Here is a 57671-nt window from a genome sequence, read left to right as displayed (position 1 = left end):
CGTCCTGGTGCCGCAGCAGGCGTCCGTCGTCGCTCGGCACCGGGACCGGAACGGGCAAGCCTGCGCCGTGCAGGTGTTGCATCCAGTGGAGTTCCGACGCCAACGCCGCCGTGCGTTGGTAGCCCTGGCGGTGCACGCGCAACGCGAAACACGTGCCGGTGTCTGTCCGTACTCTGAAAACCGCGTTTTCCCGCTGCGCGAACAGCCGCAGGTCGGCGACGGACAGCGGCCACTGTGTCAACGCGCGGTGCGCGGTGTCGAGGCTCACGGGCGCAGCTCGACAGCCGATAGCACCCGGTCGAGGGTGTCGAGCAGCACGTCTGCGTCGGCGCGTGTGAACTGCAAGTTCGGCCGGATCTTGAGCGTGTTGTAGTGGATCCCCAGTTTGTTGAGCAGCACGCCCTCCTGTCGCATGGCGTTGGCGACGCGGTCGGTGAACGCGGTCGCCGGGGTCTTCGCGGACCTGTCCAACACCATCTCGGCGCCGAAGAAGAGGCCGGCGCCGCGCACGTCGCCGATGCAGGCATGCGTGTCGGCCAGCGCCCGCAACCCCGCCCGCGCGTAGTTGCCCACCTCGTGCGCTTGCGCCACCAGACCCTCCGCCTCGAGCACGTCGAGCACCGCCTCAGCGGCGGCGCAGGACACGGGGTTGCCGCCAAAGGTGTTGAAGTACCGAACGGACTCGCGAAACGCGGTCATGGTGTCGATCGTGGTGACCACACCGGCCACCGGGTGTCCGTTGCCCATCGGTTTGCCGAGGGTCACGATGTCGGGTGCGATGCCGGCTTTCTGGTGACCCCAGAAGTGGCTGCCGAGGCGGCCGAAGCCCGGTTGGACCTCGTCGGCGATCACGAGACCACCCGCCTCGTGCACGTGTTCGACCGCCGGTGCGAGGAAGCCGTCGCACAGATCCGGAAAGCCCTCGTTGCAGAAGTACGGGCAGACGATCAGCGCCGAAAACCCGTGCTCGGTTGCGTTGAGTGCGTCGATCTGCTGTTTCACCGCGGCCGCAAAGGCCGCCGCGTGGGCCGGGCCCGCCTCGCCGCCGAGCGGCCGGTAGCTGTCCGGCGCAGGCACGTGGGCGACGTGGTCACCCACCCCGGTCTCGGGTCGGTTGGTCATTGAGAGTTGCGCCACCGCGGTCGTGTTGCCGTGGTAGGTGTGGTCGGTCGCAATGACGCCGCGCTTGCCGTTGACCGACTCGGCCATACGCAGGGCGATGTCGTTGGCCTCCGAGCCGGTGCAGGTCAGGATCGCGGTGCCGAGACGCGCATCAAAGGTGGCGGTGAGTTTCTCGACGTAGCGCAGGATGCCGTCGTGCAGGTAGCGCGTGTGGGTGTTCAACGTCGCCGCCTGCCGCGCGATGGCCTCGACCACCGCCGGGTGGCAGTGGCCGACGTGCGGCACGTTGTTGTAGCAATCGAGGTAGCGGCGTCCGTCGGCATCCCATACCCACACGCCCTCGCCGCGCACGAGGTGCACCGGATTGTCGTAGAAGGTGCTGACCCGCGGGCCGAGCAGCCGTGCACGGTCGGCGAGCAGCGCAGCGGTGTCGCGTGTCACAGTTTGATCCACGCGGTCTTGAGGTCGACGAACTTGTCGAAGGCGTGCAGTGACTTGTCGTGTCCGTTGCCCGACTGCTTGACGCCCCCCAGCGGCACCGTCACGTCGGGCCCACCGTATGTGTTGACGTGGACCACACCGGTTTTCATCGCGCGCACCAGGCGGTGGGCGCGCCCGAGGTCGGCGGTCCAGACGCCACCAGCCAGGCCGTAAACCGTGCTGTTGGCCAGTGCAATTGCCTCGTCCTCGGTATCGAACGGCGTCACGGCGAGCACCGGGCCAAACACCTCCTGCTGGGCGACACTGTGGTGCTCGGCGACGTCCGTGAGGATGGTCGGTGCCATGTAGTAGCCGCCGGACGCCGCGTGCAAGCGGTCACCGCCCTGGTAGAGCGTGCCCCCCTCGTGCACGGCGGTCTCGACGCGCGCGAGGTTTTGCTCGAGCTGGGCGGCGTTGTTGATCGCGCCGATCTGGCTGCCGAGGTCGAGCGGGTCGCCCACGGTCATGGCCGCGCTCGCCGCGCCAAGCGCAGCGACAAAGTCGTCGTGGATGTCGCGTTGCACCAGCAGCCGGGAACCGGCCACGCAGACCTGCCCGGCGTTTCGAAAGATCCCGGCGGCGCTGACGCGTGCCGCGTCATCGAGATCACGTGCGTCGTTGAACACCACGTTGGCCGACTTGCCGCCGAGTTCGAGGTAACAGCGCTTGAGGTTGCTTTCAGCCGCCGCGGTGAGCAGCCGACGGCCCGTGGCGCCCGAGCCGGTGAACACCACAACGTCGACGTCCATCGAGCGCGCCAGCGTGTCGCCCACCACTTCGCCCGTACCGGTGACCACGTTCAACACACCCGGGGGCACGCCGGCCTCCAGTGCCAGTTCCGCGAGGCGCAACACGCTCAGCGACGCGGTCTCGGCGGGTTTCAGCACCACCGAGTTGCCGGCGGCCAAGGCCGGGCCGAGCTTCCAGGCACCGATCATCAGCGGGAAATTCCACGGGATGATGGCGGCGACCACGCCGACAGGCTCGCGGTGGACCAGGCCGAGAAAAGCCGGATCGGTCGGCGCGATCTCACCGTACAGCTTGTCGATTGCCTCGGCGTAGTAGCGCAGCGTCGCCACCGCCGAACCGGCCTCGGCCTTGATCGCCATGCCGATCTCGGTGCCGTTGTCGCGCACTCCGAGCACGGTCAGGGCGAGCGCCTCGGCCTCGATCAGATCGGCCCAACGCAGCATGATCCGCTTGCGGGCCGCCGGCGGCAGGTTGCGCCAACGGCCGTCGTCGAAGGCCGCCCGCGCGGCGGCAACGGCCCGCGCCGCGTCCCCGGCGGTGCCTGCTGCGGTGGTCGTCAGAACGCGACCGTCGATCGGCGATAGCACCTCGTGCACGCCACCGTCCTGGCTGGGCCCGATCTGGCCGTCGATCAAGAGCCCGCGCGGGGCCACGGGTTCGACACGCAAGGCGTCGATGTCGGTTTGCTTCACTGCGTTCACCTGAACTGGGTGTCGTGGATGTCGGTGTCCTGATCGGCCTTGGCCAGCCGCTGCCGGTGCTCACGCCGCAGCGTCACCACGTGCATCACCAGGACGTAGACGATCGCCAGAAAGAGCAGGGCGGCGATCGGGCGGTTGACGAAATCGAGCGGCGAACTGACCCGCATCATCGCCGTGCGCAGCTTGGCTTCCATGATCCCACCGAGCACCATGCCGAGAACGATCGGCACGGTTGGCAGGTTGAGCCGGCGGAGAATCAGGCCGAGAAAGCCGAAACTCGACGCCACCATGCAATCGATCACCGAGTTGCGTATCGAGTAGACCCCGATGAACGCGAGCGTCAGGATCATCATGCCGAGGTAACGGGTCGGGATCTGGATGATCTTGGTCAGGAGGTTGGTGGCCGAGAGCAGAAAGAGCACGACGATCACGTTCAGGATCATCAGCGACACGTAGAGCGCGTAGACGAAATCGAGCTGAGTCTCAAACAGCTGTGGCCCCGGGATGACGTTGTGCACGTAGAAGACCGACAACATCATCGCGGTCAGCGCCTCCCCTGGAATGCCAAGCGCGAGCAAGGGAATCAAGGCAGCCGGTGGCACCGAGTTGTTGGCGGCCTCGGAGGCGACCAACCCCTCCGGCGCGCCGTCGCCGAAGGCCTCGGGGGTCTTCGAGGTGCGCCGTGCATAGGTGTAGGAGAGGAATTGCGAGGTGAACTCGCCGACGCCAGGGATCATCCCCATCATGACGCCGAAACTCGAGCCCACGGTGGCGATGCGCCGAAACAACCAGATGTCCTTCAGCCCGCTGAACAAGCTGCCTTCGACGCGTTGCGGCTTGGGCGTCTGATCGTCCTCGACCAACAACAGGAAAGCCTGACTCAGCGCAAACAGGCCGAGCACGACGACGATCAGGTCGAAGCCGCCGGTCAACCAGGACTGCCCGAAGGTCATCTGTTTCTGGTAGGTGACGGGGTTCAAGCCGACCGTGTTGAGCAGCATGCCAAAGGCCGCCAGCATGCCGGCGGCAAAGACCTGCCCGCGGTGCGCGAGCACCACCAGCACGATCCCGAGCAGGGCGGCGAGGAAAATTTCGCGACTGCCGAAGTGCGGGGCCACCAGCGCGAGCAGCGGCGACAGAAACATCAGACAGGAAATGCCGAACAAGCCCCCCCAAAACGACGCGGAATAAGCGAGCGACAGCGCGCGCCGCGCCTCGCCGCGCCGGGTCATCGGGTAACCGTCGTAGGTGGTCAGGGCGTTGACTGCAGTGCCGGGCGTGTTGATGAGAATGGCAGGGATGGCCCCGCCGTACATCGACGAACCGTAGATGCCGAGCAACAGAGTCAAACCGACGATGGGGTCCATCGAGAAGGTTGCGGGCAGCAGGATGGCGATGGCGACAGCCGCGCCGACACCCGGGATCGCGCCAATGATGACCCCACCGACCGAACCGACCACCAGCGCCAGCGCCACATCCCAGCGCAGAAGCAGTTCGATCCCCGAGAGCAACGCGTCCATCGATCGGCCTCAGAAGTAGGTGAGCATGAGGGTGCGCAGCGCCGATGGCAGGTATTCGTAGAGCTGCCCGCCGGGCACCTTGACCTGCAAAAAGCTCTTGAACACCACCACGACACACACCGAGAAGAACGCGGTCAGCGCCAGTGCCCTGCGGGAGCGGTAGCCGAGCCGGACCGTCAGGCTCAGCGTGAACACCAGGGTCGCAAGCAAGTAACCCAGCACCGGCGCGATGACAACGTAGGCGAGAAACCACACGGCGTATTCGATCGAGCGCAGCCAGAGCCAGACCTCGCGCCAGCGGCCTTCGAGTGCCTCGGACACCAGGCTGCTGAACACGTGGAGCACCGCAAACAACAGCATCGCGTAGGCCGCCACGTGCACATAGAAGGCCGGTTTTGCAAACAGGCTGCCGCGGCCGGACAACGTGGCCTCGGTGGGCAGCGAGTAGACGATGAAGACGGCAAAGACGAGAAACGCCAAGCCAAACACCAGGTCGCCTGGCCGGCGATAGCGTCTGAAGAGGTCTTGCAGCGTGCGTGCTTTGATCATCGCCCCTCCCGGGTCGGCGTTGCCGCAGCGTAGGGCACCGGCGCATCGTGCCACAGACACCCGTGCTGCGCCTCGCGCACCCCACGTGGTGGGCCATTGTGCAACACCGGCAGGTTCACTATTGTCACCCTAAGTGCATTATATTGTGAACCGCACCGGGCTCTGTCAAGCTTTGGCACTGAAGCCGCGAGGTAGCGCACACACCGCCATGCCAGCGCGGGATTCGCCCAAGGACCCAGCCCATGCCGACGACGCCACCCGTCCGCGCACGCACACGCGCGCGTCTCCCCGACCACGCGCCGGTCGTCATTGTCGGTGGCGGCATCATCGGCGTGTCCATCCTCTACCACCTCGCGCAACGCGGCGTGTCGGCGATGCTGCTCGAGCGCAAAAAGCTCGGCAGTGGCACCACCTGGCACGCCGCCGGCATTGTCGGGCAGCTGCGCGACAGCTCGGCCCAGACCGAGCTTGGCAAGTACACAGCACGGCTGTTCCGCGAGCTCGAGGTCGAAACCGGCCAGGCGACCGGGTACAGACAAAACGGCACGATCAACCTCGCCCTCGGCGCCGTCCGCCACGAGCAACTCCGACGCAGCCACGACCACGCGGCCCGCATGGGCATCCCCTCGCGCCTGCTGTCACCCGAGGAGGTGGCGGAACGTTGGCCGGGCATTCGCACCGACGATGTCGTATCCGGCTTTCACGTGCCGTCAAACGGCCAGGTCAACCCCCTCGACGTGACCACCGCACTGGCGCGGGGCGCGCGCGCGCACGGCGCAACGATCTCTGAACACACCGCCGCCGTGCGGCTCGAGATCGACGGCGGCCGGGTGCGCGGCGTCGTGACCGACCGCGGCGAGATTCGCTGCGACCAGGTGGTGCTGGCGGCCGGCATGTGGTCGCACCGGTTTGCCAAGGCCCACGGCATCACGGTGCCGCTGCACGCCGCGGAACACTTCTACATCGTCACCGAGCCGGTGGCCGGCTTGGCCCCGGACCAGCCCGTTCTCAACATCAGCGAAGAGCGCACGTACTGGAAGGAAGACGCCGGCAAGCTGTTGATCGGCGGGTTCGAAGCCGCCGGCAAGGCCTGGGCCGTCGACGGCATCCCGGCGGACTTCGAATTCGACGAGCTGCCGTTCGACATGGCGCACGTCGAACCCGAACTCGAGCGCATGTTCGCACGCATGCCGGCCCTCGCGGACCTCGGCATCCGGACCTTCTTCAACGGACCCGAGAGTTTCACGCCGGACGGCCGTCCCTACCTCGGGCCCGTGCCCGAGGTCAGCGGTGTGTTCGTCGCCACCGGCATGAACTCCAACGGCATCCTCAACTCGGGCGGCGTCGGCCTGACACTCGCCGAGTGGCTGATTGACGGTCACCCCTCGCGATCGATGGGACCGTTGCTGGCTAACCGGGCCCACCGGTTCCAGTGCAACACGCGCTACAACCGCACGCGCGCAGCCGAGAGCGTCGGGTTTCACTACGGGCTCGCCTGGGCCGGGCGGCAGGTCCACTCAGCCCGGGGCATACGCACGCTGCCGCTGCACAGACAACTCGTGGACGCCGGTGCCGCCATGGCGGAACGCGCGGGTTGGGAAGTGCCGATGTATTTCGACCACCACCGCCCGGCGCGGCCGTGGTCCGACACCCCGAGCCTCGGCTGGAAGCCCTGGTCGAACGCGGTGCGTGACGAGTGCCTGGCCGCCCGCGATGCCGCGGTCCTGGTCGACCAGTCGATGTACGCAAAGTACGAGGTGCAGGGCGCGGATGCGGTCCACGCCCTGAACCGCGTATGCTGCGCGGAACTCGATGTGCCGGTCGGCACCTCCGTGTACACGCCCTTCTTGAACGCGCGCGGCGGCATCGAAGCCGACCTGACGGTCGTTCGCCTCGCGAGCGAGCGCTTCCTCGTCATCACCGGTCACCCGAGCCAACAACGCGATCTCGCCTGGCTGCGCCAGCACATCGCGCCCGGGCAGCGCGTGGCGGTGTTCGATGCCACTGCCGCCTACGGCCTGCTGAGCGTGCACGGGCCGGCCGCACGGGCGGTGCTGCAATCGCTCTCGGACGACGACCTCGACCTGCCATTCGGCGCCGCTGCCGAATGCGACATCGCACACGCGCGGGCCTGGGCCATTCGCCGGTCCTTTGTCGGCGAGCTCGGTTTCGAGCTGCTGCTGTCGACCGAGTTCACCTGCGGCGTCTACAGCGCGCTGCGCGCTGCAGGCGAGGCCCACGGCCTGCGACACATGGGCATGTTCGCGCTCAACGCCTGCCGGATCGAGAAAGGCTTCCTGCACTTCGGCCACGACATCGGCGAGGACGATACCCCGTTCGAGGCCGGGCTGGGCTTCACCGTTCGATTCGACAAAGCCGACTTCATCGGCCGCGAGGCGCTGTACCGACACCGCGCCGAGGACGGCGGGGCACCGCGGAACCGGGTGGTCTGTGCGCGCGCGCCCGGGCTCACCGCCGAGCGGGGACCCTACCTGATCCACAACGAGCCGGTGTGGCGCGCGGGCGAGTGCATCGGACACATCACCTCGGGCGACTGGGGACACCGGCTCGACGCCATGGTCGGCCTCGCCGCCGTGCACGCAGACCAGGGGGTTACGGACGTCTGGCTAGGCGACGCACCGTGCACCGTGCAGATCGCCGGCGAGCACGTGCCCATCGATCTTCAACTCAAGCCGTTCTACGATCCCACTGGCGCGCGCATGCGCGCTTGAGCCAACAAGAGGCACCCCGTGGCAGACAAAACCATCCTGATCGTCGGCACCTACGACACCAAGAACGACGAACTTGACTACATGGCCGAGCGCATCCGCGCACTGGGCGGCGGTGTGATGACCATGGACATCTCCGTGCTTGGCGACCCCGCCACCCCCACGGACATCTCGAAGCACGCTGTGGCCGAGGCCGCGGGCAGCTCGATTCGGGCCGCGATCGACAGCGGCGACGAGAACACCGCGATGCAAATCATGGCGCGTGGTGCGAGCACCCTCGCGCGCGACCACCAGGCGGCCGGGCGCTGCGACGGCGTGGTGGTGCTCGGCGGTACCATGGGCACCGACGCCGCGCTCGACATCTGCAACGCCTTGCCCCTCGGTGTGCCGAAATACGTGGTGTCGACCGTGTCCTTCTCACCGCTGATTCCACCGGAACGCCTGTCGGCAGACGTGCAGATGATCCTCTGGGCCGGCGGTCTGTACGGGCTGAACTCGGTGTGCAAGGCCTCGCTGTCGCAGGCCGCCGGTGCGGTGCTCGGTGCCGCACGGGCGGTGGAACCCCCGGTCGGGGACCGCCCGACCGTGGGCATGACCTCGCTCGGGTCCTCCTGCCTTCGCTACATGAAGCGTCTCAAACCCGCGCTGGAGCAGCGCGGCTTCGAGGTCGCGATCTTCCACGCGACCGGTATGGGCGGCATGGCCTACGAGAGCATCGCCAAACAGGGCGGTTTTGCCTGCGTGATGGACTTCGCCCTGCCCGAAATCGGCAACCTGCTGGCGGGCTCGGTGGTCAATGCCGGCACCGAGCGCATGCTGAACGCCGGACGTGCCGGTATCCCGCAACTCGTCGCACCGGGCTGCCTGGACCTGATCGACTTTGCCGGTTGGCAAAACATCCCCGAGCGCTACCGCGACAGGCCGTTTCATGCCCACAACCGCTTGATCAAATCCAGTGGCCTGAACGCCGACGAGCGGCGTGAGACTGCGCGCGAGCTTGCCAAGCGACTCTCGGTATCCGCCGCGCCCGCGCATGTGATCCTGCCCAACGGCGGCATCGAGGAATGGGACCGTCCCGGCGGAGAGGCGCATGACCCCGAGGCCTTTGCCGCGTTCTGCGACGAGATGCGGACGGTCATGACGGCGCCGATCGGGTTCACCGAACTCGATTGCCACATCAACGACGACGCTTTCGCCGACGCCGCGCTTGCACTGTTCGACGTCTGGGTGGCCGACGGCACCGTCAAGACCACGGTCTGACGGCACAGCTGCCGCCCACGCGCCAGTCGCCACCGAGCCCCGTGCGGCATACCGTGGCGCAACTCACCGAGACCCACTGTGTCAGCGACCGACCGCACACGACAACCGAACCGCCTCGGGCAGAAACGCCCCGGGCAGAACCGCCTCGGCATGCTCTGGATGCTGGCCGCAATGGCCCTGTTCGCGCTCGAGGACGCGGTGATCAAAGCGGTTGCCACCGCGCTGCCTCTCGCGCAGGTGTTGCTGCTCTTCGGGCTCGGCGGTGCCGCCGTCTTCGCGGTGATCGCGCGTCGACAGGGCCTGGCATTGTGCCCACCGGCCGCCTTCACCGGGGTGATGCAGGTGCGTGCGGGCTTCGAAATCGCGGGCCGCTTGTTCTACAGCCTGGCGATCGCGCTGACACCCCTGTCGTCCGCCACCGCGATCCTGCAGGCGACTCCGGTGGTGGTGGTGTTCGGCGCGGCGGTGTTGCTCGGCGAACGGGTCGGTTTGGTGCGTTGGTGCGCCATCGGTGTCGGTCTGCTCGGCGTGCTCTGCATCGTGCGACCCGGGAGCGGGGATTTCAGCGCACTCTCGTTGCTGGCGGTTGTCGGGATGATCGGCTTCGCCGGGCGCGACCTCGCAAGCCGCGCCGCCCCGGCGTCGCTCGGCACGGCGATCCTCGGGCTGTACGGTTTCCTGGCACTCGCGGTCGCAGGCGGCCTCTACGGGTTTTGGGCGCAGGAGCCTGTCGTCTGGCCATCGATCGGGTCTGTGGGGCTGCTCGCCCTTGCAGTCGCCGTCGGGGTTGCCGCTTACAGCAGCCTGATGCGGGCGATGCGCACAGGCGACGTCTCGGCGGTCACGCCGTTTCGCTACAGCCGCCTGTTGTTCGGCCTCGCACTCGGTGTGGTGGTGTTCGGCGAGCGAATTGACCCGGTGATGGCCGTCGGCTGTGCCTTGATCGTATTAGCGGGCCTCGCCACACTGCGAACCGCGCCCGGCCAGCACGGCTGAGCGGATCCCGGTGCAGCCGGGTCCTGTCAGCACGGCGATCTTGCTACGCTAATCCCCGAAGCCCCCCACTTTTTATGAGCCTCCAGCCATGACCGGCGCAGCACCACAGACAGCGCCTCCAGCCCACTACGACGAGACCCGGCACACCGACGGCGGTGTCCGCCGGGAGTGGACCGCGTTACTGTCGCACATCACGGCGTATTCGCCCGACCAGCTCGCCAGCCGCCAGCGCGAGATCGACCGCCAGTTCCGCGCCAACGGGCTCGCCTACGACCCGGCGGCCGGGGGCAACCCGAGCGGTCGTGCGCTGGACACGATACCGATGGTGTTCGACGAGGCCGCGTGGAACGCGCTCGTGCACGGGGTGCAGCAGCGTGCGCGGCTCAAGGCCGCGCTGTTCCGGGACATCTACGGTGCACAGCGGCTGGTGTCGGAGGGGGTGCTGCCAGCCGAGATGCTCTATGCACACCGGGGTTACCTGCGCGATCTCGTCTCGTCGGAGGCTTCCACGCCGGCGATGCTGCCGTTGCCGCTGTTCAGTTGCGACCTTCGCCGCAGCGTGACCGGCGACTGGCTGGCGTTGCGCGAGCGCAGCCAGTACCCAACCGGCCTCGGCTACACGCTGGAGAACCGCATGGTGCTCTCGCGTGTGTTGCCCAGTGCCTTCAAGTCCTACCGCGTGCGGCGGGTGGCTGCGTTTTTCAGGCGCCTGCAGCAGACCGTGGCGGCTCAGGTGAGCAGCAACGCCCAGTGCGTGATGTTGTGCCACGCATCGACGCACCCGGACTACTTCGAATACGCGTGGTTGTCGAAGTACCTCGGCTACGCGATGGTCGAGCCGGCCGACCTCACCGTGCGCGACGGCCTCGTGTTCCTCAAGACCATCACCGGGCTGCAACCGGTCAGGACAGTGCTGCGCTTCATGGACGACGACACCGTCGACCCGCTGGTCGAGGGCAAGGTGGTCGGCGGCGGCGTGCCGGGTCTGGTCGACGCCGCGCGCCGCGGCGGCGTCACGGTCATCAACCCACTCGGCGCCGGCGTGCTCGACAACACCGCGCTCGAGTCGATCCTGCCGGCACTGTGTGAAGCCCTGCTCGGCGAGACGCTGGCAGTCGCCGCGCCGCGCACGCTTTGGCTCGGCGACGCCGCGCAGCGCGCGACCGCGCTGAACGACGCCAGCGGATTCGATTTCTGGTCGATCAATGCACCCGAAGATGTGTTTTCGCCACGCGCGCTGGATGAGGCCGCCTGGCGCGCCCGCGTCGCGGTGCTTGAGAACAACCCTGCCGAGTACGTCGCCCAGGCGCCGCTGGCTGCGTCGTTCGCACCCAGCCTGCTCGGCACAGAGATGGTGTCGCGCGCGCTGACGCTGCGAACCTTTCACATCGCAGACGACGCAGGCGGCTACGAGAGCCTGCCGGGGGGGTGGTGCCTGCTGCACGACAGCCCGACGGTCGAGACCGGCACCGCGCCGGATGTGGCCTGCAAGGACACCTGGGTGCTGGCGGCCGATTTCATCGACGAAGACACCCTGTTGCAGCCGCGCGACAGCGAGCCGGTGCGCGCCGAGACGGGCGACCTGCCCAGCCGCCTGGCGGAGAACGTGTTCTGGCTCGGCCGCTACAGCGAGCGCCTCGACAGCGTGCTGCGTCTGGTGCGCACGACGCTCAACGCCTTGCTCGACGACGACCGGCCGCGCGACATCAGCCTGTCGACACCCGGGATGCAAGGTCTGTTGCGCGCCACCACCGCGGCGACCGGCACCGCGCCGGGCTTTCTCGGCCGTGGCGCAAAGCGCCGCATGGCACAACCGGACCGTGAGCTGCTTTCGCTGCTGCAAGACGCGACGCGGGTCGGCACGCTCGCCAACGCCTTGCAACAGCTGCACAGCAGCGCAACCGCATTGAACGACCGGTTGTCGGGCGAGCAGGTGCGCGTGTTCAACCGCCTGCGCGACACCCAGGGCCTGCTCGACACGCTGGCCTTGCCGGCGGATTTCAGCTCACACGACGAGCACCTGGGCAACACCTTGCACGTGCTCGACGAGTTGCTGCTGTTGACCGCCGCAAGCACTGGACTCGGCCACGAGAACATCACCCACAGCGACGACTGGTTGTTCACCCAGCTCGGTCGCCGAATCGAACGCGCCAACCAGATCGCCGTTACCGTGGCCGCCGCGCTCTCGTCCGACCGCTACAACGCGCGGCTGATGGAAAACCTGTTGCGCCTGTTCGACAGCGTGATGACCTACCGCAGCCGTTACCGCAGCGACCTCGATCTGCGGCGCGTCGTGCAATTGCTGTTGCTCGACGAGATCAACCCGCGCTCACTCGCCTACCAGCTCGCCGCCGCGCACGACGTGATCGAGCGGCTGCCCGAGCGGCGCGCCGTGGCCGGCCACGACGCACTCGGCAAGCTCGCCATCGCCGCGGTCAGCCAGGTGCGGCTGGCCGACCCGAACCGGTTGCTGAGCGACGACCGTGACAACTGGCAGAGCCTGCAGAAGTTCCTCAAGGGCGTGCAGGACCTCACCGAGTCGATGGCGGACGCGATCAACGGCGTCTACTTCAGCCACACCGAGGCCAGCCGTTCGTTCGGCTTGAACCGGCTCCCGATCGGCAACATGGCACGCTCGGCGCTGCCACCGCAGCGCGACGACGCCCGATGAAACTGACCGTTCGGCACCGGACCCTCTACAACTACACGGCGTCGGCGAGCCAGTCGATCAACCAGGTGTGCCTGCTGCCGCGCGACACCCCGCAGCAACGGTGCCTGCAAACCGACCTTGTGGTGAGCCCACGGCCTAACCGCATTGACAGCCGGGTCGACCAGTTCGGCAACACGGTCGCGCTGTTCGACCTGCACACGGCGCACACGGCATGTGACATCGTTGTCGACTCGCTGATCGAAACGGCCGACGCGCTTGACCCGCTGCCGCAATCATCGACCGCCGCAGCCAACGGCGCCACGCTGCAGTCGCGCCGCGACCCCGATGCGCTGATGGCACGCGACTGCCTGTTGCCGTCTCCGTCGATTCCGAAAGACGCAAGCGCGGCACCGATTGTCGAGGAGTTGCCCATCGGCGACGAACCGGTCTTGGCGTATGCCGAACGCCTGATGCAGCACATCTACGGCACCTTCCAGTACACATCGGGCTTCTCGACCGTGTTGACTCCGCTCTCGACCGTGGTCGCCGCACGCAAGGGGGTGTGCCAGGATTTTGCCCACCTCGCCATCGCCGTGCTGCGGACCCAGGGTGTGCCGGCGCGCTACGTCAGTGGCTACCTCGAAACCCTGCCGCCCCCCGGCGTTGAGAAACTGCAGGGCGCCGACGCGTCGCACGCGTGGTTCTCGGTGTTTTCGACCGAATCCGGTTGGTTCGACTTCGATCCAACCAACAACAAACGCCCCGATTCGCAGTACGTCACGGTGGGTTGGGGACGCGACTACAGCGATGTTGTTCCGGTCAAGGGAGTAGTCTATGGTGGCGGTGCGCATACACTGACCGTCGAAGTGGACGTCAACCGTATTGGGCAACCGAGGCTCGTTTCGGAATAAGGGACCCCTGATGCACAGCAGTCGATGGCGTGATTACACCAGTCCCTGTCACGACGAGCTGATGCACCAAAATGGGTCAGCGCGCGACTTCGCCACCGACGTCGCCAGCTGGCTCGACGACCTCGACGACGACGCACTGATCCAACGTCGTGACGCCGCAGAACTTGCCATCCAGCAGATGGGTATCACCTTCACGGTGTACTCCGACAAGGGCAACATCGACCGTGAGTGGCCCTTCGACATCATCCCGCGCATCATCAGTGACCGAGAATGGCGCGCGGTCGAAGCCGGACTGAAACAGCGCATCCGTGCGCTCAATTGCTTCATCCATGACGTCTACAACGAACAGGCAATTTTCAACGACGGCGTGGTGCCGCGCGACCTGATTGAAACGTCTACCAATTTTCGACCTGAATGCCTCGGGCTGACCCCGCCGCACAGCGTGTGGGCGCACATCTGCGGCAGCGATCTGGTGCGCGACAAGGACGGCACGGTCTACGTGCTCGAAGACAACCTGCGCGTGCCGTCGGGCGTGTCCTACATGATCGAGAACCGCGAGATCATGAAACGCACGGTGCCGGAGTTGTTCAGCCGTTGTCGGGTGCGCCCGGTCGACAACTACACCAGCAACCTGCGGCGCATGCTGGCCTCGCTCAGCCCGGTGCCCAACCCGACGCTCTGCGTGCTGACCCCCGGGGTGTTCAACTCGGCCTATTTTGAACACGCGTTTCTCGCCCAGGAGATCGGCGCGGAACTGGTCGAGGGCCGCGACCTCGTGGTGCAGGACGACACCGTCTACATGCGCGACGTCAACGGCCTGATCAAGGTCGACGTGCTCTACCGCCGCGTCGACGACGCCTTCCTCGACCCGAGCTGCTTCAACCCCGATTCGAAGCTCGGCGTGGCCGGCCTCATGGACGCCTGGCGCGCCGGCAACGTGGCGATCGCCAACGCGCCGGGTGCCGGCGTCGCCGACGACAAGGTCGTGTACTCCTACGTGCCGGACATCATCCGTTATTACCTGAACGAGACACCGACGCTCGCCAACGTCCCGACCTACCGGTGCAGCGACCCGGACAGCTTGGCGCATGTGCTGGACAACCTCGACGCGCTGGTGGTCAAGCCCGCCAACGAATCCGGTGGCTACGGCATGCTGATCGGCCCGCACAGCACCGCCGAGCAGCAGGCGGCGATGGCCGACAACATCCGCGCCAACCCGCGCAATTACATCGCCCAGCCGACTCTGTCGATCTCGACCTCGCCGACCCTGTGCGGGGGCGGCGAGGACCCCTTGAGCCTGGCCGCGCGCCACGTCGACCTCCGGCCTTTCGTCTTGCAGGGCGATGACATCACCGTCACCACCGGCGGCTTGACCCGCGTCGCCCTGGTGCCCGGGTCCCTGGTGGTGAACTCCTCGCAGGGCGGCGGCAGCAAGGACACCTGGATCGTCGAGGACGGCGTCGAGGGTGCGCCGTCGTGACGCGACCCGAACCCACCTCGGCACGAGTCTGAGCCCATGCTGTCCCGCGTTGCAGAGAACGTCTACTGGCTGAGTCGCTACCTCGAGCGAATCGAAAACTCCGCGCGGCTGATCAACGTCTACAGCCGCTCGCTGATGGACCTGCCCGACGTGCAGTCGCACGACGGCTGGATGCCGCTGATCTCGATCACTGGCCTCGACGCGCTCTACCTCAAGCACTACGCCGAGGCCAGTGCCCAGGATGTCACCACCTTTCTGGTCGCCGACGAGCGTAACCCGGGCTCGATCATCAACGCGTCGATTGCCATCCGCAACAACCTGCGCAGTGCGCGCGACGTGTTTCCGAAACAGCTCTACCAGCGTATCAGCACCCTGGTGCGCTACGTGCGCAGCGCCTGCGAGCAGGGCGTAACGCTGGCCAACCGCCGCCAGGTCCTCGAGGCGATCGAACGGCAGGTGCTCGAAATCTCGGGGGCTATCCACGGCAGCCTGCGTCACGATCAGGCCTACCGCTTCACCCGCATGGCCTGCTACCTCGAGCGCGCCGACATGACCACCCGGGTGCTCGATGTGCCAAAGAGTGTGACCACACCGGACGGTGACACCGACTTTGCCTCGAACGACCACCGCGACTGGATGGCCGCGCTGCGCTCGGTGTCGGCCATGCAGATGTACCGCCGGCACGTGCGGCAACCGGTCAACGCGACCGGCTGCCTCGACTTCCTGCTCAAGGACGCGCAATTGCCGGCGGCCTGCCTGTTTTGTCTGGTTCGGCTCGACCGCTGTCTCGAGCACTTTCCCAACCACGACGACGCGCGCGCGCTCGTGGCGTCGCTGCACGCGCGCATCGACGCTGTCGACACCGACGCCCTGGCAGCCGACGCCCTAGCACGGCACCGCTTTCTCGACGCGGTCCAGAGTGATCTGCTCGACATCGGCGACGCGATCACGCGAGCCTACTTTCCGCCGGTTCCGGAGACCGCATGAGCATCAAGGTCGCGCTCGACCACACCACGACCTACCGCTACGACAAACCCGTTACGCTCGGTCCCCACATCATCCGGCTGAAGCCCGCCGCGCATTGCCGCACACCGATCCTGAGCTACAGCCTCAACGTGACGCCCGCGGCGCATTTCATCAACTGGCAGCAGGACCCGTTCGGGAACTACCTCGCACGGCTGGTGTTCCCGGAACCCTGCCGTGAGTTGACGGTCACGGTCGACCTCGTTGCCCGTCTCGACGTGATCAACCCCTTCGATTTCTTTGTCGAGGACAGCGCCGAGCAGTTCCCCTTCGACTACGACGCGAGCACGCTGGACGAGGTCGCGCCGTACCGCGATGTCGAGCCTGCCGGGCCCAGATTGCACGCCTGGTTGAAAGCGAATCGCCCGGACCGCCGCAAGGTGATCGACGCGCTGGTCGAAATCAATCAGGCCGTCCAACGCGACATCACGTACAACGTGCGCATGGAGCCCGGCGTACAGTCCTCCGAGGACACCCTGCGCAAGGCGAGTGGGTCCTGCCGCGACAGCAGTTGGCTGCTGGTCGAGATCCTGCGGCACTACGGCATTGCCGCGCGCTTCGTATCAGGCTACCTGGTGCAGCTCACCCCGGACATCAAGGCGATCGACGGCCCGGTGGGTGCAGCAGCGGACTTCACCGACCTGCACGCCTGGGTCGAAGCCTACCTGCCGGGCGCCGGTTGGGTGGGCCTGGACCCGACCTCGGGCCTCTTCGCCGGGGAAGGGCACATCCCGCTGGCGTGCACCCCGCAACCGTCGAGTGCAGCACCGATCTCGGGCGCCGCGAGCGCCGCGGCAGACGACTTTTATTTTCACAACCGGGTGTCCCGTTTTGACGAACGCCCGCGCGTGACCAAGCCCTACACCGACGCCGTCTGGGCCGACGTGCTCGCACTCGGCGAGCGGGTCGACCGCCAGCTCTCGGAGGACGACGTGCGCCTGAGCATGGGCGGCGAGCCGACCTTCGTCTCCACGGAGAACCTCGAGAGCCCCGAGTGGAACGAAGCGGCACTCGGCGAACACAAAACCGAGCGCGCTGCGGCACTGATGGCGCGCCTGCGCACGGCGTTCGCACCGGCGGGTGTCACGGCCTTCGCCCAAGGCAAGTGGTACCCGGGCGAACCGACGCCGCGCTGGGCCATGATCTGCCACTGGCGTCGCGACGGCGAACCGATCTGGCGCGACCCGACGCGGCTCGCACGCCCGGGGCAGGGCGGGGCCACCCCTGCGGATGCCGAGCAGGTGGTGAAAGGCTTGTGCACGCAGCTCGGGCTCGATGCCGGTTGTGCGCGGGCGGTGTATGAAGACCCGCTGCACCACGTGCACCTCGAGTCCCTGTTACCGGTCGAGACCGCACTGCGCGATCTCACGCTCTCGGACCCGGACGCGCGCGCCGAGACGGTGCGGCAGATCGATCGGGGCCTCGACGCGCCGGTTGGCTGGATCCTCCCGCTCGAGCACACCGGCCAGCGCTGGGTGAGCCAACGCTGGCCGTTGCGCCGTGACGAAGTCTTCCTGATTCCGGGTGACTCGCCCGCCGGCATGCGGCTACCGCTCGACTCGCTGCCGCCCGACACCGCCGTCGACCGCGAGGCCCGCCAGGTGCCCGAGGACCCGATCTACTGGGGCGACGCACTGCCCGGCTACAACACGCTCGCACAGCGCCACGACGCCGCTGATGAGGGCGGCACAACCGAGGCCGGCGGTGTGATCCGCACCACGCTGGTTGCCGAAGTGCGCGACGACACGCTGTACGTGTTCCTGCCACCGGTCACGTCCGCCGCGCACTGGCTGGACCTCATGTGCGCGCTGGAACACGCGGTCGCGCGCACCGGCACGCCGTGCGTGATCGAAGGCTATGAGCCGCCACACGACGCCCGTTTGACGTCCTTTCGCATCACGCCCGACCCCGGTGTGATCGAAGTCAACATCCACCCCTCGGTGTCGTTTGACGAGCTGGTCGCGCGTACCGAGACGCTGTACGACGCCGCTGCGCACTGCAAACTCGCTGCCGAAAAGTTCAACGTCGACGGCCGACACACCGGCACAGGCGGTGGCAACCACGTGACCCTCGGTGGCCTGACCCCAGCAGACAGTCCGTTCCTGCGTCGACCGGACCTGCTCGGCAGCGTGATCCGCTACTGGCAGCACCACCCGAGCCTGTCGTACCTGTTCTCGGGCCTGTTCGTCGGTCCGACCAGCCAGGCACCGCGCGCGGACGAAGCACGCAGCGAGACGCTGTACGAGCTTGAGATGGCGCTCGCCCGCCTTCCGCGGGGCGAGAGCGACACGCCGTGGCTGGTCGACCGGCTGTTGCGCAACATGCTGGTGGACCTGACCGGCAACACCCACCGCGCTGAAATCTGCATCGACAAACTGTACGCGCCCAGCGGGCCGACGGGTCGCCTGGGCATCGTCGAGCTGCGTGCCTTCGAGATGCCACCGCACGCGCGAATGAGCGTGGTACAGGCGCTGCTGATCCGCTGCCTGATCAGCCGCTTCTGGAATGCGCCCTACACCGGTGAGCTGGTGCGCTGGGGGACGGAGTTGCACGACAGGTTCATGCTGCCGCACTACCTCTGGCGGGACCTCGAAGACGTCGTTGCCGACCTCAACACCCACGGCTACGCCTTCGACGCGAGCTGGCTCGACGCCTTTTTCGAATTTCGCTTTCCGGTCTACGGCGAGCGCGCAATCGGCGATGTGCAGCTGCAGCTGCGCGCGGCCATCGAGCCCTGGCACGTGCTCGGCGAGGAGGCGACCGCCAGCGGCATGTCACGCTACGTCGACTCCTCGGTCGAACGCCTGCAGTTGCGCGTCAGCGGCCTGACCGCGTCGCGCCACATCGTCACCTGCAACGGCTACGAGCTGCCACTGGTCAACACCGGCACACCTGGCGAATACGTCGTGGGTGTGCGCTACCGGGCCTGGCAGCCGCCATTCTGCCTGCACCCGGACCTGCCGGTGGATGTGCCGCTGGTATTCGACCTGATCGACACCTGGAACGACCGCAGCCTCGGCGGCTGCGCCTACCACGTGAGCGACCCGGGCGGGCGAAACTTCGAGGACAAGCCGGTCAACGCGAACGTGGCCGAAACGCGGCGATTGACCCGTTTCGACGCCGATATGCACACCCCGGCCCCGGCGTTCCAGCATGCGCGCGCCGACGCCGGTTCCCGCTTCCAGAGCACCGAGCCGAGCCGCGCACACCGCAGCCGGGTGATCCGGCAAAACACCGACTACCCCTGCACCGCCGACCTGCGGCGGGTGCGGTCGATCTGAGAGCAGGCTCGGCCGTGACCCACGACAGCCCGCGCGAGCTCACCGAGGTGTTGAACTGGCGCCGCGTCTCGGCGCAGATCTCCACCTCCGGCCAACCGACCGAAAGCCAACTGGCCGACCTCGCGGCGGGCGGTGTCAGCCACGTCGTCAACCTCGGCCCGCACGACAACGACGGCGCGCTCGAGGACGAGGCCGGCAGTGTGGCAGCGCTGGGGATGACCTACGTCTACCTGCCGGTCGACTTCCAAGACCCGCGCGACGCCGATTTCGACGCCTTCTGCGACACACTCGCGCGGTTGGACGGCGAGCGCATTCACGTCCATTGCCTCTACAACGCACGGGTCTCGGCGTTCTTCTACCGACACGCCCGGGAGTGCCGGGGCGACACCATCGGTGAAACGGTGGACACCGCCTTCGCGCGCATGGACGGTATCTGGCGCCCGGGTGGTGTCTGGGCCCGCTTCATCGGCGACGACAGCGCGCTCGACACCCCCAACCGGTTCAAGGGTTACGAGTACTGAACCCGCGTTGCGCGCGACGAACCTCACGTCAGCTCGCTGCGTATCAATGCCCGTCAGGCGCAGGCCCGCAACAGGCCGCAGTCGCGCCCGTCGGCCCGGCAACCTGAATCGCGGGACAGGCGACGGTGCAGCAGGATCAACGCGTGCAACCGTTGTCGGGCAGGGGGATCAGCACCGTGCCACAGCCAGCACACTCAGTGAAAAACGGGCAGGCGTTGGTCGGCACGGTCTCGTCTGCCCGGTGTCCGCAGTCCGGGCACCGCAGCGTGGACAGCGTGAGGGGAGCGGGATCGCTCCTCGTCGGACGCACCTCGGTGATCCGTGCCACAGCGCACACGGCTTTGCGTGCCACGGGTTGGGCCTTTGGCGTCAAGCTTAACTAAACTGTATAGTAAAGTTTTGAACGGAGCGCAGACCGTGCTGCAGGAACGCGTCGAGGGAAAATGGCTGGCGTCGTTTCGACGCGTGTTTACGCTGAACGGCATCGTGCAGGGCACCACCGTGGCACTGGTGTCCGAAACGCAGTCGCGGCCGGTGCTGGTGCACCTCGCCGAGCTGGCGCTCTGTGACCTTGGCGCCAACTTCTGCATGCTCTGCATGCCGACGCCCGAGCAAACCGCACCGGTGCCGGTCAAAGGCACCGGCACCTCGCTCGCGATTGCCCACAACCGCGCTGCCATCGAGGCGATGAAACAGTGTGAGGTGGTGGTCGATTGCACCGTCGAGGGCATGATCCACTCGCCCGAGTGGCCCGAAGTCGAGGCAGCCGGTGCGCGCATCCTGGTCGTGACCAACGAGCACCCCGAAATCCTCGAGCGCACCGAGCCGCGCGCCGAGCTCGGCCCGAAGGTCGCGCTGGGTGTCGAGATGCTGAAGGCCGCGTCGGAGATGCGTGTCACCTCCGCCGCCGGCACCGACCTCCTCATCGACGTCCGCGGCGCGCCCTGTGGTGGCACCCCCGGTTTCGGCACCACGCCCGGGCATGTCGCGCACTGGCCAGGCGGCCTGTGCCTGGCCTTTCCCGGACCGGGCACCGTCAACGGCCGGATCGTCATGGACGTTGGCGACATGAACCTCACCTTCAAGACCTACCTCGCCAGCCCGATCGACATCACGATTGAAGACGACTTTGTCACCGGCATCCGCGGCGACGGCCTCGATGCAAAGCTGTTCCGCGAGTACATGGCCGCCTGGGATGACCCCAAAGCCTACGGCCTCTCGCACGTCGGCTGGGGCATGAACCCGCACGCGCGCTGGGTGTCTGGTGCGTTGTACGACAAGCGCGACATGCAGGCCGTGGAGTTCCGCGCCTGGGCCGGCAACTTCCTCTGGTCAACCGGCGCAAACCAGTACGCCGACCGTTTCACCGAGGGGCACTTCGACCTGCCGATGCGCGGTTGTACGATCACTCTCGACGGCACCGCCGTGGTGGTCGACGGCGCCCTTCAGGGAGAGCTCGCGTGAGCCAGATCGGGGACTACTACGACCTGTCACGCGTTCGGCCCGACGTGCAAACCGTGCTCGAGCGCATCAACACCCTCGGCGCGGAGCGCTTCGCGCCGCGCGCCAAGGCGATCGACGACGACGCGAGCTTCCCGGTCGACAACTACCGTGACCTCGCGGCCGAGGGCCTGCTGACGCTCACGGTGCCGGAGGCCTTCGGCGGCCACGGCTTCAGCCTCGGTGAGTACGCCATGGTCGGTGCGGAGATCGGCAAGTACTGCGGCGCAACCGCCCTGACTTTCAACATGCACAACTCGTCGATGATGTGGTCGCGGTTCATGTACGAGATGCCGCACCTGACGGACGCCGAACGTGCGGCTTTTGCGCCCTTGCGCGAACGGCAGTTTAGGCGTGCCGTGGAGGAGCAGGGCATCTACTCGCAACCCATCTCCGAGGCCGGGCAGAACTGGACCTCCAAACCCGCGCAAACCCGCTGCGAGAAGGTCGAGGGCGGGTGGCGCATCAACGGTTTCAAGAAGTTCGCAAGCCTCGCGGGCCACTGCGACTACTACTCGATCGTGTGCACCGAGCACGTCGAGGGCGTCGAACCCCGGCACGAGGACACCATGATCTTCGTCGTGCCCAAGGACGCGCCCGGTCTGTCGGTGCAGGGCGACTGGGATCCGCTCGGCATGCGCGGCACCCACAGCCGCGACCTCGTGCTCAAAGACGTGTTCGTCAGCGAAGACGACCTGATGATGCCGCGCGGCATCTTCATCAAGACACTGCCACACTGGCCGCACGTGATGGCCACGCTCTCGCCCACTTACATGGGGGTGGCCCAGGCGGCGTTCGATTTAACCGTCGCCTACCTGCGTGGCGAGGTACCGGGGCAGCCACCGGCCGACCGCCGCCTGTACGCCACCAAGCGCCAGGCCGTGGCCCAGATGTACGCCCGTTTGTCGAGTGTGCGCGCGCTCTGGTGGCAGGCGTTCATGGAGGCTCGGGGCTTTCCGTCGAAAGCGCAGGTCCTGCGCATGTACGCGGCCCAGTACAACGTCATGGAGGGCGTGCAGGAGATCGCCGCGATGGCGATCCGCACCTGTGGCGGCCAGGCGATGTTGAAGTCGTTGCCGCTCGAGCGCATCTACCGCGACAGCCGGTGCGGCGCGCTCATGCTGCCGTACACCTCGGAGATCATGGAAGACTACCTGTCGGTGCTGACGCTCTACGACCTGGACGAGCTCGACACCGCACCGGGCGACCCGGACACCAGCCGCAATTCATTGTGGCGCGGCCACGCCGATGTGCTGCTGCCCCCGTCGGTGGCTTGAGCCGTGGCACGCCAACGGGTGGAGGTGGTGGGACAGAGTGCCCTCGACGCCGACCGCGTCTGGCGCACGGCGCGCCAGTTCGTGTCCGACTGGCACCCGGCTATCCGAACCGTCCGGGCCGAGCAGGGCGGCACGGTGCGCGCCTTTCACGTGCACGGCGACGACAGCCTCTACCGCGAACGCCTGAGCGGGTTCAGCGACACCGACCGCTGCCTCCGTTACCGGCTGTTGGCCGGTGTCGAGGGCCTCGAGGCCTACCGCGCCAGTCTCCGCGTCACACCGCTGACAGAGGGCGGCTGCCGCGTGGTGTGGCGCGCCGAGATCGACGCCCGCCCGGATCGGGTCGAGGCCATCGCGGCCGGCACGCGCGCAGTCTTCGAGGCCGGCGTAGCAGTGTTGGTGGCAGCGCCTGACACGCCGGCGCCTGTGCAGACTGGCGCGACTCTCCCACCGCCAACGACCCGCACGGTGCACATCGACGGATCGCCCCGATTGGCGGTGACGGTCAACGACACCGACAGCGACACGCTGTGCCTTTTTCTGCACGGCATCGGCGGCCAACGGCACAACTGGCAGCCGCAACTGCTGTCGCCGCTGCCGGCCCGCTGCGCCGCCCTCGACCTGCGCGGGTACGGCGAGAGTGCCCTCGGTGAGGCGCAGAGCACGGTCGATGACCACTGCGAGGACATCGCGCGCGTGCACGCGGCGCTCGGTGGCACGCGCCTCGTGCTCTGCGGATTGTCCTACGGTGCCTGGCTCGCCGCGAGCTTTGCCCACCGACACCCGGAGGCGCTCGCGGGCCTCGTGCTCTCGGGCGGGTGCACGGGCCTGTCCGAGGCCGACGCCGACGAACGTGGCCGTTTTCTCAGCGCCCGCCAGGCCCCGCTCGACGCGGGCCGCACGCCCGCCGACTTCGCCGGCGAGGTCGTCGACCTGATTGCCGGTCCGCACGCCAGCACGGCCACACGGCGCGCGCTGCACGATTCCATGGCGGCGATTTCGGTGGCGTGCTACCGCGACGCGATCACCTGCTTTGCCAATCCGCCCGAGCGCTTCGATTTCGCGCCGCTCAACCTGCCGGTGTTGCTGATGACCGGCGAACACGACCGGCTCGCGCCGCCTGACGAGCTGCGCGGTGTGGCTGACCGCATCGAGCGGGCCGCCGCGCACGCCAGCGTGCGCTTCGAGGTGGTGCCGGGCGCGGGCCATGTCTGCAATCTCGAACAGCCGGATGATTACACCGCACAGCTTCGGGACTTCCTCGGCGGCATCGCGTCGGCATGAGCGTGTCGCGACGCGAGCAGAACCGACAAGCCAAGGCCGGGCGCATCCTCGACGCCGCCCTGCAGGTGTTCGCCGATCAGGGCTACGACGGCGCCAGCATGGATGCCATTGCGCGTGAGGCCGGTGTCTCCAAACCGACGCTCTACCAGTACTTTGGCAACAAGCAGGCGCTGTTCACCGCGATGCTCGACACCGAGCGCGAGGGCATGCTTGCACCGCTGAGCCAGGTCGAGGGGCGCGACACGGTGACCGTGCTGCACGCCTTCGCCTGGCGCTACGCCAAGGCCGTGTTGCGGCCGGACATGCTGTCGCTCGCACGCTTGATCATCGGCGAAGCGGCACGGCAACCCGGCATCGGCGCACTCTTCCAGTCGGTCGGCCCGGACACGGTGCGCGCCGGCCTGGTCGACTACCTGCAGGCGCAACGCGACGCCGGCGCCTTGGTGTTCGACGACGCCGAGCTGGCCGCCGAAGACCTCTGGGGCCTGATCCTGTCCGCACCGCGTACCCAGGCGCTCTACCGACCGGAGGTGCGCCTCACGGAGCGCGCGCTCGCCCGCTATATCCACAACGGCTTGCGGGTGTTCCTGACGGCCTACGCACGCGAGCCGAAACCCGCGCTGGACACCCTGACCAGGCTGATCGACGCCGGTCCGGCGCGCCGGCGACCCGCACGATGACCCGATGCACACGCGCCAGTGTGGTGTGTATCTCGGCGATCGCTGCGCTCTGGCTCAACAACACCAGCGTGTTCACCACCGTCGACACCGAGGCACCTCTGCGGCTGATCGCGCACCGGGGCGTGCACCACGTGTACACCGGCACGCAACGCGGCAACGACACCTGCCGTGCAAGCCAGGTCGAACCCATCACCCACGGCTACATCGAGAACACGGTACCGTCGATGGAGGCCGCGTTTGCGGCCGGTGCGGCGGTGGTCGAGGTCGATGTGCACCTCACCGTGGACGGGGTGTTTGCGGTTTTCCACGACTGGACGCTCGACTGCCAGACCGACGGCCACGGCGTGACCCGTTCACACCGCTTCGACGCGCTCGCACGGCTCGACCTCGGCTTCCGGATCACCGCAGACGGCGAGACCTTTCCGCTGCGCGGGCAGGGCGTCGGGCTGATGCCACGGCTCGACGACGTGCTCGCGCGGTTCCCGGGGCGGATCCTGATCAACCTCAAGAGCCGCGACGCGCGCGAAGGCAGGGAGCTCGCGAAACGCCTCAACGCGCTCGACGGCGCAGCCACGGCGTTTGCGGTGTACGGCGGCGGGCCACCCGTGAATGCAACATTGGCTTTAGTGCCAGGCTTGCGCGGATTTGACAAGCGGGTGCTCGTACGCTGCTGGGGCCTGTACGCGCTGGTCGGCTGGAGCGGCTGGGTGCCACCGGCGTGCCGCGACCGTCTGCTGGCCATTCCACTCGACATGGCGCCGATGCTGTGGGGGTGGCCACACCGGCTCACGGCCCGTCTGCGCCGCGCCGGCAGCGAGCTGATCCTCTGGGGTCCGTACGACGGCTCGGGCTTTTCAAGCGGTATCGACGACAGGGCAACCCTGGACAGGGTGCCGACGGGCTTTGGCGGCTTCGTCTGGACCAACACAATCGAGCGCATCGGGCCCGCCCGGGCCACAGGTGCAACTGAGCCCCCCACTTGATTTGCCAACGCAACGGCCTACCATGGCACCGAGCGCGCACCCGATCGGGCGCCGCTCGGGTCACCAGACGGAGCATGCACCGTGAGCGTATCGGCACCAGTTGACCAGGGCACGTCGTTCCCGCCACTCGCCACCGTGCGGGCGACACTCCGACCGCGCTGGTACCGCAGCCCGATCGACCCGGCGCGTTTGCGGGCGCTGTCGAGACGCAGCGACCGGCAGGGCTGGTGGCAGGCGGGCGGGCATGCCAGCCTCTTTGCCACCACCGCCGCGTTGACACTGGCGTGCTGGGCCGCCGAACTGTGGTGGGCCATGCTGGTGGCACTCTGGTGCCATGGCTTCGTCGCGAGTTTCTTCTCCGGCACAGCGCCGCACGAACTCGGCCACGGTACGGTGTTCCGGTCCCGCCGCTTGAACCGGGTCTTCCTCTACGTGTTCAGTGCGATCAGTTGGTGGGACCCGTTCGACTACGCGGCCAGCCACACCTACCACCACCGTTACACCACACACCCCGAAGCCGACCGCGAGAACCGCCTGCCCATCACGCCGAGCCTGCGGCCCGGTCTGGTCGTCCAGCTGCTCACCGTGAACCTCTTCTCCCGACCCGGGCGCAATTTCAGCAAGGGCGGCTTTTTCAGTGCGGTGCGCCTGACGGTTCGCGCCGCGTTCGACCGCCCGGTGCGCGCCGAGGAGGCTCCGAGTCAGGAGTGGCTCGCGGCCCTGCACGCCGACCAGCCCGATCTGCGCCGTCAATCGGTGCTGTGGTCCCGCACACTGCTCGCGCTTCACGGCGGGGTGCTGGTGGTCTCGGTGCTCAGCGGCGCCTGGATCGTGCCGCTGTTGCTGACCACTGCGGCGTTCACCGCCAACATCGGCAGTTACCTCGTCGGTGTGACCCAGCACTGCGGCCTTGTGGAGAATAGCACCGACTTTCGCAAGAACACACGGTCGATCCGCATCAACCCGGTGCTTGCGTTCCTCTACTGGCACATGAACTGGCACACCGAGCACCACATGTACGCCAATGTGCCGTGCTACAACCTGCCCGCGCTGGCGCGCGAGCTCGCCCCGGACATGCCCGAACCGCGCAGCCTGACCGGCGCCTGGCGGGAAATGCGCGAGACCTGGCGACGCCAACAGACCGATCCGAACTACAGCTACGACACCCCGATTCCACCGCCACACGACGCGGACACGGCCGGCACCGAGAGTGACGCCTTTGCTTCACTGGGCGACCTGGCACCTCACGGGTTGCGCTCGACACCACACAACTGACCCGGGGCACCCTACGATGTTGCAGTTCGACGCGAAAACCACCGAACTCCTCGAAATTGCCTACCAGGGCGCGGATGTCAGTCGCCGCCGACGCATGGCTTTCGACGCGATGCACTTGTCAGTGGGCGACACGGTGGTTGACGTCGGCTGTGGAAACGGGCTACTCACCGAGGAGATCGCCAGGGCGGTGGGCGAGCAGGGGCGCGTAGTCGGTGTTGACCCAAGCGACGCCATGCGGGCGCATGCCGTGGACCGGTGCAGCCATCACACCACCGTGTCCATCGTTGCCGGATCAGCAGACGCGTTGCCGCTGGACGATCAGGATGCGGACACGGTGGTTGCTGTCCAGGTGCTGGAGTACCTGACACGGATTGAATCCGCCGTGCGCGAAGCCTATCGCATCTTGCGACCGGGTGGCCGTTTCGTCGCTGTCGACACCGGCTGCAACACCCTCGACTGGTACAGCGAGGACACCGCGCGGATGCGACGCATTCAATTGGCGTGGGAACACCACTACGCCGAGGCAAACGTCGCCGCACAGTGGTCCGAGTGGGTCCGCTCCGCGGGCTTCAAGGCCGTGTCCATCGAGCCCTTCACCTACTGCGATGTGACCCTGCGGCCCGACGGCATTGCGTTCATGCTGATGCACCTGATGTCGCGCTATGCACTGGAAAACGGACACGTCTCCGACGCTGAAGCACAGGCCTGGTTCGACGAACAGGTGGATCTCGCACGCCGTGGCCGTTTTTTCTTCTCCCTGAGCTACTACTGCATGAGCGCAATCAAATGCTGAGACGGCAGCGCTGTGCACAGGCCGACCGTCAGCCCGTTGAGCCTCATTGTGGGTTGTGAAAACACGCGCGATCGAACGCAATCGGCAAGCTCAGCGGTCCGGTGTTGCCACTGTCGGGTAGCCACCGCGCCGGGCCTGCGAGGCGCGGCGCATGAAGCCGTTGTGACAGGCAGGTGAGAGCCACCATCATGTCACTCCGGGCCACCGGCGAGCCGATGCAGTGGTGCTTGCCGCCGCCGAACGCAAAGTGTGGTTTACGCGTGGCCGTGATGTCGAACCCCGCCTCGAAATACGCCGGGTCGGTGCCCGAGGCCGCAGCGAAGAGGTGTACCGTGGTGCCGGCCGCTATCGCGAGGTCCCGGTAGCGGAAATCCACCGTCGCCTCCCGACTCACCCAGGTGGTGGTGGGCCGCACGCGCATCACCTCGTCGACGGCGGCGCGCGCGAGTTCAGGTCGGCTGCCGAGCAGCGCCCACTGGTCTGGGTGCTCGAGGAAGCAGGCGAGCGCCAGACCGATCTGGCCACGGGTCGTGTCGATCCCGCCGAAAATCGAGATCACAATCAGGTCGAGGACTTCCTGCTCACTGAGCGAACCGTGTGCGTCGTGCGCGGTGATCAGGCTGCCAACGAAATCGTCAGCCGGTACCCGCCGCCGTTCAGCGACCAGTTCGCCTGCGATGGCCATGAGCGCGTTCAGCGCAGCGTCCGAGCGGGCCTCGTCGTGTTTGTAGTTCACGCTCAGGGCGTAGCCCATGTCGATTGCGTGGTCAGCGACATCGCGCCACTGCGCGGTGTCGATGCCGATCAGCTCACAAACAATCTGACTGGCGTAGGGTTCGGCAAAGTCAGCCATGAACTCGCACCGGCCGCGGTCGACAATGTCATCGATGAGCGTGGTGGCCAGGCGCTCGAATCGGGGCCGCAGCGCCGTGACCTGACGCGGCGCGAACGCGGGTTGCGCGAGCCGACGCAGGCGGGCGTGGTCTTCACCTTCCTTGTTCAGCATGCTGCGTTTCCACCAGCGCGCCCAGTCGCCTTCGGCCTGGTTGTGGTCCGGCCATTGACCGGACCCCTGCCGCAGAGCAGGGTGTCTGACGAGTTCCTTGACCGCGTCGTATTGCAACACCGCAAGACCGTAGGGTGTGGTCGCGTACCAGCTTTGCTCACGCGCTGCGCGCACCGCGTCCGAGCGCATGGAGAAGTCCGGGCGCGTCGGGTCGAGAAACGGCACCGGCGGCGTGGCAGACGCGCTCACACGCTCACCTGCGGCAGTGCGCCACGCACGGCGAGCGGGTTGTGGCCATAGTGCTTGCGGAAGGCGCGGGACAGCGCTTCGGTGGAGGCGTAGCCGTACCGGCCCGCCACCGTCTGCACCCGATCGCCCCGTTCGATGTCCTGACGGGCGAGTACCATGCGCCAGTGACGCAAGTAACTCATCGGCGATTGGCCGACGAGTTCGACGAAGCGCGTGGCAAAGCGGCTGGTGGACAAGCCCGCCTCGGCAGCGAGGTCATCGATACGCCACGCGTGCCCGGGACGTTCATGGATCGCGACAATGGCATGGCAGAGCCGGGGGTCCGCCAGGCCCGCGAGCAACCCGGTGTCGGTGCTGCCAGCGGACAGCAGTGCGCGCAGCAGCCGCACCAGCAGCACCTCGCCCAGGCGGTTGACGACCGAGCCGGCACCGCAGCGTCCCTCTCGGCTCTCGGTCACCAACAAGTTGACCAGGCTTTGCATTTCGGTGTCCGCATCGATCGGCAGCTCGATCAACGGTGGCAGGGCACGCGTCAACGGGTTGCCCGCGCCGCCGAGCGAGGCGCGCGCGGAAAACACCGTTCGCGCACCCTCGCACAACGCCGTCCGACTGGCGGAAACGGCGTCGCCCGACGGGGCGAACAGCACGCGCAAGCGCACCGGCCCATACCGGTGCTCGACGACGACGAGGTTGGCCTCAGGGCACGGTGTGGGCTGCACATCGAGCGCAAAGCGCGACACCAGTGCAGAGAGGCGGTCCGGTCTGTCCATGCAGAATTCGATTGTTTTGATCAATTATTCAGTAATTTCTTGATCATAATCTCTGATAGTGTTCGCATCAAGCTTTCAATCGGAGACCCCAGGATGCTCATTCCCCGTCAGAAAACACCGGAACTTGCTGTCGACACCTTGTCGCACGGCGCCTTCAACCTCAGCGACGAAACCAGCGAACGCGGCACGGTCGTGTGTTTCTACCGCGGCCTTCACTGTCCGATCTGCGCGAAGTACCTGACCGAACTCGAAAAGAAGGTCGACGATTTCGCCGAGCGCGGTGTCGGCGTGATCGCCGTGAGCTCGGACAGCGAAGAGCGCGCCCAGGCGATGGCAGACAACATCAACGCCAGCAAGATGCGCATCGGCTACGGCCTGTCACTGGAGAAGGCGCGCGAGTGGGGCCTCTACATCTCGACGTCGCGCGGCAAGACCTCCATCGGCATCGAGGAGCCGGCCCTGTTTTCGGAGCCTGGCCTGTTCCTCGTCAGCCCGGATCGCGCCTTGTATTACGGATCGGTGCAAACCATGCCGTTCGTGCGCCCCCACTTCTCCGAGTTGGTCGGAGCACTGGACTTCGCCATTCCGAACAACTACCCGGCACGCGGTGAGTACACCGGCCCGGTGTAGCTTTCGACGCCGAGCGGCGCGAACGGACGCCCGGTCCGTTCGCGCCCGGCCCGTGCGACGGCCCACGTGGACGTCGGACTGCGCGTCCCGGGCAGCATGACGCGGGCTGCGCGTACCGAACTTCGCGTTCCGAACCCGAACGGCACAACACGGTCAGTCGCGCGGATCCCCATCGAAGTAGGCGTGCAAGGCTGTCAACAGTCTGTCGACATCGGCACTCTCGTTGTGCACGTGCGCCGAGATCCGAACCCGTCCGAACTGGCCGTAGGCCCCCCAGACCTGCACACCGCGCGCGGCAAGATCCGCCCGCAGGCGCTCGACGTGTTCGACCATGAAGCAGGTGTTGCCGGCGCGCCGGGGGTCTTCGGCGGGTGTCATGAGCTCGAGACCAAGGGGTTCGAGGCCCGCGCGAATGGCGGCGCCGAGCGCCAGTGAGTGGGCTTCGATACGCGCTTCGCCGAGTGCGAGCAGCGCGTCGAGTGCGTTGTTCAGCATGTACAGGCTGACGTAAGCCGGGTTGGCCGGCAGGAAGCGGTCGGCCGTGGTTGGCAGGCTGAAGTCGAGTGGCGATTGCCAACCGCCGCTCGTGGCCACGCTGGCCCAGCCGAGAAAGGGCGGTTGCAACTCGGGCAGGCGCGCGCGGTTCCAGCAGAACACGGCCGTGCCGTGGGTGCCGAGCAGCCACTTGTAGCAACTTGACACCGTGATGTCCGCAAGCGAGGCGTCCACCGGCACCACACCGGCCGCGTGTGTGGCGTCGACAAGAAAGAGGGCGCCCGTGGCTCGGATGCGTTCGGACAGGTAGGCGATGTCCATGCGTTGGCCCGTGAACATGCTCACCTGGCTGAGCGCAACGACCCGTGTGCGCGCGTCGACCTGGGCAAGCAGCGCGTCTTCCTCGATGAGCCACGCGGTGTGGCGAACCACACGCACCTCCACGCCGCGGGCTTGCAAGGTGGTCCAGGGCAGGATGTCGGACGGGAACTCGACGTCGGTGACCACGACGTTGTCACCGGCGCGCCAGTCGAGCGCATAGCAGAGCACGTTGATGCCCTCGGTTGCCGAGGACAGGAAGGTGAGCTCGTCGTTCGGCACCTTGAAGAGTCGGGCGCATTTCGCCCGCGCCGCCTCGAACACCGCGTGCTGCAGCCCGCGCGCGGGCTCGCCCTGGCTCTTGTCGAACAGGAACTGCTGCAAGGCTACCGCGTGCGACCGCAAGGTGGGTGCCTCGCCGCCGGTGGCGAAGTGGGCGACCCCGTCGAGGCCATGGAATTCGCTGGCGGGAATCAGCGCGGGGACGGGCATGCGGTGCTCGGGTCGTGGGCGAGGCTGTGGAGCATAGCAAACGCCCGAGATCACCAGGCCGGTGCCGGCGTGCGGCTCAGCCCGACTCGGCGCGCTTGAATGCCTGGTGCTCGTCTTCGACCAAACCGATTTTCCAGTACCCCGACAGATACTGATCCTCGCGGGAAACACCGAGCTCATCGCGCAGGAAACCGCGCAGCGACTTGATCACACCCGACTCGCCCGCAACACAGGTCTGCACGCGACCTGTCGGCCGGGGCAGGTTGCGGATCAAGTCTTCCTGCTGGGTCGAATGCACCTGCGGATCCGGGTGCACCAGCCAATGAATCTCCACGCCTGCGGGCGCATCGATTGTCTGCTCGTCCTCCGCGGCAGTGACTTCGAAGATGGCAACGCCTTTCGCGTCACGTGGCATTGCCTCCAAGGTCGCCGCCGCCACCGGAAGCGCCGATGGATCGGCCGCAACGAGGTACCAATCGGCTTCAAAATGCGTGACCTTGGGCCCGCTGGGCCCCATGAAACCGAGAAAGTCACCGGCTGTGGCCTGACTTGCCCACCGCGATGCCGGTCCGTTGTCCCCGTGCGCAACGAAGTCGATGTCGAGTTCGAGTGCGTCCTCGCGAAAATGGCGCACGGTGTACGTCCGCCGAACCGGGGCCGGCCCGTCGGAGACGCGTGCAACGAACGCGTCGCGCGGCTCGTCCGCTGCCGGAATCAGCAGTTTGCAGTTGCCGCCTTCACAGCCAGCGGGGATTCCCGTCAGTTCCGGACCTGCGAAAGTCACACGGATCATGTTCGGCGTCAGGTACTGCGACGCTTTCACGGTCAGGATGCGCGGACCGCGCCCGGCCACTCGCCGCTTGACCGCATCGCCTACACGCTTCATTACGCTCATGCCATATCTCCCGAATTGAGACAGTAGAGTGGGTGCCGCCGATCGCATTCACAAGCGCATCACGACCGAACAGCGTATTCGGCTTTTGCGAACAGTCGCGCATGCCGGCGGCCATTCAACGGCACAGCCCACCCGCCGGTTTCAGCTGACCGGCAAGTGTTGTGGCGAGAAAATCGAACACCACACGGACCCGAGCGCTGGTGCGCAGCTCGCTGTGGGACGTCAACCACACCGGCATGGTGAGCGGCGGCACCGCGCTCAGCACTTGCCGGACGCGAGGCTCATCCCGGCCGCGGCGCACGTGCGTCAGCCCGATCCCGCATCCGGCCAGCACCAGGGCCCAGGACGTCGCGCTGTCGTCGCAGCGCACACGGAACATCTCGCGTCGGACGGGCACGCCCAGCGCTTCGAGGCTCGTGCGGATCTGGTCGTCGCGGTCGTCGCCGATCAGGTCGTGGTCCGCCAACGCGGCGAGCGACCCGGGCTCACCGCGCTCCGACAGGTACGCGTGCGAGGCAAAGGCACCGAACTCGAGCACACCGAGGTGACGGGTGATGAGGTTCGCCTGCTCGGGTCGAAACATGCGCACCGCGATGTCTGCCTCGCGCTGCAACAGGTTCGCGGTGGCGTCGGTGACCACGAGCTCGATCTCGATGTCAGGCTGGGCCGTGCGCAACGCCGCCAGCACCGGGGGTAACAGCCCGGCGGCAACACCGCGACTGGCAGTGAGTCGCACCGTACCGGACAAGCTGTCCTGTTGACCCGACGCCGCTGCCGCAAAACGGTGACCGGCGGCCGCGATGGCGTCGGCGTACTCCAGCAACCGCACGCCCGTCTCGGTCAACGCCATGCCGTCGCCGCGCCGTTCGAACAGGCTCACCGCGAGTTCGGACTCCAGGGCCGAGACGTGTCGGCTCAGCGTCGCCGGGCTGCGCCCCGTTGCCGTGGCCGCGACAGCCAGAGTGCCGGCGTGAGCAACCGCACAAAAAGACTGGACCCGGGTGAGGTCGGGCGTGGCAGCCGCCGTAATCGTTTCATTAACGGAATTCATGATTCCAATTTTAGCTGTATCGATGCATTTTCGGAATTGTTATACCTGTTGCCCACACTCCAACGCAACAGGCCCCACGATGCGCGCGTCACCCTCCGCAACCACCTGGATTGGTGTCATCACGTTGATTCAATCCGTCCTGATCTTCGTGCCGATGGTGATCCTCGGCAACGCCATTGATTGGCCAAACAGCCTGGATTTCGCGCCCGCGGTCGCGTTGCCGCTGATCCTCGAGCAGTTGCCGGCGGTGCGCCTCGGCTACGGGGTGTACCTCTTTTACTCGGTGGCCTGGGTCGCGGTCGGCGCCGGTCTGGTCTGGGCGGTACGCGACAACCACAGCGCGCTCGGTCCGCTCGCCGTGACCGCGATCGCGTTGATCACAGTCTCGGCACTCGCTCGGGCAGTCGGCATCATCCGCTGGCTGACCGCCTCGACCGTGCTCGCCGAGGCGTACCCGTCTGCAACACCCGAAGCGGCGCGGACCATCGAGCTGATCCAGAGCGCTGTCAATGCCTGGGGCGGGGCCGTCGGCGAACTGCTCGGTGTGTCCCTGTTCGCCGCCGGCTGGCTCGTCTGCGTGTCGGTACTGTTGTTGCGCCAGCGCAGCCTGCCGCGTTGGCTCGGCGCCACGGGCCTCTTGGCAGCCGGGCTGCTCGCCACCCCGGTGGTCGAGCTGTTCGGTTTCACCGCCAGCATCGCCTTGGCGACCAGCGCGCTGCACACCTGGCTCATGGTGGCCGGTGTCGTCTTGGTCTGGTTCGGCACCCGCGGCCGGGCAGAGACCGCGTCACCGTCGCGCTGACGGCAACCGGCGACCCGCTGCGCAACACCCCGAGAAATACGAGCCCTGGGACACGCACGCCCCGGGGCACTCGAAGCCCGAATCGGCGGCACAGCATCGGTGGGTGCAGCCCAAACGCAGGCCCGGCAGGCTGCATGTCACGCCGAGGCGCCTCACAACCTCCACCCGCTGTCGCCGCAGCGCGCGTGAGAGCGATGACGCCGCGCAACGTGCCTGGCGTTTACACAAATTTACGCTTTGCCCCCCTAGTTGCACTATCCTGCTTGCGCGAAAATCCGAGCGGCTTATCCGGTCGGAGTCACCGCGGTGAGGCAACGGTGTGTGGGCGTGCCCAATGTCGCCAAACCGGCCTTTCAGGTCCAGAGGGAACCACACATGAGACTGCTTCGCTCTCTTGCACTGGCGATCACACTGCTCGGCGCAGGGGTCTGGGGCACCGCATCGGCCGAAGGTGTCATCCCCCAAGGCCAGAGCGGCTCGGCCCCGCAGAGCCCGGTCATCGAGGGGCCGTTGACCGAAGCGCAGGCGACTGCGCTGATCTCCCGGCTTTCCGACGAGGCTGTCCGCACCATCCTGCTCGAGCAGCTGGCGACCAAAGCCGAAGAGGCCGTTGAAGATCAGGGTGCGGAGGTCAAGGATTTCGTTCACCACCTGACATCCGGTGCGTTCGCCGGTGTGGTGACGTCGATAGAGCGAGTGCCCATCCTGTTCACCAAACAGGCCGAGGCGTTCCGCACCTTCTACACCGCCCACGGCGCCGACCAACTCGGGCGCTTTGTGCTGGCGTTCCTCGCGCTGATCGCGATCGCGGCGGCGGTGGAGTGGCTGTTCCGCCTCTTCGTCGCGCGTCGGTTCACCATGCCAGAAACGGTCTCCGAGACCAACACCTTGCGGGAGACGGTGTCGCTGCTGACCGCCCGCCTGTTTCGGGACGTCGCGGGCGTGCTGGTGTTCATTTTCGTGGCGCGACAGCTTGGCCCGCTGCTCATCGCCGAACCGCTGTTGATTTACGCCGGCCTGATCGGGTCGAACCTGATTGCCATCCCGCGCATCGCCACCGCGGTCGCGCGTTTCCTCATGGCGCCGAAGCTCCCGGCATTCCGCCTGGTGCACGCCTCGGACACGGTGGCCCGGGCCTCCGTCTTTCACATGTTCTGGTTCGCCGTGCTGATCGGCGTGTCGACCGTGCTGCTGAACTTCAATCAGCTCAACGGTGTCCCGCTCGGCGAAACCCGCCTGGGGTTCTGGCTGAACCTCGCGGTCCACGTGTACGTCGCCCTGGTGGTCTGGCGGTACTGGGACGGCATGGTCGCGATGATGCGCGGTGCGGGCGAGGTGACGCCCATGGAGGCCCGCGTCGCCCGCGCGTTCCCGGCCTTCGCCATCGCCGTGTCCATCGGCACCTGGTGGGTGGTGAACATCCTGGTCAGTTACAAGAACTTTGCGCTGCTGGTGACCTCACCGCACTACAAGACCATGGCCCTGCTGCTGTTTGCTCCGGCGCTGGACACGCTGATTCGTGGCCTGGTTCGGCACCTCGCGCCCGCCATGACGGGTGAAGGCACGGTGGCCGAGCGCGCCCACCGCGCCGCCACGCGTTCCTACATCCGGATTGGTCGGGTGATCATCTTCGGCTGCGTGTTGATTGCTGTGGCGAGCTTCTGGGGCATGTCACCGACAACCATCGCGAGTGCCGGGGTTGGCGAACGGGTCGCGGCGGCGTTGGTCCAGTTCCTCATGATCCTCTCCGTCGGCTACCTGATCTACGAGGTGGTCTCGCTCTACATCAACCAGAAGCTGGCTGCGGAGATCACGGCCTCCGGCTACGACCCGGACAACGCCGACTTCGGCGGCGACGGCGGTGGCTCGGGCGGGTCGCGTCTGTCCACCGTGCTGCCGCTGGTGCTCGCCGTGGCGCGCGTGGCGATCGTTGTGCTCTTCGTGCTGCTCGGCCTGAGCAACGTCGGCATCGACACCACGCCGCTCCTGGCCGGTGCCGGTATTGTCGGTCTGGCTATCGGCTTCGGCGCCCAGAAGCTCGTCACCGACGTGGTCTCGGGCATCTTCTTTTTGGTTGACGACGCCTTTCGCACCGGCGAGTACGTCGAAGTCGAGGGCACCATGGGCACAGTGGAGCGGATTTCGATCCGCTCCATGCAGCTTCGCCACCACAAGGGGCCGATTCACACGATTCCGTACGGCGAAATCCCGAAACTCACGAACTACTCGCGCGACTGGGTGATCATGAAGCTCAAGTTCACCGTGCCGTTCGACACCGACCCGAACAAGGTCAAGAAGATCTTCAAGCGCATTGGCCAGGAGATGCTCGAACACGAGACCCTCGGACAGGACTTCCTGCAGCCCTTCAAGTCGCAGGGCGTCTTCGGCATCGACGATGTCGGTATCGTGGTGCGTGGCAAGTACATGGCCAAACCCGGCAAGCAGTTCATGATTCGCAAGGAGATCTACAACCGTGTCAAAGCCGAGTTCGACGCCGCCGGAATCGACTTTGCGCGGCGCGAGGTGCGGGTGGCCATACCGAGTCTCGAGGACAAGGACACGCTGAGCGAGGAGCAGAAAACAGCCATTGCCGCCGCCGGCGCGCAGGCGGCCCAGGACGGCGCGGGCGGCTCCACCGACGATCGCTGAGCACGGGCACACACCACTGCACACCCGCGCGGGCGCCAACGGGTTTGCGGGCGCATCCGCTTCAACACACCGACGCGGTTGAGCGGTGGGGTGTGCGCTTTCGTGCCCCGGAACAGCTGTCCCGGTGCGCAGCCCGAGTCACGTGTTTGCTCTCCGCTCTCGGTACATTGCGCTGAATTCGCGTGAGTGCGGTTGAGCCGCGCCTGTATCACCTCACGGTGAACGTGAACGCGCCCGTCTGGACATGGCCGTCACCGCTGAGACCACGCCACTCGATCCGGTAGTCTCCGACGCCCGTGGACTCCAGTGGCACGTCGACAGACCGTGTGAATGCCGTGATGTGGCCGGTATTCAGCACGACGGGTTGCTCGCTGACACGTGTCGCGGTGACGCGTGTCACGCGGAAGTCCCGTGTGAAGCTCAGTGTGATGACCTTCGGAGCAGTATCGAGCGTCGCCCCTTCGGGCGGCACCGTGGATTGGAGTGGCGAATGCGCGTGCGCCGCCACGGACAACGAGAACACCGACGCACCAACCAGAGCTCGGATCGTTTGATTTCGCTTCATCAGACACTGCCGTTCTTCCGCCTCAGTTCACCACTGTACCCGTGATTCGTGCCACGTCGGCCTGTCCAGCGCCGGCGAGCCACAACAGACCGCCACAGTCCACGGAGACGACTGTCGGTCCGTCGGTCGGGTTCCGCATTCCGCTGCACCCGAGGTGGTGGCGTTTTGGCGAGGTCAACTGCGCGATCGGGCGGCGGAGCCCGCTTGAAGACCCGTATCAGCGGCCGGCCGAACAGCCGCGAAGGGGGATACGTGGCCCAGACGGCGCGGTCGCATGGCGATCGAACCCCTGTCGAATGCCACCTGTGAGGTCCTAACAGCAGGAAAATGCGGTGCCGCCCCCTTGAGCTTCCAGTGACTGGAAGCATTATAAGGTCGAGGGCATCCACACGACCTGGCTTCATGAGCACACAGATGGACATTCAGCTTGGCATACAAGGCCTGTCGTGCGGCGGCTGCGTGGGTCGCGTGGAACGTGTGCTCGGCGACGTCGACGGCGTTCGCGATGCCACCGTGAACCTCGCGACGGAAACAGCGTCCCTGACCGTCAGCTCCAACGCGGCCCTGGCCAACGCCTCGGCGGCGTTGACGGCGGCGGGCTACCCGCCGCGGCATCGGACCGTCGAGCTGGCGCTGAGCACGCTGAGCTGCGCCTCCTGTGTGGCCCGGGTCGAATCGGCACTGGAGGCAGTACCCCGGGTCGTCAACGCCTCGGTCAACCTCGCCACCGAACGCGCCACTGTGCAAGTGCTCGGCGACACGGTTGACCCCCAGGCGCTGATCAACGCTGTTGTCGATGCGGGCTACCCCGCGCACGTCGCCAGCCACGAGACCGGGCTGAGCCACGCGAAGCGCCAACACGCCGAGACGCGTGAACTGCAGCGCGAGGTCTTCTTGGCGGCCGTGTTGGCCCTGCCCGTCGTCGTGCTCGAAATGGGCGCCCATGCGGTGCCGGGCGTTGCCGCGTTCGTCGAGAACACCTTGGGACAGCCGCTGAACTGGGCGATCCAGGCTCTGCTGACCACCCTGATCCTGGCATTTCCGGGCCGGCGGTTCTTCACCCACGGTTTACGTGCCCTGGCGCGCCGCGCACCCGACATGAACAGCCTGGTGGCGCTCGGCGCCGGTGCCGCGTGGGGTTTCTCGATGGTGGCCCTGTTGCTGCCGGGTGTATTGCCGTCCAACACCCAGGCTGTCTATTTCGAAGCGGCAGCGGTCATCGTGCTGTTGATCCTGGTCGGACGGTGGCTCGAAGCGCGTGCGCGCGGCCGAACCGGTGCCGCCATCCAGGCGCTCTTGGGCTTGCAGGAACGCACCGCACACCGCGTGGCCGGGACGGACATCGTCGATGTGGACGTGGACGACTTGACCGTGGGCGACGTCATTCTGGTGCGACCGGGCGAACGTGTTCCGGTCGACGGGACTGTCATCGACGGCGAGAGCGTTGTCGACGAGAGCATGCTCACCGGCGAGTCACACCCGGTGGCGAAGGCCGGCGGGTCCACCGTCACGGGTGGTACGGTCAACGGCGCTGGCGCGCTGACGGTCGACGTCACGGGCGTGGGTGCCGACACCACACTCGCGCACATCATCCGCCTGGTTCAAGACGCACAAGGCGCCAAACTGCCAGTGCAGAGCCTGATCGACCGGGTCACCACCTGGTTCGTGCCTGCCGTCCTGGCCGCCGCTGTCCTCACCGTGGCGGTGTGGCTTGCGGTCGGCGGCGCCGATGCCGTCTCTCTGGCCCTGGTGGCCGGGGTGTCGGTCTTGATCATCGCCTGCCCGTGCGCCATGGGCCTCGCGACGCCGACCTCGATCATGGTTGGTAGCGGCCGTGCCGCCGAACTCGGTGTGCTGTTTCGCAAGGGCGACGCATTGCAACAGCTGGCGGAGATCAGCCTTGTCGCTTTTGACAAGACCGGCACGCTCACCCAAGGACGACCGGCGGTGACCGACGTGAGGCTATCGCCCGGATTCGTCGAGGACACGGTCATCGCGCTCGCGGCCTCGGTCGAGTCGCACTCCGAGCACCCCTTGGCGGAGGCGTTCCGCCTGCATGCCAGCACACACGCGATCACCCAGCGCGCGGTTGTGGGGTTTCAAACGCACACCGGCCAGGGCGTCTCGGGCACTGTCAACGGCGCGGCGGTGAGGGTCGGTTCCAGCCGATTCATGCTGAGCGAAGGCCTGGATATCGGCGACTTCCATGCCGAGGCGCAGTCGCTCTCGAACGCGGGCAAGACGGTCCTGTACGTGGCGGTCGACGGCGAGCTGGCTGCCTTGATCGGGATCGCAGACCCGATCAAGGCGAACGCGGCCGCGACCATTGCGGCCATGCACGCGCGGGGCATCGAGACGGCCATGATCACCGGCGACAACCAGCCAACCGCCACGGCGATTGCGCGGGCACTCGGGGTTGACCGGGTGGTTGCCGAGGTGATGCCCGACGGCAAGGTCGAGGCGCTGACGGCCTTGCAGGGGACCCACGGCACGGTGGCTTTTGTCGGCGACGGCATCAACGACGCACCGGCGCTCGCGCACGCGGACGTCGGCGTGGCAATCGGCACTGGCACCGACGTCGCGGTCGAGGCGGCCGACGTGGTCCTGATGTCCGGTGACCCGTTCAGGGTGTGCACGGCGCACCGTGTGTCTGCGGCCACCATGGCCAACATACGCCAGAACCTGGCCTGGGCTTTCGGTTACAACGTGGCGCTGATCCCGGTGGCAGCCGGCGCCCTGTACCCGCTGTTCGGCGTGCTGCTGTCGCCGATGTTTGCGGCCGGCGCCATGGCCTTGTCGTCGGTGTCGGTGTTGACCAACGCGCTGCGCCTGCGACGCATCGCTGCAGGTGAAAACGACAGGGCAGAGGAGGGCGCCAGACCATGAACATCGGGGACGTTGCGACGCTGTCCGGGCTTCCGGCAAAGACGATTCGCTATTACGAAGACATCGGCCTGGTGAAACCCGAGCGCGGCGCCAACGGGTACCGCAGCTTTGCCGAAAGCGATGTGCACAAACTGACTTTCCTCGGTCGTGCCCGCACGCTCGGCTTTTCAATCGAGGACTGCCGTACCCTGCTTGGCCTGTACGAAGACCAATCGCGCGAAAGCGCCCAGGTGAAAGCGGTGGCCCAGGGACACTTGCGCGCAATCGAAGACAAGATGGCGCAATTGCAAGCCATGCACACCACGCTCTCGGCACTGGTCGAGGCCTGCCACGGCGACAGCCGACCGGACTGTCCCATCCTGACCGACCTTTCGGGTGCGACGTGATCGCCCGGGGCCGGAAGCAACGCGGACTCTACGCCGTGTCTGGTACGTCGCCGCTTCGGCGCCTGGCGCACGCAGGTGACCCGTTGAGGAGTGAGGTCGGTGGGGCGCGTGCGAGAGCCGAGCGCGCTGACTCGGTGTGTAGCGACAACCACACCCGAGTGCGAATCCGACACGACCCGAATCCGGCTCGACCATGACACAGCCACGTCGCCCGTGCCTGAGCGTGATTGCCGTGGCGTGGCTCAACTTCACGCTGTCCCACACGCCAGCGCTCGCGGAACACGAACTCGACGGTCGGGATACCCGGTTCGGCGAGTCAGTGTACGTGACGAATTGCGCCGTCTGCCACGGCGCGCTGCTCGAGGTGCAGCCGGACTGGCGCGTCCGCAAGGCCGACGGCAGCCTGCCGGCCCCGCCGCACGACGAGACCGGCCACACCTGGCACCACGACAACGCCTACCTGTTCACGTACACGAAGTTCGGCGGCGCTGCCGTGATGGCGCGCCTGGGTTTCGACGACATGCGCTCGGGTATGCCGGCATTCGGCACGGTGCTGGACGACGACGCCATCTGGGCGGTGCTGGCGTTCATCCGGTCGACCTGGCCGGACGAGATCAAGGCAATCCAGGCCGAGCGCAACCCGGACCACTGAGGCAGACCGGGTTGCGCCGTGGCCCGTTCGCGTCAGCGCAGGGCAGTGGCTTCGAGCTCGACCAGCAGCGTCGGCATGGCGAGGCGGGTGACGCCGATCAACGACATCGGCGGTCTGGCCTGCAGCGGACCGAGCCGCGCACCGAGCAGGTCGAAACCGGCGAGTGTTGCATCGACGTCGGTTGAGTACACCGTCAACCGCACGACATCGGCGAAGCCCATGCCGCCTGCAGTCAGGGTCGCTTCGAGGTTGTCGAGGGCGAGCGCAAGTTGCGCTCGCATGTCACCGTCATGGCAGGGTGTGCCGTCGGCGTCCACGGCGGTCTGGCCCGCACAGAAGAGCTGCGCCGTCGCGCCCTCAACGCGCTCGGCCTGGTTGTAGCCAAGCGGGAGGGACCAGGTCCAGGGATTGATCGCTGTGCGTGTCATGCTGTCGTGCTTCCGTTTGAAGGTGTGAGGACAGGGTACTGACACCCTGCTGACAGCATGGTGTCAGCAGACTTGACGCATACTGCGCACACCCCCGGAACCGAGCCGAATCCCGCATGCGCCGAGCCGACCGCCTGATGAAGATCGTGCACCACCTGCGCCGCCGTCGCCGTGCCGTGACCGCACAACAGATCGGCGCCGTGTTCGACGTCAGTGCGCGCACCGTCTACCGGGATATCCAGGCGCTGATGGACGCCGGTGTGCCGATCGCCGGCGAGGCGGGTGTCGGCTACGTGATCGACAAACGCTATTACCTGCCACCGGTGACCTTCGACGCCGACGAGCTCGATGCCATCGCACTCGGTATGAGCATGGTGCGCCAGTGGTCGGATGAGCGCTTCGCGGCCAAGGCCGACAGCGCCATGGCGAAGATTCACGCCGTGTTGCCCGCCGAGTTGCAAACCGAGCTCGAGCAACTCACGACCTACGCCGGGCCGGGTGACCCGGAACCGCCCTGGGAGGTCGGTTTGTCTGACCTGCGCGCCCACATCCGCGCACGCGACACCCTTGCGCTGCGCTACACCGACGCCGCTGGCGCAGTGACACAACGCCGGGTGCGTCCGCTTGCGCTGGTGTTCTTCGCACCCGCCTGGTTGTTGGTCGGCTGGTGTGAGCACCGTCGCGGTTTCCGCCACTTTCGGCTCGACCGCATCGGCGCACTCGAACCGACCGGCACGCCGTTCGTGGACACGCCAGGCGCCACCCTGGCCGACTACTGGGCGATGGAGTCCGCGTGTGCGCCGGCCTGAACGACGCCTCGGGTGCAACGCACCGACTCCGGCAACGCCCGCGCACGTGCCACGGTGAAACTCACGCTGTGCCAGCGCATCAGAGCGCTGATGCCGCAGCCAATCCGAGGACCTGAACCGGTGCCACACGCAGCCCCAACCCGAAGAACGCGCCCGTGAGGGCGTCGGTGTGGCTTGCGAGGTCACGCTGTCGGTGGTTGCTGGCGGCTCTCGTCATCCCGTTGCTCGGCTGCAGCGGCGACCCGAGCGTGGCGCGCTTCGAAAACTACCGTGAACGGCTCGCCCGCAGTATCAAGCTCGACCCGGTCGACGTCACCCCGGTCGAACCGACCGACAGGCCACCGCGCCGCTCACTGGCGCTCGAGGCCACTGATCAGAGCATCGGGCTTCTCGGCTTTCTGAAGCTCTACGACTGTGCGTTGTGGAAAACGGTCGGTGAGCGCAACAGCGCGCTGGGCAAAGTGGCCACGGCATCGCAGCGGTTGTTCACCGAGCTGGATTTTCTCCGCCTCGCGCCGGACTGCATCGACACCCTCACGGCGCGCGGCGAAGACGCCCTCGCGGACCAACTCTCGACCGCACTCGATATCAAACGGGACGAACTGCCCATCCGCATCTGGCAGGCAACGCTCGGCGGCGAGGAGTTCGAGCAGCTCTGGCACGTCCCGCTTGCACTCGGCGACTACGACGCCGAAGCCGACTTTGCACTGGAGGCCCCGCTCACGACGCTCGGCAGCTGGGTGACACGTTGGCTGAACGGCGACCACCGCTACGACGCCGAGGCGTTCGAGCTGGCGCTCGGCGCGGTGCGCCACGGCAACGCCGGGTACTGGCTGCGCGCCGCCGCGCTGACCCAATCGCAGCTGCGCGCCGCGGGCGACACCGTCGAGCGCCGCCTGGCCGGTCGTCCGCTGTGTTTCGATGGCAAGGCCAACCAGCAAGCGCGTATCGTGCTCAACGTGGTGCAAGGCTACTTCGTTGGTGACGTGCAGGTGTGGGCGTCATCGATCAATCGGGTGTTGTACCGCGTGATGCCGCTGCACCAACAGCTCGAATCCGAACTCGACCCGGTGCAGCCGGCTGCCTACCGGCTCTGGGCCGCCACCCGCGACACACAGCTCGCCGCCTTTGCAGAGGCCGCGCGCGAGCACGTTGCGACCTTGCAGCCGCTGTTGCGCAGCTGTGGTCTGCTGCCAGCCAACGGCACCGGCTGACCACGCATCAACGTACGGCCAGCCACCGTGGCAGTGCCGCGCTTTGGCTGCCGGATCTGCCGTCACGGGGTGCAGTTCCGCACCATCGCCCGCCTCCCGCCGAAACACGCAACGCCGAGCGGGAGGAGGCCGGTATCATGGCAGGCCCGGCCTCTGCCGAATCGAGTCCCCCGAGAACAGGACCGCACCCGATGAAACTACGCGACTTCAAGGCGCTCACCTTCGACGTCTACGGCACTCTGATCGACTGGGAGAGCGGCATGGTTGCGGCGCTCAAGCCGCTGACGGATCAGGTGGGCCAACACCTGAGCCGGGACGACATCCTGCAGGCTCACGCCTTCCACGAGTCGACCACACAACGGATGACACCAGCAAAGCGCTACAGCGAGCTGCTCGCCGTGGTGTACCGCCGGCTCGCCGAGGAATGGGGCGTCGCTGTCAGCTGGGAGGCGTGCCAGGCCTACGGGCTGTCGGTGCGACAGTGGCCGGCCTTCGCGGACAGCCGGGCCGCGCTCGACTACCTCAAGGCGCACTACCTGCTGATCGTGCTGACCAACACCGACAACCTCAGCTTTCAGGGCTCGAACACCCGACTGGGCGTCGCCTTCGACGGTGTTTACACGGCCGAGGACATCGGCAGCTACAAGCCCGACGACCGCAACTTCGACTACATGCTCGACACCCTGGCACGACGCGGTATTGCCAAACACGAGATTCTGCACACCGCCGAGAGCCTGTTCCACGACCACCAGCCCGCCAACCGGCACGGCATCGCCAATTGCTGGATCTACCGTCGACACGACCAAGCGGGCTTCGGCGCCACCATGGACCCGGGCGACACGCCGACCACCGCGTTCCGCTTCAACAGCATGCAGGACATGGTACGCGCTCACCAGGCCGAGAGCCGAGGTTGAAGCGGGCCTCGCGCGTCGCAGGACAAACCCGACCGGATCGACATTCAGATCGTCGCCTCCCTGCAACGCGACGGCAATCTCACGAACGTGCGCCTGGCCGAACGCGTCGGCCTGTCCCCGAGACCGTGCTTGCAACGCGGCAAACGCCTCGAGAAGGCCGAGGTCATTGCCAACTGCAGCGCCGTGATCAACCCGGGCGCGATCACCCGGCACGAGGCGGTGGCCACAGCGGTGACGCTCGCTGAACACCGCGGCGTTGGCATCGACACCGGTTTCTCTTGCACCGCGATCAAACCGGTGGTCGAACACCGGGGGATCGCGTTGTCCTGCCCGAAGCCGCCTGAGGCAAGCTGACGGTCCACGCGTCGGACCGCAGACCCGCGGCGCACCGCGAGACACTGACGTGCCGACCGGCCCGCACCGCAAGATCGAGACGTCCGGTGTGGTTTTCGAGACGTTGGGGTCGCAATGGGCGTGAACGGATTGCGCGGGCACTTGCCCAACTGCGTACGGTGGCGGTAAAGCGCACAGCGTGGATCACGACACTGCACAATCACGTTCACAGGAGAGAAACATGAAAAGCAGGCATTCGTCAGTGTGGAGTCGCGTCATGGGCGGCGTGTTGGGGTTGCTGTTGTTGCCCGGTTTGGCGCACAGCGAGGATGAGGTCAATGTCGCCGGCGGCGTTGCCGTCCAAGGCTTCGACGTGGTCTCGTACTTCACCGAGAGCGCACCGGTGAAAGGCGACGCCGAGTTCACCGCGTCCTACAACGGCGCCGAATACCACTTCAGCAGTGTGGCCAACCGCGACCTGTTCGCCGCGGACCCGGCGGCCTACGCGCCGCAGTACGGTGGCTACTGCGCCTTCGGCGCGGCGATGGGCCGCAAGTTTGAAATCGACCCGAAGGCCTTCAAAGTTGTAGACAACAAGCTCTACCTGAACAACAGCAAGAAGGTTCAGAAGCGCTGGCTTGGCGACGTGCCGGGCTTCATCAAGGGCGCGGACAACAACTGGGCGATCATCGAGTCGATTGCCGACGCCGAACTGGCGAGCAACACGCCCGAAGGCGTGACCATCGGCGCACAGTAAGGCACCACTGCCTGCGACGCGGGTGCCTTCGGGCACCCGCGGTCGTGTGTCACCGCGCCCTGGGCGGGTGCGAGCGCTCGGCACCGCACAGTTGCCGTATCATGACGGGTGAACCCCCTCGGGCCCCGGCATGGACACACTCTCGCCCGCTGTCGACAAACTGGCACTCTCGGCCAACACCTTCTTCAACGGCACACTCTGCGGTACCTCACCGTTCGACGGCGCCCCCGGCCCCGGCCACCTCCACTATCTGCAGGCAGGGACGCTTCGCGTGCACGTGGACGGCCACAACCCCATCGCGGCCACCGGGCCCTGTGCCATCCTTGTCTTACCGGCAATCGAACACCGACTCGAAGCCAGCGCCGCCGACGGGGCCATGCTGGTGTGCGCCGAACTCGGGCTCGGGCAGGGCGCCGCAAACGCCCTGCCGCTCGGCTTACCCAACCCGCTGATCGTGCCGACGGCCGAGGCCCCCGGACTCAAGGCCACGCTCGACACGTTGTTCGACGAAGCGTCGGCCGAACGCCAGGGCCACCGGGCTGCCACCAACCGGCTGATGGACCTGCTGCTGGTGCTGTTGCTGCGCTACTGCCTGGACGCGCACAGCCTGCAGCCGGGCTTGTTGGCGGGCCTCGCGCACCCGCAGCTCGCACCGAGCGTGTTGGCGATGCACAACACGCCCGCCGAGGCCTGGACGCTTGAATCGCTCGCCGCTGTCGCGCTGATGTCGCGTGCGCGCTTCGCCGCCCACTTCAAGGACACGGTCGGCGTGCCGCCCGGCGAATACCTGACCTCGCTCCGGGTCAGCCTGGCGCAGGACGCGCTGCGCCAGGGCCGCCCCCTGAAGAGCGTCGCCCGGGCCGTAGGCTACGCCAACGCGACCGCCCTGGCGCGCGCGTTCAAACAGAAGACGGGCACGAGCCCGCGCGCATGGCTCGCCGCAGAAAGCAGCCGGTAGTTCGCGCTCGAACGGGCGCGCCGCCGTGGCAGCAGTCTGACAATCGCCAGGCCGAGGCGCCGTTGATACGATGTGCCCGACAGGGCAATCGAAGGGCGGTCGCGTGGACTTCAACGAGATGGAGCGAGCCGGATGGTCGGATCCGGAAACCGCCGCGTCCTACGCATCGGACTTTGCCTACGCCGCGGAGCAGTCCGTCGAGACTCTCCTGGACGCGGCCAACGTCGCAGCCGGCATGCGTGTATTGGATGTGTGTTGTGGTCACGGCATCGTGTCCCGCCGCGCCGTGCAACGGGGCGCACACGCGACAGGCGTGGATTTCTCCCCGGCGATGATCCGCATGGCGCGTGAGAACGCGCCGACAGCCGAGTTCATTGAAGGCGATGCCCTCGACCTGCCGTTTGACGATGCCAGCGCCGACGCGGTGGTCATGGGCTTTGGCATCCTGCACGTACCGGATGCCGAGGCGGCGGCCGTCGAGGCGGCGCGGGTGCTCAAGCCCGGAGGTTGCTTTGCCTACAGCTGTTGGCACGGGGCCGAGCGAGCGAGTGCGCTGCCGGCGGTGTTTGAGGCAATTGCGGCACACGGCGACCCGCGCATCACGTTGCCGCCGGCCAAGCCTGCACCGTACTACGCCCAGCGCGAGAACGCCGAGGCGATGCTCGTGCAGGCCGGATTTGCCGATATCTGCATCGACAGCGTGGAGAGTCACTGGTTGTGCAGCGCACCCGACGACCCGCTGCGGTTTTTCGCCGAGGGCACGGTGCGCGGCGCCGGGTTGCTGCGTGCGCAACCCGCAGCGCACCACCACGCCATTCGGCGCGCCGTCATCGATTGGGTCCACGCGACGGGCAGCCGTGATGCTGTCAGCGGCAAGACGCGCGTGCCGTTGCCCGCGGCAGTCGTGTCGGCGCAGAAAGCGAACGTGCCGTAGCGGTCACTGCCACCCCGTTGTCAGGGGTGCCACGGTAGTCTCGGCGGGCACCCCCAGCAGAGCCACCGCCCATGGCCGCCACAGCCCGCTTGTCCCGCAAACACCGCGACTTCATCACGGCCCAGCCGTTGTTCTTTGTGGCCACCGCCGACACCGGCGGCCACGTCAATCTCTCACCGAAGGGCATGGACACGCTCCGTGTGGTGTCGGACTCGGCCATCCGCTGGTTGAACCTCAGCGGCAGCGGCAACGAAACTGCGGCGCACGTGGCCGCGACCGGCCGCATGACGCTGCTGTTTTGCGCCTTCACCGGGGGCGCCCACATCCTGCGCGTGTACGGGCAGGCGAGGGTACTGCACCCGCGCGACGCCGCGTGGACAGCCGCACTGGCCGCGTTTCCGTCGATCGCCGGCAAGTGTTCGACCTCGCCATCGAGCGGGTCCAGACCTCGTGTGGCTCCGGTGTGCCGGAGATGGCATTCAAGCGCAGCCGTGGCGAAACCGAACTCGTCCCGTTCTACGAGGACATGGGGCCCGAGGGCGTCGCGGCCTTTTGGCGGCGAAAGAACCGCTTCACGGTGGACGGCAAACCGACCGGCATCGATCCCGACGGGCCCTGAGCGGCGCTGCCCGCAGACAGGCCGACCGCTGACGCACGATGGCCCGCAGCCCTGCGCAGGCTATGATGACGCGTCGCACAGGCACGCGCCGCGATCATGACCCAGAACCTCTTGCTGCTGTGGCTCACGGCCTTGCCCTTGATGGGCAGCCCGGGCCCGGCCACGCTGAGCCTCGCGGGCGTCGGTTCCGCCTACGGTTTCCGGGCGGGTGTGCCCTACCTGTGTGGCATTGTCGCGGGCACCTGCGGCGTGCTCGCGCTGATCGCTAGCGGTGTGACCGTCGTGGTGCTGGCCCAGCCCGTGCTCGTTCGCGTCCTCAGCGCGGTGGCCGCCGTCTACATCCTCTACCTGGCCTGGCGAATCGGCTCGGCACCGGTCGGCGCCACGGCAGAGGCGGTGGCCCCGGTCCCGGCCTTCGGCTCGGGCCTGGTGTTGGCACTGGCCAACCCCAAGGCCTTCGCGGCCATCGGCGCGGTTTACACAGGCCACAGCCTGGTGCCCGACGACCTGGTCGTCGACACGGTGGCCAAGTGCCTGGCGCTGGTGAGCGCTATCGTCTCCCTCAATGCCGTCTGGCTCGGCTTCGGTTCGCTGTTCGCGCGCGTCTTGCACTCGCCAGGGTGGGGCCGGCGGATCAACGTCGGCTTCGCCATGCTGTTGGTCGTCTCGGTCGGCGTTGCCCTCGGTGGTATCGTGTGACACCGCTGTCGCGCTGACCGGCCGATGATCACCGCCCGGCCATGCCGCACCAATGCACACCCAGGAGCCCCGATGGCAGACGTGGACTGGTCGCGCCTCAAAGCGCACGAACTGCGACAACTCGCCAACGACAATGCGGTTGTCATTCTGCCGATCGCCTCGATCGAACAGCACGGCCCGCACTTGCCGGTGATGACCGACACGCGCCTCGGCCACGAGATTGCCTTGCGGGCTGCACGCAAGGCGTGCGAGACACGGCCGGTCGTCGTGACGCCGGTCGTCTGGTCCGGCCTGTCGGAGCACCACATGCCGTTCGGGGGCACACTCACCCTCAGCCACGACACCTTCAGGCGGGTGCTGCGGGACGTGATTGACGCCCTGACGCGACAGGGCTTTCGCGACATCCTGATCGCCAACTCGCACGGCGGCAACATCATCGCCATGCAGCAGATCCTCGACGAGCTGTCACCGACGGCCGAGGCGACGCTGGTCGCTACCACGTACGTGACCGAAGCGGGTGACGACCTGTCCCAACACCTGCAGGATCAGCCCGGCGTGATGCACGCCGGCGAGGCCGAGACGTCGATGATGCTGGTGTGCGAGCCGGCGCTCGTCGACACCTCACAGCTCGGCGAGATAGCAAGCCCGATGGACGCCGGTACATTTCTCGCCGCGGGGCAGGGGTCGTACCGCTGGCGCCCGTTTGCCCACGTGACCGAGAACGGGCTCGCCGGCAACCCGGCCCGCGCAAGCGCCGAGAAAGGGGAGTTGATGCTCGAGGCCGGTGCAAACGCCCTTGCGCGCCTGATCCTCGACCCGGACACCTGGGCAGTGCCACACGACCGGCGACGCGCCGAGACCGGCGGTGTGCCGTTCCGCTAGGCGACGCTTCCCTGACGGGCACTGACGTTTGTGCACCGAGCCTGCCACGCGAAGCGTCGAGGCAGCGCGGCAGAACCCAGGGGACCGTGGTCAACCCAGCGGTCCGGACGACCTGAGCGGCCCTGACTGACATCACACCGTGACAGGGGTATAGCGGTAGGCACCACCGTCTCTGACGATGCGCCCGAAGCCAGGGAAGTGAATGTGGCTGCCCGCAATCAACACCTGGTCAGCTGCGACCTTGTCAAATACCCGCAACCGAGACTCGACCGCCTGAACGGTGTCGGTTTCAAACGCGAAGCGCGTGCGCGGCAGGGCGGTGGCGAGGTCGATGTGACTGACGGTATCGGCGAGCATGAGCAGCTCGTGCTCGCCGCCGTCAATGTGCACCAGCGAGTGCCCGGGCGTGTGCCCGGGCGAGCTTTCCAGCCGTACACCCGGGGCAGCTTCAAAGCCGTCCTGTACCCGCGTCACTTGATCGCCGTAGGCGCCCAATACCTCGTTGGCCAATCGAAACCAGAGGCGCATCGGTTCCGGCGCGTGTCCCATGCGGCTGTCATCGGTCCAGTGCTGCACTTCGGTCTCGTAGATGATCAACTCAGCGTTCGGGAAGGCCGGCGCCTGGCCCGCCAGCAAACCGGGAATGTGATCGGGGTGCAAGTGCGTGACGATCACCGTATCCACGTCCTCAGGTGTCACACCGGTCGCGGCCAGTGCGGTCCTGGCTCGACCAAAACCGGGACCGAAGGCCTCGAGATCGCCGAAACCCGCGTCGATCAGGATCGTCCGCTCTGCGGATTGCAGCAAGTAGGCGGTAACCGGGAACGGAAAGGCGTCGGGCCCACCGGCCGTCTTCCGGGCCAGGGCGGCAATGGCGGCCGGATCGTCGCCCGAATACAGGTGGCTTGGCATGTAGAAGATGCCGTCGAGCAGGGCGGTCAGCGTGTAGCGCCCGAGGGGCAGGTCCACCAGGGCCGGTGTGACCGCCGGGCGCGCGGTGCTGGCCGCTGCCAGCGCGGCCGGCGAGAGCAGGCCGGTGGCACCGAGGAGGGTGGTGATACCGAACTGGCGACGAGTGATCTGTGACATGGAAGTTCTCCGATGGGGCCGGGGACTGACGGCTACACCGACCCACCCGACCCGGTGGCATGGGGCAATGCGCGATGAGGGCGACATACGGTCAGTGGTGCGCGACCCAGGTCTCGAGTGCGGCGGCGATGGCACTCGGGTTGTCTTCTTGCAGAAAATGCAATCCCGGACCGATGTCCACGGTGGTGAGATTTGGCACCCGCGCTTCGAGCCATTCCACGGCCGCGGGTGGCACCAACACACCCGGCTGGGCGTGGATCAGCATCTTCGGCAGGTTGCTTTCCTGCAGCCAATGCGAATACCGCTCAACCGTGCTGACCACGTCGGCGGGCTCACCACCAATCGGCACACTGCGCGTCCAATCGAGGATGACCTGCCGTTGCCCGGGCTCGCTGTAGTAGCCTTTGTAGGTGTCAACCGCCGCGTCCGGCAAGGGATGGATCACGTATTGGCGAGAAAGCCCTGGCTCGATCATCGCGTTCTGCTCAACGATCAGCTGCTCACCCACGCCCGGCGTGCGGAAGGCCTTGAAGTGTTCACCCATCTCACCCATCTCGTCAAAGCCGGCCACGGGCCAGATCGGCGGCAGGATCGCCTCCATCATCACGATGCTGCTCAGGCGGTCTGCGTTGGCCTGTGCCCAATCCAGACCCAGTCCGGAGCCCCAGTCGTGCACGACCAGCGTCGCGTTGCTCAGGTTCAAGGCGTCGAGAAAGGCAAAAAGGTGGTCGCGGTGAAACGCGTAGCTGAACGCCACATCGGGCTTTTCGCTCAGGCCCATACCGATCAGGTCCGGGGCGATCACACGGTGGGTGTCGGCGACGGCCGGCATGATGTTGCGCCAGAGGTAGGACGAGGTGGGGTTGCCGTGCAGAAACACCACCGGATCGCCGGCACCCTCGTCGACGTAGGCCATCTCGAGTCCGAGCACGTCGGTGCGCTTGTGGTCGTAGGGCATCGCGGTTGGCACCGGCGTCGCCGATACAGCGACTGCGGCGGTGAGGGTGGCCGTGAGGGCCAGGGCGAGGGATGACGTGGTCATGGTGTGCATCTCCGATGCGAACGGGTTGACTTGCACGACGAGTCTGGGGGAGGCATAACTCTCAGAAAATGGCAGTCACTCGATAGTCGCTATGGAAAAAACGGATTACCTGTCCATCGACGGCAACCAGCTGGCACTGTTTCTGGCCATCCACCGCGCGGGCTCGCTGAGCAACGCCGGCAAGGTTCTCGACCTCAACCAGTCCACCGTCAGCTACCGGCTCGAGCAGTTGCGAAAGCGCTTGCAGGACCCCTTGTTCGTGCGTGAGGGAAACGGCGTGCGACCGACCAAAAGGTCCGAGGCCCTGGTGCCCCTGGCCGAAGCGGTGCTACACCAACTGCAGGTCATGACCGAGGCAGAGGTCTACGATCCGATGACGGAAACGCGCAGCGTGCGCATCGCTGCCACCATGTTCGAACGCGACCTGCTGCTGACCCGGTTCGTCCGTGACGCCATTCGAACGGCGCCAGGCGTCCGAATCGAGATCCGTCCGACGGGCTCGCCTGCGAACGCGGCCCAGGACTTGCGCGACGGCGTGTCGGATTTCACCCTCTTGCCGGAGGGCAGCCTGGTCGGGGAGGGACTTCGGCAACGCAGCCTGTTGGAATTCGACAACCACGTGTTCTTCGATGCCGACCACCCCATCGAAGCGGGTGATCTGGACACCTACTGTGCCCGTCCGCACGTGCGGGTCGTGCTCAGTGGCGACACCGGATACGGTCTCGATAAACGCCTGGCCAAACTCGGCCGCAAGCGGCATGTGTCGCTGCAGGTGCCGGATTTCGACAGCGTGTTCAAGCACATCGAAGGCACACCCTTGATCGCGACACTGCCATCTCACTTGGTACACATTGCCGGTGATCGGATCCGGCATTGCGACTCACCGTGGTCAACGCGCACCACACGGCTCATGCTCTTCTGGCACGAGCGCAACCACCACTCGGCGCGGCACCGGCACTGGCGCGAGAAGTTGCTTGTGGCCGCCGCGGACGCTGACTGCCGTCGGGGTTAGTGTACAGAACCGGCTTGTAAAACCGCTAGTCTCTTCGCACTGATCGCACAACGTACCCACCCGACCGTTCATCCGCGTCGATGTCCAGGTAACCGCGTGCATGCGCGGTTTCAAGCAGTTCATTGAATGACGAGAACCCAAATGCCGTTTCGTTGAACTCGGGGCGCCGCCGTTTCAGCGTCTGTTTCACCATCGAGCCGAACACGCGATCTCCGCGCTCGGCGATCAGGGCTTCAGCGGTGTCCAAGACGTGCTGAATGCCGTCCTCGTGCGCATCTGCAGGGGTTTTCGCTTTCGGCGTGCTTTTCTTCTTGGCACGTGATCGGCGTTTTTTCTGGGTGTTCTGCTCGGTCACGAGGTCGTTGTAGAAAATGAACTCATCGCAATTGCTCATCAGCAGATCGGAGGTGCTGCTGCGAACGCCGACACCGATCACCAGTTTCGCGTTCTCTCGCAGCTTGCTCACCAGCGGGGAGAAATCCGAATCACCGCTCATGATGACGAAGGTGTCGATGTGGTCTTTCGTGTAACAGAGGTCGAGCGCGTCGACAACCATGCGAATGTCCGCCGAATTCTTGCCTGATTGGCGGGTGTGGGGAATTTCGATCAACTCGAACGCCGCATCGTGCATCGCGGGCTTGAAGTCCTTGTATCGATCCCAGTCGCAGTAGGCTTTCTTGACCACCACGTTGCCTTTGACCAACAGGCGTTCAAGCACAAGGGCAATATCGAACTTCGGAAATTTCTCGTCTCGGACACCGAGCGCCACATTCTCGAAATCGCAGAAGAGGGCGAGGTTGTTGTCTGTCACGGGCCCTCCAACGAGCTCGGTGAGTCGGGGCGGCACCACACAGGCGCAGGCCGACAGATTGTGGCCCACACCGCAGCGGGATCCAATTCAGTCGACACAGTGCAGGTGGGCGAATGTTCGCTTACCCGGTTTTTACCGAACAGGGTCGGCGCAGCACGGGCTCGTTACCGTGTTCCACCATACGCACTATCCGAGGGGACCGCTTGACAACCGTGTCCCGCGGTACAGTTTGGGACGTCTGGCTCGACTGGGCCCAACCCGTCGCAGCGTGATCTCTCATCCCCGCTCGCGGCTGCAAAGGTCCACGACCACCGAAGTGGATACGGTGTAAAACGGCTTGTAAAACAGCGATACGACGCCGAATCAGGCTGTGTCAAACGCCTGTTGCAGGGCGTCGAGCACCGACGGCCCGGGCAAGCGTCGCGCCTGATCCAGGTGCGTTGCCCGCAGGTCGTCGAGCAGTCGGGACAGGATCTCCTCGCCGCCCTCAACGAGCATTCGCGTGCGCACCGCGTGTTTGGCCGAGGGCGGTTGCCACGCTGACGACCAGGTGCTCAATGCGACCACGGTCGGGGCGAGCGCGACGCCGTCGTCAGTCAGCGCGTAGAGCGTACGCTGCTTGTGGGTGTCGTCGTCGATTTGTCGGATGACGCCCGCCAGCGTCAGCTTTTTCAAGCGGTCCACCAACACGCTCGTTGAAATGCCCTCCTCGGAGTGCTCTAGCAGGTCGAGGTAGTGCCGTTTGCCACCAAACATGATGTCGCGCAGCACGACGAGGCTCCACGGATCCCCGAAGAGCTCGACGAATCGGTTGATCGGACAGAGTGACCTCGGGCCGGTGCGCTTGCGGTTTGCCAAAACGATTTATCCAGTTGCAATTTACAACTACTTTAATCTATAAAGTTGATTCGTTGGCCGTGTTGGGCCGACGGCACCCGCGCAGCAACCGTCAATTCGCGGCTCGGGCGACACATCACTTTGCTTTCGAGGAGCGCCATTATGCCATTCGTCTCTGTCACGGCCGAAGCCGGTCAGTTGTCTGATGATGCCAAGCAAACCCTGATCTCGCGGCTGTCCGATGCCGTGATTCGCGCAGAAGGCGCATCCCCGGCCGATGCCGGTCCACAGGCCATGACCTGGGGTCACATTCATGAACTGCCGAGGGGCAACCTATTTGTCTACGGCGAGGTGAAGTCTCAGACGCCGCTGCACATTGCGTTTACCACGCCCGAGGGCCTCCTGACCGAGGCGTCGAGAGCCCAGCTCTGCGCTGAAGTCAACGACGCGGTCAACGACATACTCGGGGAAATCGAAGGGGGCATGAACCACTGGGTGATTATCACCGAGGTGCCGAGCGGCAAGTGGGGGGCGATGGGACAGGTCTTCCAAACGGAGGCCATCAAGGGCATCTTGAACGTCGCGTAGAGACGCCGATCCCTCACCGAGTGCAGCCTGGCTCGACTGGGCCCAACCCGTCGCAGCATGATCTCTCGTCCCCGCTCGCGGCTGCTCGCACTGCGCGGTTGAGCTATCAACACCCGTCTGCAGTGGATGCCGGGCCTCAGCGCGGTCATCGGTTGCGCCCCGTGGGCTCTCACCGAAACCGGTGGGGATACGCCCATGCCGATGGGTGGGGTGTTGTCTCACATGGAAACAGTCGAGCCGCCCGGGCGCGCCACGGCCACCGAAGAGACCGTTTTTCGGTTTTGCTCAGACAGTCAACCGGACGTCAGACCGAAGGCATGATGGCGCCGATGAGGCCGAGTCCTCACCACCTCGCACGATCACGGTCGCCGTGGAAATCCCATTCGCCCGCAACGCGTCGCTGCCACGTCAGTGAGAGGCTCCCAAAGCGCTGGCACTCACCAAGCAGGAGACTCAGCCGTTCGAGTGACCAACGGCTTTGTATTTGTGCAACAGCGCCGGCGCAATGTGGCAGACCTCGTCAGGGCACCGCGTCAAGCGATCCTGGTGCTCGGCGTCGCTGCGCACGTAGTGGTGCAGCGGGCGTACCTCGACGACGATGCGGTCTCGGTCGGCGCGGCCGTCGATGTAGGCGCGGGCCGCGTCGAGGTGTGATGCGCACCGGCTGTACACCCCGGTGCGGTACTTCGGGCCCACGTCGTCGCCTTGCCGGTTGACGCTGTACGGATCGATGATCTCAAAGAGGTACGGCATCAGGCCCGCGACCGACTGCTGGTTCGGGTCAAACGTGAGGCGAACGCATTCCGCGTATCCGTCGTAGGGTGCGTCGGTGGTGTCAGCGGTGCCGTTGGCACGGCCGGCCTCGGTTGTGATCACCCCGGGGACATGGCGAAAGAACTCCTGTACGCCCCAGAGGCAACCACCCGCGACATACACCTCATCCGTACCGCTCATCACACCTCCGAGCGCGTGTGGCATTGCCGTGCGGAACACCGCAGCTGGACGCGGGGACCAGCGCCTGGCGCGCAGGTGTCGAGGGCCGACCGTTGCACAGGGACCGGCCGGTCACGCTTTCCAGCGGTCGAGCAGGCGCCAGAGACCGGGCAGGGCGACGGCTGCGATCACCAGCTTGATCGCGTCCCCGGCAAGGAACGGCGTGAGGCCCCAGGCCAACACCGGCTTGTCCCAGCCCACGACCGCGCCCAACCAGGCGAGTCCCGGCGCGTAGATGATGACGTTGCCGATCAGCATCGCGGCGGCGGCGGTCAGCAGGGTGCGGTCCCAGCCGCGCTCGGCCAGAAAGCCGACCACGCCCGCGGCCAGGACAAAACCAAGCAGGTAACCGCCGGTCGGCCCAACCATGTAGGCGATGCCGATGCCCTTTTCCGGCGTGCCGGAGAACACCGGCAGGCCCGCGGCCCCTTGCGCGAGGTACAGGAGCACTGTCGCAGTGCCCAATTTCGCGCCGAAAGCCATGCCGAGCGCGAGCACGACCAGGGTCTGCATCGTCAGCGGCACGGGCCAGAAGGGGATGCTGATCTTGGCCGACACCCACAACGCCAGACTGCCGAGTACGGCAAGCACGCCGTTGCGCAGCCGCGCGTTGTCGGAGGGCCACAGGGCGCGGGCGAGGGTGGGGTGTACCTGTGTGGGATGGGTGAAGGCAGATGCGGTCATGTCAGCTCGTTGTAGGGTATCGGGAAGGGTTTGCACGCGCCCCGCGTGATCGGGACGCCAAACGAATTATTGTATCAAACCCATACATAATCCTGTGGCAGCCCGGCAGCAGTTGAGCCGCCGATTCGGCCAACCGGACTGGACCGGGTGGTATGGTGGCGACGCCGATTGGCGCTGACGTGTGCCATCGACGCACGTGGCCGTTGGCAGACCGCACGCACCCGACACCCCAAGAAACGAGCAAGGCGAGGCAATGCAACAGAGAACCCTGGGCCAGAACGGCCCGACGGTCAGCGTCCTGGGATACGGCGCGATGTCGTTCAGCAATTTCTACGGCCCCGCGACCGACGACGGCTCCATGGCCATTCTGGACGCGTGTGTCGAGCTCGGTATCACCCATGTCGACACGGCCAATGTCTACGGCATGGGCCGCTCCGAAACCGTCATTGGCGACTGG

The 57671-nt window shown here is 66.5% G+C and carries 54 protein-coding genes and 2 pseudogenes (1 of these 56 running past the window's edge); 36 read left to right on the top strand and 20 right to left on the bottom strand.

The window, feature by feature from the left end; genetic code table 11:
- The 5 genes in view from AAGA11_09405 to AAGA11_09385 are tightly spaced (at most 9 nt apart) and all read right to left on the bottom strand, a layout consistent with a single transcriptional unit that may run on beyond the window.
- Positions 1 to 268 carry the 5' portion of a phosphotransferase gene (locus AAGA11_09405; protein ID MEM9603067.1) on the bottom strand. It extends 677 nt beyond the left edge of the window, so only the first 268 of its 945 coding nucleotides appear in the window; the start codon lies at positions 266 to 268; the stop codon falls past the left edge of the window.
- Entirely contained in the window at positions 265 to 1563 is a 1299-nt protein-coding gene (locus tag AAGA11_09400; GenBank protein ID MEM9603066.1) for an aminotransferase class III-fold pyridoxal phosphate-dependent enzyme, read from the bottom strand. The genes AAGA11_09405 and AAGA11_09400 overlap by 4 nt, the downstream gene beginning before the upstream one ends.
- A complete protein-coding gene (locus tag AAGA11_09395; GenBank protein MEM9603065.1) occupies positions 1560 to 3044 on the bottom strand; it encodes an aldehyde dehydrogenase family protein in 1485 nt (494 codons plus the stop codon). The genes AAGA11_09400 and AAGA11_09395 overlap by 4 nt, the downstream gene beginning before the upstream one ends.
- Before the next feature lie 5 nt (positions 3045 to 3049).
- Complete coding sequence (locus AAGA11_09390) at positions 3050 to 4573, bottom strand: tripartite tricarboxylate transporter permease (protein ID MEM9603064.1); 1524 nt, start codon at positions 4571 to 4573, stop codon at positions 3050 to 3052.
- Positions 4574 to 4582: 9 nt separating this feature from the next.
- Entirely contained in the window at positions 4583 to 5122 is a 540-nt protein-coding gene (locus AAGA11_09385) for a tripartite tricarboxylate transporter TctB family protein (protein MEM9603063.1), read from the bottom strand.
- A gap of 242 nt (positions 5123 to 5364) precedes the next feature.
- Here AAGA11_09385 and AAGA11_09380 point away from each other — a divergent pair, with 242 nt between their 5' ends.
- The 9 genes from AAGA11_09380 (at position 5365) to AAGA11_09340 (ending at position 19973) form a co-directional block, all read left to right on the top strand.
- Positions 5365 to 7854, top strand: coding sequence for an FAD-dependent oxidoreductase (locus AAGA11_09380; GenBank protein MEM9603062.1), 2490 nt, complete (start codon positions 5365 to 5367; stop codon positions 7852 to 7854).
- 18 nt (positions 7855 to 7872) lie between these two features.
- Complete coding sequence (locus tag AAGA11_09375) at positions 7873 to 9111, top strand: Tm-1-like ATP-binding domain-containing protein (protein ID MEM9603061.1); 1239 nt, start codon at positions 7873 to 7875, stop codon at positions 9109 to 9111.
- 78 nt (positions 9112 to 9189) lie between these two features.
- The gene (locus tag AAGA11_09370) at positions 9190 to 10107 is read left to right on the top strand and encodes a DMT family transporter (protein MEM9603060.1); all 918 of its coding nucleotides are present in this window, start codon (positions 9190 to 9192) and stop codon (positions 10105 to 10107) included.
- A gap of 88 nt (positions 10108 to 10195) precedes the next feature.
- A complete protein-coding gene (locus AAGA11_09365; GenBank protein MEM9603059.1) occupies positions 10196 to 12778 on the top strand; it encodes a circularly permuted type 2 ATP-grasp protein in 2583 nt (860 codons plus the stop codon).
- On the top strand, positions 12775 to 13668 hold the full coding sequence (locus AAGA11_09360; GenBank protein ID MEM9603058.1) for a transglutaminase family protein: 894 nt from the start codon (positions 12775 to 12777) through the stop codon (positions 13666 to 13668). The genes AAGA11_09365 and AAGA11_09360 overlap by 4 nt, the downstream gene beginning before the upstream one ends.
- A 61-nt stretch (positions 13669 to 13729) precedes the next feature.
- Positions 13730 to 15148 (top strand): circularly permuted type 2 ATP-grasp protein, encoded by a 1419-nt coding sequence (locus AAGA11_09355; protein ID MEM9603057.1) that lies wholly within the window; start codon positions 13730 to 13732, stop codon positions 15146 to 15148.
- Positions 15149 to 15184: 36 nt separating this feature from the next.
- Positions 15185 to 16135: an alpha-E domain-containing protein gene (locus AAGA11_09350; GenBank protein MEM9603056.1), complete on the top strand. Its 951-nt coding sequence runs from the start codon at positions 15185 to 15187 to the stop codon at positions 16133 to 16135.
- A complete protein-coding gene (locus AAGA11_09345) occupies positions 16132 to 19452 on the top strand; it encodes a transglutaminase family protein (GenBank protein MEM9603055.1) in 3321 nt (1106 codons plus the stop codon). Before AAGA11_09350 ends, AAGA11_09345 begins: the two co-directional genes overlap by 4 nt.
- A 14-nt stretch (positions 19453 to 19466) precedes the next feature.
- Positions 19467 to 19973, top strand: coding sequence for a protein tyrosine phosphatase family protein (locus AAGA11_09340; protein MEM9603054.1), 507 nt, complete (start codon positions 19467 to 19469; stop codon positions 19971 to 19973).
- Positions 19974 to 20109: 136 nt separating this feature from the next.
- Here AAGA11_09340 and AAGA11_09335 read toward each other — a convergent pair whose 3' ends face one another.
- Positions 20110 to 20247 (bottom strand): GDCCVxC domain-containing (seleno)protein, encoded by a 138-nt coding sequence (locus AAGA11_09335; GenBank protein ID MEM9603053.1) that lies wholly within the window; start codon positions 20245 to 20247, stop codon positions 20110 to 20112.
- A gap of 143 nt (positions 20248 to 20390) precedes the next feature.
- Between AAGA11_09335 and AAGA11_09330 the strand changes: the two genes are divergently transcribed.
- The 7 genes from AAGA11_09330 (at position 20391) to AAGA11_09300 (ending at position 27765) form a co-directional block, all read left to right on the top strand.
- The gene (locus AAGA11_09330; protein ID MEM9603052.1) at positions 20391 to 21437 is read left to right on the top strand and encodes a peptidase M29; all 1047 of its coding nucleotides are present in this window, start codon (positions 20391 to 20393) and stop codon (positions 21435 to 21437) included.
- On the top strand, positions 21434 to 22750 hold the full coding sequence (locus AAGA11_09325; GenBank protein ID MEM9603051.1) for an acyl-CoA dehydrogenase family protein: 1317 nt from the start codon (positions 21434 to 21436) through the stop codon (positions 22748 to 22750). The genes AAGA11_09330 and AAGA11_09325 overlap by 4 nt, the downstream gene beginning before the upstream one ends.
- 3 nt (positions 22751 to 22753) lie before the next feature.
- Positions 22754 to 24034 carry an alpha/beta fold hydrolase gene (locus AAGA11_09320; protein MEM9603050.1) on the top strand — a complete coding sequence of 427 codons (1281 nt, stop codon included), beginning with the start codon at positions 22754 to 22756 and terminating at the stop codon, positions 24032 to 24034.
- Positions 24031 to 24714, top strand: a complete 684-nt coding sequence (locus AAGA11_09315; protein MEM9603049.1) for a TetR/AcrR family transcriptional regulator — start codon at positions 24031 to 24033, stop codon at positions 24712 to 24714. Before AAGA11_09320 ends, AAGA11_09315 begins: the two co-directional genes overlap by 4 nt.
- Entirely contained in the window at positions 24711 to 25697 is a 987-nt protein-coding gene (locus AAGA11_09310; GenBank protein MEM9603048.1) for a glycerophosphodiester phosphodiesterase family protein, read from the top strand. Before AAGA11_09315 ends, AAGA11_09310 begins: the two co-directional genes overlap by 4 nt.
- 81 nt (positions 25698 to 25778) lie before the next feature.
- The gene (locus tag AAGA11_09305) at positions 25779 to 26972 is read left to right on the top strand and encodes a fatty acid desaturase (GenBank protein ID MEM9603047.1); all 1194 of its coding nucleotides are present in this window, start codon (positions 25779 to 25781) and stop codon (positions 26970 to 26972) included.
- A 16-nt stretch (positions 26973 to 26988) separates the two neighbouring features.
- Positions 26989 to 27765 (top strand): methyltransferase domain-containing protein, encoded by a 777-nt coding sequence (locus AAGA11_09300; GenBank protein MEM9603046.1) that lies wholly within the window; start codon positions 26989 to 26991, stop codon positions 27763 to 27765.
- Positions 27766 to 27808: 43 nt separating this feature from the next.
- Here the strand turns inward: AAGA11_09300 and AAGA11_09295 are convergent, their stop codons facing one another.
- Entirely contained in the window at positions 27809 to 29020 is a 1212-nt protein-coding gene (locus tag AAGA11_09295) for a cytochrome P450 (protein MEM9603045.1), read from the bottom strand.
- Positions 29017 to 29790 (bottom strand): AraC family transcriptional regulator, encoded by a 774-nt coding sequence (locus tag AAGA11_09290; protein MEM9603044.1) that lies wholly within the window; start codon positions 29788 to 29790, stop codon positions 29017 to 29019. The genes AAGA11_09295 and AAGA11_09290 overlap by 4 nt, the downstream gene beginning before the upstream one ends.
- Positions 29791 to 29883: 93 nt before the next feature.
- Between AAGA11_09290 and AAGA11_09285 the strand changes: the two genes are divergently transcribed.
- Positions 29884 to 30420 carry a peroxiredoxin-like family protein gene (locus tag AAGA11_09285; GenBank protein MEM9603043.1) on the top strand — a complete coding sequence of 179 codons (537 nt, stop codon included), beginning with the start codon at positions 29884 to 29886 and terminating at the stop codon, positions 30418 to 30420.
- 153 nt (positions 30421 to 30573) lie between these two features.
- Here AAGA11_09285 and AAGA11_09280 read toward each other — a convergent pair whose 3' ends face one another.
- The 3 genes from AAGA11_09280 to AAGA11_09270 form a co-directional block, all read right to left on the bottom strand.
- Complete coding sequence (locus AAGA11_09280) at positions 30574 to 31725, bottom strand: aminotransferase class V-fold PLP-dependent enzyme (protein MEM9603042.1); 1152 nt, start codon at positions 31723 to 31725, stop codon at positions 30574 to 30576.
- Between the two features lie 76 nt (positions 31726 to 31801).
- The gene (locus AAGA11_09275) at positions 31802 to 32611 is read right to left on the bottom strand and encodes a siderophore-interacting protein (GenBank protein MEM9603041.1); all 810 of its coding nucleotides are present in this window, start codon (positions 32609 to 32611) and stop codon (positions 31802 to 31804) included.
- A gap of 124 nt (positions 32612 to 32735) precedes the next feature.
- Positions 32736 to 33671 carry a LysR family transcriptional regulator gene (locus AAGA11_09270; GenBank protein MEM9603040.1) on the bottom strand — a complete coding sequence of 312 codons (936 nt, stop codon included), beginning with the start codon at positions 33669 to 33671 and terminating at the stop codon, positions 32736 to 32738.
- 79 nt (positions 33672 to 33750) lie between these two features.
- Here AAGA11_09270 and AAGA11_09265 point away from each other — a divergent pair, with 79 nt between their 5' ends.
- Together AAGA11_09265 and AAGA11_09260 are read left to right on the top strand one after the other, a co-directional pair.
- On the top strand, positions 33751 to 34473 hold the full coding sequence (locus AAGA11_09265; protein ID MEM9603039.1) for a DUF4386 family protein: 723 nt from the start codon (positions 33751 to 33753) through the stop codon (positions 34471 to 34473).
- Between the two features lie 375 nt (positions 34474 to 34848).
- Positions 34849 to 37122 (top strand): mechanosensitive ion channel family protein, encoded by a 2274-nt coding sequence (locus AAGA11_09260; GenBank protein MEM9603038.1) that lies wholly within the window; start codon positions 34849 to 34851, stop codon positions 37120 to 37122.
- A gap of 208 nt (positions 37123 to 37330) precedes the next feature.
- Here AAGA11_09260 and AAGA11_09255 read toward each other — a convergent pair whose 3' ends face one another.
- Positions 37331 to 37687 (bottom strand): copper resistance CopC family protein, encoded by a 357-nt coding sequence (locus tag AAGA11_09255; GenBank protein ID MEM9603037.1) that lies wholly within the window; start codon positions 37685 to 37687, stop codon positions 37331 to 37333.
- A gap of 402 nt (positions 37688 to 38089) precedes the next feature.
- Between AAGA11_09255 and AAGA11_09250 the strand changes: the two genes are divergently transcribed.
- The 3 genes from AAGA11_09250 to AAGA11_09240 all read left to right on the top strand — a co-directional run bounded on the left by AAGA11_09250 (position 38090) and on the right by AAGA11_09240 (position 41611).
- Positions 38090 to 40573, top strand: coding sequence for a heavy metal translocating P-type ATPase (locus tag AAGA11_09250; GenBank protein MEM9603036.1), 2484 nt, complete (start codon positions 38090 to 38092; stop codon positions 40571 to 40573).
- Complete coding sequence (gene cueR / locus AAGA11_09245) at positions 40570 to 40959, top strand: Cu(I)-responsive transcriptional regulator (GenBank protein ID MEM9603035.1); 390 nt, start codon at positions 40570 to 40572, stop codon at positions 40957 to 40959. Before AAGA11_09250 ends, cueR begins: the two co-directional genes overlap by 4 nt.
- 193 nt (positions 40960 to 41152) lie before the next feature.
- Positions 41153 to 41611 (top strand): cytochrome c, encoded by a 459-nt coding sequence (locus tag AAGA11_09240; protein ID MEM9603034.1) that lies wholly within the window; start codon positions 41153 to 41155, stop codon positions 41609 to 41611.
- Between the two features lie 32 nt (positions 41612 to 41643).
- Here the strand turns inward: AAGA11_09240 and AAGA11_09235 are convergent, their stop codons facing one another.
- Positions 41644 to 42039, bottom strand: a complete 396-nt coding sequence (locus AAGA11_09235) for a Rid family hydrolase (protein ID MEM9603033.1) — start codon at positions 42037 to 42039, stop codon at positions 41644 to 41646.
- Between the two features lie 116 nt (positions 42040 to 42155).
- Here AAGA11_09235 and AAGA11_09230 point away from each other — a divergent pair, with 116 nt between their 5' ends.
- Positions 42156 to 42848 carry a YafY family protein gene (locus AAGA11_09230; protein MEM9603032.1) on the top strand — a complete coding sequence of 231 codons (693 nt, stop codon included), beginning with the start codon at positions 42156 to 42158 and terminating at the stop codon, positions 42846 to 42848.
- A gap of 79 nt (positions 42849 to 42927) precedes the next feature.
- Here AAGA11_09230 and AAGA11_09225 read toward each other — a convergent pair whose 3' ends face one another.
- On the bottom strand, positions 42928 to 43065 hold the full coding sequence (locus AAGA11_09225) for a hypothetical protein (GenBank protein MEM9603031.1): 138 nt from the start codon (positions 43063 to 43065) through the stop codon (positions 42928 to 42930).
- Positions 43066 to 43096: 31 nt separating this feature from the next.
- On the opposite strand from AAGA11_09225, the gene AAGA11_09220 reads away from it, so the two are divergent.
- From AAGA11_09220 to AAGA11_09175, 10 genes and pseudogenes are all read left to right on the top strand, one after another.
- On the top strand, positions 43097 to 44062 hold the full coding sequence (locus tag AAGA11_09220) for a DUF3080 family protein (protein MEM9603030.1): 966 nt from the start codon (positions 43097 to 43099) through the stop codon (positions 44060 to 44062).
- A 191-nt stretch (positions 44063 to 44253) separates the two neighbouring features.
- The gene (locus AAGA11_09215; protein ID MEM9603029.1) at positions 44254 to 44976 is read left to right on the top strand and encodes a haloacid dehalogenase type II; all 723 of its coding nucleotides are present in this window, start codon (positions 44254 to 44256) and stop codon (positions 44974 to 44976) included.
- 36 nt (positions 44977 to 45012) lie between these two features.
- A pseudogene (locus tag AAGA11_09210) lies at positions 45013 to 45135 on the top strand (AsnC family transcriptional regulator).
- Positions 45136 to 45550: 415 nt separating this feature from the next.
- Positions 45551 to 46066 carry a YHS domain-containing (seleno)protein gene (locus tag AAGA11_09205; protein MEM9603028.1) on the top strand — a complete coding sequence of 172 codons (516 nt, stop codon included), beginning with the start codon at positions 45551 to 45553 and terminating at the stop codon, positions 46064 to 46066.
- A gap of 130 nt (positions 46067 to 46196) precedes the next feature.
- Positions 46197 to 47024, top strand: coding sequence for an AraC family transcriptional regulator (locus AAGA11_09200; GenBank protein ID MEM9603027.1), 828 nt, complete (start codon positions 46197 to 46199; stop codon positions 47022 to 47024).
- Between the two features lie 118 nt (positions 47025 to 47142).
- Positions 47143 to 47958, top strand: a complete 816-nt coding sequence (locus AAGA11_09195; GenBank protein ID MEM9603026.1) for a methyltransferase domain-containing protein — start codon at positions 47143 to 47145, stop codon at positions 47956 to 47958.
- A 71-nt stretch (positions 47959 to 48029) separates the two neighbouring features.
- A pseudogene (locus AAGA11_09190) lies at positions 48030 to 48263 on the top strand (pyridoxamine 5'-phosphate oxidase family protein).
- 68 nt (positions 48264 to 48331) lie between these two features.
- Positions 48332 to 48577, top strand: coding sequence for a hypothetical protein (locus AAGA11_09185; protein MEM9603025.1), 246 nt, complete (start codon positions 48332 to 48334; stop codon positions 48575 to 48577).
- A 96-nt stretch (positions 48578 to 48673) separates the two neighbouring features.
- A complete protein-coding gene (locus AAGA11_09180) occupies positions 48674 to 49276 on the top strand; it encodes a LysE family transporter (GenBank protein MEM9603024.1) in 603 nt (200 codons plus the stop codon).
- 72 nt (positions 49277 to 49348) lie between these two features.
- On the top strand, positions 49349 to 50158 hold the full coding sequence (locus AAGA11_09175; GenBank protein ID MEM9603023.1) for a creatininase family protein: 810 nt from the start codon (positions 49349 to 49351) through the stop codon (positions 50156 to 50158).
- A gap of 132 nt (positions 50159 to 50290) precedes the next feature.
- On the opposite strand, the gene AAGA11_09170 is transcribed toward AAGA11_09175, so the two are convergent.
- Together AAGA11_09170 and AAGA11_09165 are read right to left on the bottom strand one after the other, a co-directional pair.
- Positions 50291 to 51247 carry an MBL fold metallo-hydrolase gene (locus tag AAGA11_09170; GenBank protein ID MEM9603022.1) on the bottom strand — a complete coding sequence of 319 codons (957 nt, stop codon included), beginning with the start codon at positions 51245 to 51247 and terminating at the stop codon, positions 50291 to 50293.
- A gap of 91 nt (positions 51248 to 51338) precedes the next feature.
- Entirely contained in the window at positions 51339 to 52289 is a 951-nt protein-coding gene (locus tag AAGA11_09165) for a haloalkane dehalogenase (GenBank protein ID MEM9603021.1), read from the bottom strand.
- A 91-nt stretch (positions 52290 to 52380) separates the two neighbouring features.
- On the opposite strand from AAGA11_09165, the gene AAGA11_09160 reads away from it, so the two are divergent.
- Complete coding sequence (locus AAGA11_09160) at positions 52381 to 53301, top strand: LysR family transcriptional regulator (GenBank protein MEM9603020.1); 921 nt, start codon at positions 52381 to 52383, stop codon at positions 53299 to 53301.
- Between the two features lie 25 nt (positions 53302 to 53326).
- Here AAGA11_09160 and AAGA11_09155 read toward each other — a convergent pair whose 3' ends face one another.
- Together AAGA11_09155 and AAGA11_09150 are read right to left on the bottom strand one after the other, a co-directional pair.
- Positions 53327 to 54112 (bottom strand): NYN domain-containing protein, encoded by a 786-nt coding sequence (locus tag AAGA11_09155; GenBank protein ID MEM9603019.1) that lies wholly within the window; start codon positions 54110 to 54112, stop codon positions 53327 to 53329.
- Between the two features lie 363 nt (positions 54113 to 54475).
- Entirely contained in the window at positions 54476 to 54970 is a 495-nt protein-coding gene (locus AAGA11_09150; GenBank protein ID MEM9603018.1) for a helix-turn-helix domain-containing protein, read from the bottom strand.
- Between the two features lie 141 nt (positions 54971 to 55111).
- On the opposite strand from AAGA11_09150, the gene AAGA11_09145 reads away from it, so the two are divergent.
- Positions 55112 to 55537, top strand: coding sequence for a tautomerase family protein (locus AAGA11_09145; GenBank protein MEM9603017.1), 426 nt, complete (start codon positions 55112 to 55114; stop codon positions 55535 to 55537).
- Between the two features lie 453 nt (positions 55538 to 55990).
- On the opposite strand, the gene AAGA11_09140 is transcribed toward AAGA11_09145, so the two are convergent.
- Together AAGA11_09140 and AAGA11_09135 are read right to left on the bottom strand one after the other, a co-directional pair.
- Entirely contained in the window at positions 55991 to 56491 is a 501-nt protein-coding gene (locus tag AAGA11_09140) for a peptide-methionine (S)-S-oxide reductase (GenBank protein MEM9603016.1), read from the bottom strand.
- Positions 56492 to 56602: 111 nt separating this feature from the next.
- Positions 56603 to 57214 carry a biotin transporter BioY gene (locus tag AAGA11_09135; protein MEM9603015.1) on the bottom strand — a complete coding sequence of 204 codons (612 nt, stop codon included), beginning with the start codon at positions 57212 to 57214 and terminating at the stop codon, positions 56603 to 56605.
- A 253-nt stretch (positions 57215 to 57467) separates the two neighbouring features.
- Here AAGA11_09135 and AAGA11_09130 point away from each other — a divergent pair.
- Positions 57468 to 57671, top strand: a 204-nt coding sequence (locus tag AAGA11_09130; protein MEM9603014.1) for an aldo/keto reductase, incomplete at its 3' end; no start/stop codon positions are given.

Source organism: Pseudomonadota bacterium, assembly GCA_039196715.1.
Classification (GTDB): Bacteria; Pseudomonadota; Gammaproteobacteria; order CALCKW01; family CALCKW01; genus CALCKW01.
Note: the sequence above shows the minus strand (reverse complement) of the source record. Positions and strands in the feature narration are given on the sequence as shown.

Coding starts and splice junctions, on each gene's coding strand:
- AAGA11_09180 (MEM9603024.1), top strand. CDS start 48,674: ATGACCCAGAACCTCTTGCTGCTGTGGCTCACGGCCTTGCCCTTGATG.
- AAGA11_09200 (MEM9603027.1), top strand. CDS start 46,197: ATGGACACACTCTCGCCCGCTGTCGACAAACTGGCACTCTCGGCCAAC.
- AAGA11_09225 (MEM9603031.1), bottom strand. CDS start 43,065: ATGACGAGAGCCGCCAGCAACCACCGACAGCGTGACCTCGCAAGCCAC.
- AAGA11_09345 (MEM9603055.1), top strand. CDS start 16,132: ATGAGCATCAAGGTCGCGCTCGACCACACCACGACCTACCGCTACGAC.
- AAGA11_09310 (MEM9603048.1), top strand. CDS start 24,711: ATGACCCGATGCACACGCGCCAGTGTGGTGTGTATCTCGGCGATCGCT.
- AAGA11_09265 (MEM9603039.1), top strand. CDS start 33,751: ATGCGCGCGTCACCCTCCGCAACCACCTGGATTGGTGTCATCACGTTG.
- AAGA11_09240 (MEM9603034.1), top strand. CDS start 41,153: ATGACACAGCCACGTCGCCCGTGCCTGAGCGTGATTGCCGTGGCGTGG.
- AAGA11_09170 (MEM9603022.1), bottom strand. CDS start 51,247: ATGTCACAGATCACTCGTCGCCAGTTCGGTATCACCACCCTCCTCGGT.
- AAGA11_09380 (MEM9603062.1), top strand. CDS start 5,365: ATGCCGACGACGCCACCCGTCCGCGCACGCACACGCGCGCGTCTCCCC.
- AAGA11_09175 (MEM9603023.1), top strand. CDS start 49,349: ATGGCAGACGTGGACTGGTCGCGCCTCAAAGCGCACGAACTGCGACAA.
- AAGA11_09215 (MEM9603029.1), top strand. CDS start 44,254: ATGAAACTACGCGACTTCAAGGCGCTCACCTTCGACGTCTACGGCACT.
- AAGA11_09135 (MEM9603015.1), bottom strand. CDS start 57,214: ATGACCGCATCTGCCTTCACCCATCCCACACAGGTACACCCCACCCTC.
- AAGA11_09290 (MEM9603044.1), bottom strand. CDS start 29,790: ATGGACAGACCGGACCGCCTCTCTGCACTGGTGTCGCGCTTTGCGCTC.
- cueR (MEM9603035.1), top strand. CDS start 40,570: ATGAACATCGGGGACGTTGCGACGCTGTCCGGGCTTCCGGCAAAGACG.
- AAGA11_09230 (MEM9603032.1), top strand. CDS start 42,156: ATGCGCCGAGCCGACCGCCTGATGAAGATCGTGCACCACCTGCGCCGC.
- AAGA11_09270 (MEM9603040.1), bottom strand. CDS start 33,671: ATGAATTCCGTTAATGAAACGATTACGGCGGCTGCCACGCCCGACCTC.
- AAGA11_09160 (MEM9603020.1), top strand. CDS start 52,381: ATGGAAAAAACGGATTACCTGTCCATCGACGGCAACCAGCTGGCACTG.
- AAGA11_09315 (MEM9603049.1), top strand. CDS start 24,031: ATGAGCGTGTCGCGACGCGAGCAGAACCGACAAGCCAAGGCCGGGCGC.
- AAGA11_09145 (MEM9603017.1), top strand. CDS start 55,112: ATGCCATTCGTCTCTGTCACGGCCGAAGCCGGTCAGTTGTCTGATGAT.
- AAGA11_09250 (MEM9603036.1), top strand. CDS start 38,090: ATGAGCACACAGATGGACATTCAGCTTGGCATACAAGGCCTGTCGTGC.
- AAGA11_09355 (MEM9603057.1), top strand. CDS start 13,730: ATGCACCAAAATGGGTCAGCGCGCGACTTCGCCACCGACGTCGCCAGC.
- AAGA11_09165 (MEM9603021.1), bottom strand. CDS start 52,289: ATGACCACGTCATCCCTCGCCCTGGCCCTCACGGCCACCCTCACCGCC.
- AAGA11_09350 (MEM9603056.1), top strand. CDS start 15,185: ATGCTGTCCCGCGTTGCAGAGAACGTCTACTGGCTGAGTCGCTACCTC.
- AAGA11_09255 (MEM9603037.1), bottom strand. CDS start 37,687: ATGAAGCGAAATCAAACGATCCGAGCTCTGGTTGGTGCGTCGGTGTTC.
- AAGA11_09285 (MEM9603043.1), top strand. CDS start 29,884: ATGCTCATTCCCCGTCAGAAAACACCGGAACTTGCTGTCGACACCTTG.
- AAGA11_09390 (MEM9603064.1), bottom strand. CDS start 4,573: ATGGACGCGTTGCTCTCGGGGATCGAACTGCTTCTGCGCTGGGATGTG.
- AAGA11_09300 (MEM9603046.1), top strand. CDS start 26,989: ATGTTGCAGTTCGACGCGAAAACCACCGAACTCCTCGAAATTGCCTAC.
- AAGA11_09280 (MEM9603042.1), bottom strand. CDS start 31,725: ATGCCCGTCCCCGCGCTGATTCCCGCCAGCGAATTCCATGGCCTCGAC.
- AAGA11_09360 (MEM9603058.1), top strand. CDS start 12,775: ATGAAACTGACCGTTCGGCACCGGACCCTCTACAACTACACGGCGTCG.
- AAGA11_09260 (MEM9603038.1), top strand. CDS start 34,849: ATGAGACTGCTTCGCTCTCTTGCACTGGCGATCACACTGCTCGGCGCA.
- AAGA11_09195 (MEM9603026.1), top strand. CDS start 47,143: ATGGAGCGAGCCGGATGGTCGGATCCGGAAACCGCCGCGTCCTACGCA.
- AAGA11_09275 (MEM9603041.1), bottom strand. CDS start 32,611: ATGAAGCGTGTAGGCGATGCGGTCAAGCGGCGAGTGGCCGGGCGCGGT.
- AAGA11_09235 (MEM9603033.1), bottom strand. CDS start 42,039: ATGACACGCACAGCGATCAATCCCTGGACCTGGTCCCTCCCGCTTGGC.
- AAGA11_09140 (MEM9603016.1), bottom strand. CDS start 56,491: ATGAGCGGTACGGATGAGGTGTATGTCGCGGGTGGTTGCCTCTGGGGC.
- AAGA11_09365 (MEM9603059.1), top strand. CDS start 10,196: ATGACCGGCGCAGCACCACAGACAGCGCCTCCAGCCCACTACGACGAG.
- AAGA11_09385 (MEM9603063.1), bottom strand. CDS start 5,122: ATGATCAAAGCACGCACGCTGCAAGACCTCTTCAGACGCTATCGCCGG.
- AAGA11_09205 (MEM9603028.1), top strand. CDS start 45,551: ATGAAAAGCAGGCATTCGTCAGTGTGGAGTCGCGTCATGGGCGGCGTG.